Origin of the sequence: Streptomyces radiopugnans, assembly GCF_900110735.1 — a bacterium.
Lineage (GTDB): Bacteria > Actinomycetota > Actinomycetes > Streptomycetales > Streptomycetaceae > Streptomyces > Streptomyces radiopugnans.
On record NZ_FOET01000002.1, the window covers coordinates 537412 to 595082 of the forward strand.

Sequence of the window (57671 nt, forward strand, 5' to 3'; positions counted from 1 at the left end):
ACCGGCGATCACCGTGTTCCTGATGTTCGTGATCTTCCCGGTCGCGCTCGCCGCGTACTACGGCTTCTACCGGTGGCAGGGCTACGGGGCGCCCACCGACTGGGTCGGTCTGAACAACTACAAGCTGATCCTCACCGACCCCGCGTTCCAGGACGTCCTTGGGCACAACGGCCTGATCCTGGTGCTCTCACTGGTCGTCCAGGGCCCGCTGGCGATCGTCCTCGCGCTCCTGCTCAACCAGCGGATCCGCGGCCGCTCGGTCATCCGCGTCCTGGTCTTCGTGCCCTACATCGTCTCCGAGGTCATCGTCGGCACCGGCTGGAGCCTGATGCTCCAGAGCAACGGAGCCGTCAACGACCTGCTGCACCGGATCGGCCTGGGCTCCCTGGCCGCCGACTGGATCGCCGACCCGGACCTGGCCATCTGGACGCTGATGGCCATCATCTCGTGGAAGTACATCGGCTTCGCGGTGATCCTGATGCTCGCCGGCCTGCAGTCGATCCCCGACGAGATCTTCGAGGCCGCGCAGATCGACGGCGCCTCCTACTGGCAGATCCAGCGCCGCATCACACTGCCGCTGCTGGGGCCGACGATCCGCATCTGGGCGTTCCTGTCGATCATCGGCTCGCTGCAGCTGTTCGACCTCGTCTACATCATCTGGGGCCAGTACGTCTCGGGCACCGCGGGCACCTCGACCATGGCGATCTACATGCTCGCCCAGGGCCGCAACGCGGGCAACTACGGCTACGGCAGCGCCGTAGCGGTCGTGATGTTCGTGATCTCGCTCATCGTCGCGCTGGTCTACCAGCGCTTCGTCCTGCGCCGCGACCTCCGGGGCGCCGTCACCGAAGGGACCGTGTGATGGGCGCGACGACCGCCACCACCCGTACGTCCTCCGCGGCGAAGCCGAAGGCGCCCACCGGCCGTCGCGATCGCCGCGACGGGCCGCGGAAGTGGGGGCACCCCTTCACCTACTTCGTCGCGCTGCTCTTCGTCGGCGTCTGCGTCGCGCCGGTGCTCTACATGGTGCTCGGCGGCTTCCGCACCAACTCGCAGATCACCACGGACCCGGCCGCCCTGCCGAACCCCTGGGTGGCCGGCAACTACATCGACGTCCTGAAGTCGACGGTGTTCTGGGGCGAGTTCGCCAACTCCCTCATCGTCGCGATCGCCAGCACCGCCGGCATCGTCGTCCTCGGCCTGATGGTGAGCTTCGTGATCGCACGCTACGACTTCAGGCTCAAGGGCGCGATGTACTCCCTGTTCGCCGCGGGCCTGATGTTCCCGATGGTCGTCGCGATCACTCCGCTGTACCTCGTCATCAAGGACCTCGGCCTCGTCGACAACCTGCTCGGCGTGATCGTCCCGCAGATCGCCTTCGGCCTGCCGGTGACCGTCATCATTCTGGTGCCGTTCCTCAGGGCCATTCCGAACGAGATCGAGGAGGCCGCCGCGATCGACGGCATGAGCCGGCTCGGGTTCTTCTTCCGCATGGTGGTCCCGCTGTCGCTGCCCGGTGTGGTCACCGTCGGCATCCTCGGGTTCGTCGGCAGCTGGAACAACTACATCCTGCCCCTGTACATCCTCAACTCGCAGGCGAACTTCACCCTGCCGCTCGGCGTCCAGGTGTTCTCCTCGCAGTACTCCACGGACACCGCGAAGGTCCTCGCGTTCACCTCGCTCGCCATGCTGCCCGCACTGATCTTCTTCTCGGTCTTCGAGAAGCGGATCGTCGGCGGCCTCACCGGCGCCGTGAAGGGCTGAAAGCGGCACCAAGGACCCGAACCGGACCGGACCGCCCCCACCACGACGCCGGCGGGGGCGGGTGCCATGCCTCCGGCGGGGCCGGGCCTCCGGCCGGCGGCATCGCTCGGCCCGCGGCACGCCCCCTGCCGCCCCCTGGAAAGGACCGCCATGACACTCCCCGGGAACGGCGATCCGGCCCGCGAACCGCCTGCCCCGGTCGCCGAGCGCCGCGAGGTGACCTGCGCGTTGCGCGACGGAACGCGGCTTCGGACCCTCCTGCTGGTTCCGCACGGGACCGGGCCGTGGCCGGCCCTGCTGACGCGCCACCCCTATGACGTGACCCGTGAGGAACACGACGGGATGCTCGACGTCGGGCGCCTCGTCGCCGCCGGCTACCTCGTCGCGCTCCAGGACGTGCGGGGGCGCTTCGGCTCCGAAGGCGTTTTCGACCCCTGCGCACAGGAGGTGGCCGACGGCGCCGACGCCGTGGCCTGGCTCGCGGCACTTCCCGAATGCACCGGCGCCGTCGGAATGTGGGGCGCGTCCTACGCCTCGGAGACCCAGTTCAGCGCTCTTCTGGGAGGCGCTCCCGCTCTGCGGGCGATCGCTCCCGCCATGACGCCGGCGATGTCGGCGCTCGACGGTTTCCGGTTCCGCGGCGGGGTGCCGGAGATCGGGAGCACCCTCGCGTGGACGCACTACGCGATCGCCCCGGACCTGATCGCGCGCATCGGCTCCGCCGGCGAACGGGAGGCCGAGCGGAAGCGGTGGGAGGCGACCGAGCGTGCGATCGCGACCGGGGACGCGTTCCGGGCCGGTGCTCTGCACTCCGGCCCGGACGCCGAGTCGATCGTCGTGTGGGGTCTGGACCGGTTGCGGGAGCCACTCGGGTCGGCGCACCACCGCGCCGGGAAGATCGTCGACCGGATCGACGCGATCGACGTCCCGGTCTTCCTGACCGGCGGGTGGTTCGACGTCTTTCTCGGGTCGACTCTGGAGATATACCGGCGCCTGCTGCACCGCGCGAGGGAAGCCGGCGGGCCGGTGCCCCGTCTTCTCGTCGGCCCCTGGTCGCACGGCGACATGTCGGGCCGGACGGCCGGGGTGGATTTCGGGCCGGGCGCGTCCGCCGACGACCTCGGCGGCGGTGGGGACCTCACCGAGCGGCACGTGCGGTGGTTCGACGCCGCCCTTCGCTCGGGCACGGCGGACACGCCGCCGGTGCGCGTGTTCCTGATGGGCTCGAACCGGTGGGTCGAGCTTGAGGAGTTCCCCCCGCGCGGCACGCGGACGCTCGAGCTGTACCTGGGCTCCGGGGGGTCACTCGCGGCCGAGCCGACCGGGAGCGGTGAACGGCGGCTCACCAGCGATCCGGCGTCCCCGGTGCCGACGCGCGGCGGTGCGGTACTCCTCTTCGCACCGTTCGAGGCGGGGCCCGCCGACCAGGCGGCGATCGAGTCGCGGCAGGACGTGGTCTCGTGGCGCACCGCGCCGCTCGCCGAGGAACTCACCGTGATGGGCGCGGTTCACGCCGTCGTCCACCTCGCGACCACGGGAACGGACGCGGACGTGGTCGTGCGGCTGTGCGACGAACACCCGGACGGCAGCAGCCTCGTCATCGCCGACGGCGTGCAGCGGGGGTCGGCGCGGTTCGTCGACCCGGTCACGGGCCTGGGCGACAGGCGGCCGGTCGAGCCGGGCCGGGACCAGGAGTTCGTCGTGGACCTCTGGTCGACGGCGCACACGTTCCTGCCGGGCCACCGGGTGCGGGTCGACATCGCACCGAGTTCGTCACCCCGCTGGGACGTCGGACGCAATGTCTTCGAGCCCGGGCCGGCCGGGCGGACCGCGGCGCCCACCGCCGCGGAGTACACGATCCGTCACGGCGCCGCCCGTCCGAGCCGCCTCGTCCTGCGGGTTGTGACGGCAGCGCCGCGATGAGACCGGCCGGGACACACGCCTGCCCGCTCATCGGCGCGTCACCGGCGCGTCACCGGCGTGGCGCCGCGGCCGCCGAGGCGGGCCCGGTGGAGGCACGGACGACCAGCTCGGTGGCCAGCTCCATGCGGGCGGGGGACCGGGTGCCGCCGTCCTCGCTCCGGGAGAGCTCGAGCAGGAGCTTGACCGCCGCGGCGCCCAACTCGGTACTGGGCTGTCTGACGGTCGTCAGCCCGGGGGTGATGTACTGCGCCTCGGGCAGGTCGTCGAAGCCGATGACACTGACGTCCCCGGGGATCCGCAGGCCCCGGGCGTCCAGTGCGTCGTAGATGCCGAGTGCCATGGAGTCCGAGCAGGCGAAGATCCCCGTGATCCCCGGGTCGCCGTCGAGCAGGGTGTGGGTGGCGGTCGCCGCCTTGGCGCGGTTCCATCCGCCGTGGACCACGGACACCGTGGCACTGCCGGCGGTCGCCGTGTCGGCTGCCGCACGGAAACCGTCGACGCGCGCCCGGCTGAAGAGATGGCGGGCGTGGCCGGCGACGACCCCCATCCGCACGTGGCCGAGAGACAGCAGGTGCTCGGCGGCCATGCGGCCGCCGTCCCAGTTCGCCACGCCGATGCTCGCCACCCCTGACGGCGGTGTGCTCATCGGGTCGATCAGCACCACGGGGACACCCGCGGCGGAGATCGCGCTGAACTGCCGGGAGTTGGGATCGATCAGCGTCCCGATCGTGCCGACGCTGCGCCTCCTCAGGACCCGCGACACCCAGTCGCTGTGCGGCTCGGCGAGCGTCAGCACGACATCGAGCCCCGCTGCCGCCGCCTCCCGCCCGACCCCGGCTATCAGCAGATTCGCCCACGACCCCTCGAAGTGGGTGACCACGAGGTCGAGCACGCTGGACAGGCCGCTCTCGTCCCGCGCGCCTTCGCCCTTGGACCCGGCCCGGCGGGTGTAGCCGACGGCTTGCACGGCTTCCATGACCCTCGCGCGCGTCTCGGCCGAGACGTCGGTTCCGCCCCGCAGCACCTTGGAGACGGTGGGCACGCTCGTACCGGCGGTCTTGGCCACCAGGGACAGTGTGGGGCGCGTTCCGACGGGTCGAGGGGGCATGGGGGACAGATTAACCGGCGGGGAAGCCCTCCAGGGCTCCGGGGCGGCACCGGCGGTACCGCAGGCTGGCCGGACCGGCGGCGGGCTCGGGGGCCGCACGCGGCCGCGCGCCGAGCGTCACGCGGAGGGCGCCGGGGGCGGGGTCGAGGCCGGGGCCGGGACGTACTCGAACCAGTCGAAGGCGACCGTGCCCTCGGTGGCATACATGCCGATCACACGGCCGGTGAAGCCGCAGGCGACCTCGGTGGACAGGTAGCGCCCGTCCAGTTCGGCCAGCGGCCGGGCGTCCGGGGCGTCGGGGTCGCCGAGCCAGAAGGCGACGGTGTCGGGGCCCGTGGTCCCGCCGTCGGTGAGTTCGGGCGACGCGGGCACGAGGCCGGACGTCCGGATCGTCACGGCGAGGGTCAGCGGCCCGGCCGGGACCGGCCGGGCGGCCACGGTCTGGCGCAGCGGACCGATCCGGGCGACGACGCCGGCCTCCCCGTCCCCGACCTCCACCTCGTAGTGGTGGGCCTCGTCCAGGCGCACACAGAGGCCGCCGCGTCCCGTGCCCGGGTCGATCGCGACGCTGACGCGGCAGTCGTGGTGCTGCTGCCGGCGGCCGACGAAGGTGTAGCCGGGGCGGTCGAGGGTGGGGCCGGTGGCGTGGAGGACCAGCCGGCCGGGGCGCTCGGTGAGCGACCAGGACTCGTCCGGGCGGGCGAACGGCGAGACCCAGTGCGGCGCGAGAGCGGCACTGTCGAAGTCGTCGCGTGCGGGCGGGGCCGGAACGGGATGCCAGGCGCCGCCCGGGGCCGCGTGGCTCTCGGGAACGGGCGCGACGACGGGCCAGCCGTCCTCGTCCCACTCCACGGGGGTCAGGAACGTCTCGCGGCCGAGCACGTGCACGTCGGGTGTGAAGCCGCGGGGGCGGACGCCGAGCAGCACCATCCACCAACTGCCGTCGGGGGCCTGCACAAGGTCGGCGTGGCCGGTGTTCTGGATGGAACGGGCGGTACCGCTGTGGGACAGCAGGGGGTTGGCGGGTGCGCCCTCCCAGGGACCGCGCGGCGAACGGCCGCGGGCGATGGACACGCTGTGGCCGCGTTCCGTGCCGCCTTCCGCGATCAGCAGGTACCACCAGTCACCGATGCGGTAGAGGTGCGGCGCCTCGGGGTACTTGAGGCCGCTGCCCGACCACGTGGCGAAAGGCCCCTCCAGCACCTTCCCCTCGGCCGGGTCGATCCTGGCCATGTTGATGCCGCCTTCGGGCCCGGAGAAGGCGCACCAGCAGGTGCCGTCCTCCTCCCACACCAGGTCGGGGTCGATCCCGGGCAGGTCGATCCACACCGGGTCGCTCCACGGCCCCTCGGGCCGCTCGGCCGAGACGACGAAGTTGCCGCCGCCGTCGACGTTGGTGTTGACGACCCAGTAACGGCCGTCGTGGTGGCGGATCGTGGGGGCGTAGAGGCCGCCGGACGCCTTGGCTCCGGGGATGGGCAGCGGCAGTTGCCCGGGCCGGTCGAGCACGTTGCCGATGTGCTCCCAGTGCACGAGGTCCCTGCTGTGGAAGAGCGGCAGCCCGGGGAAGTACTCGAAGCTGGAGCACACCAGGTAGTAGTCGTCACCGACCCGGCACACGCTCGGATCGGGGTGGAACCCACTGATCACAGGGTTGTCGTACGTATGCACGGAAACCTGCTCCCTCCGAGCCGCCGGGCGCCGTGCGGCGAGTCTAGACGGCGCCGCGCGAATACCCGGGGGCGTGCCCGCCGACCTGCTTGTCCGCTCCCCACCCGGCGAGAGTGAGGTCGTGCGGCCGGGCGCGCAGGGACATACCGGGGTCGAGGACCGGTTGTCCCTGGGCCGCGTCCTCGCCCCATGTGCTCGGCCATGTGCTCGGCCGGAGCCGGGTGCTCTCGGCGTCCTTCGGGGCGCGGCGGCGGCGGAGAGGGTGGCGGGGGCGCGGACCAAGCGACTGCGGAAGGCCAGGGAGGCCGAGCGGGAGGTGCCGCTGCGGAACCTGGAGCTGTCCGAGGAGGTCGGGGAGACCGCCCACGCGGTGGTGGGGACGGCCGGGCAGAACCCGCGCAAGGGCATCCGCACATACCCGCCCGGCTCTCGAAGCGGCTGCCGGTGAGGGGCGTGGTGTCCGTGTGAGGGCCTGTGCCGAAGTAGCTGCGCAGGTCATCGACGGCTCGAGGGTCACCGTCCAAGGCGTGCAGCCGTTCGGCCGGTGTCCCTGGAGTGCCGGCAGGCGGCATCGTGACTCCTGGCGAGGAAGAGGTATCCGGGTGGGTGATTGTCCCAGGCCGCTCAGCGCCTGGCCTCGGTCTTTCGTGGTGGTCTGCCGACTCCGTCGGCAGACCACCACGAAAGACCGAGGCCAAACAGGCGCCTCATGTCTGTTGAACCCCCGTTTATCGCGTATTGACCTCCGCAACCTACGATCTCCCAACCGGCCATGCCGAACGGGAGACGACATGCTCCGCATTCATTTCAGCGATGCAGATCTGGCAAGAGTCAGGATTGCCGCCGCGCCTGATCCGCTCTGGGAAGTCGCCGCGAGTCTGCAACGATTACAGTCGCGCAGGGGACGGTGGGCCTACGCCGGGTGGTACCGCATGGCAAGGCAGCAGACGCGGGAGAGGGGGTTGGGGCGTGTCCTGCGGAACGTCTTCCTGCCCTTGTACCCAAGGGCCGCTTACTTTCCGGATTTTCTAACGCCCTCTGATTCGGTGGGTGATTGGGACGCCGGGCTGGAATCAATTCTGGCCACGCCTCCGCGACGGGTCCTGGAGGAGGTAACCATCCTCGACCGGACCGTCGGAGCTCCCGCGTGGGCCGGGCATCTGGCCCGGCTGGAGGCGCGCAAGGAGTTCGTGGGAATGCTGCGGGCGTACCACGACGCGGTGATCGCCCCGTACGAGGAACAGGCCCAGGCCCGGATCGAGGCGGAGCGAGCGGCGCGTGCCCGTGGACTTCTGGACGGCGGAGTCGAGGGCATGCTCTCGGGACTCGGGCCGATGCTGCGCTGGCGCCCTCCCGTCCTGGAGGCCGTCTATCCCAAGCAGGTCGGGGACCGGGACCTGTATCTGAACGGACGTGGGCTCACCCTCATCCCTTCGTACTTCAACTGGGGTGAGCCGGTCACCTTCGCCGACCCGGAAATGCCGCCCGTGCTCTGGTACTCGCTCCTCCACGAGCCGAGTCCCCCGGACGCCCCGCATGGCGTCGATGCCCCCGAGAAGTCCTTGATCACCCTGCTCGGGCGCGCCCGAGCGGTCGCCTTGCGCACCGCGTCCACTGGTGCCACGACCGGCGAGATCGCCCGTGCCGCCGGAGTCTCGGCATCCTCCGCCAGCAGACATGCCACCGTGCTGCGTGAAGCAGGCCTCATCACCACCATCCGGAACGGCCCGACCGTGCTGCACACCCTCACCCCGGCGGGGGCGTCCTTGCTCCGCGCCGTGAGCCCGATGGAGTGACCAGCACCGGTTCGTCGCCGTCGGCACGAGCATGAAGCGGGCCCGCCGGTTGTCCACCGGCGGGCCCGCCCCTTACGTACCGACAAGTCAGTGCGGTTGTTGCGGTCAGGCGGCGTATGAGCCCGACGCGGAGCCGGTGGTCTGGAAGAAGAACACGAACTCCTGGAAGTCGCGGACGTTGGTGGCGATCACCTTCCAGGAGCCCGAAGGGGCCCACTTGTAGTCGCTCTGGCAGTCGAAGGAGCCACTGCTGAGCTTGAAGCACACCTTCACGTAACGGCCGCTGGAGCCCATCTTGAGGTTGATGTCGTTGCACCTGGTCGACGTCTTGAAGACGCTCGTCGTGTGCCGGCCGGACGCCTTCGAGAAGGACGAGGCCCCGTCGTAGCAGCTGACCTGGGTGCTCACGTCGCCCTGCGGAGCGGCGACAGCCACCGTCGATCCGCCGAGTGCCAGAGCAAGACCGCTGGCGGCCATGGCGAGCGTCTTGAGGTTCTTCCGCATGTTTTCCCCCTAGGACTGTTGTGCATGGCGAGACCCACTCTGCTGAGTGGCGCCGCGTCGGGCCATGCTGTTGCGGCAGGCCGCAAAAGCCGAGTTCATCGGGGAGAACGAGATGTTGGGCGTCCACTTCGCCGGCAGAGGCGTGGCCCTTCTTCACAAAACCGGTCTCGTCCACGATCAGCACTCCGCCGTCGGCGCCAAGGTGATCGGCAACGTAGGAGCGAATGTCGTCGCGGACGGCGTCGGCGTCCCGGCGGGCGTAGCGCAACAGGCGCTGCATCGACCCGGGCCAGGCGTGACCGGCCTGTTCGGCCAGCCGCCAGCAGTTCTTCCGCTCGGCTTTGGACAGCATCCCGAGCAGGTAGGCGCGGGCAGTCACTCGGGGCTCAACTCGGCCGAGTCGTCCCGCAACCCGGGCCATGGCCTGGTCGAACACCTCCCGCCGGCGGGCAGGGTCCACGCTACGGCCTGCGGCCACCGCACGATCTTCAGGAGTCCGCACAACCCCCGTGATCACTCGGTGGCCGTACCCGTTCCCAGCCGGACCCCGATGCAGGATCGCGAAACCAGACTGAAGTACCAGAGGCTGTCCGGAGCGAACGGTTGCCGCCCTCCTCCGGGGGCTGAGGCCGGTTTCCGGCTCCGCCCGGATCCGGCGCTTCCGAGTTCTCCCACGGCCTGCAGCGCGTTCTGGCTCTCGTCGCCCTTCCGGCCCCCAGGTTTCACTGACATCGCCGCCGACCGGCCGTACTACCCGGGCAAGCACCAGCGGCACGGCATGAACGTCCAGGTTCTCGCCGACCCGTCCGGGAAGCTGCTCTGGGCCTCCCGGCCCTGGCCGGGGCCGCAGCGCGGTCTGCTGGGCGGACAAGACGTATCGGGGCGCCGACGGCACCGTCCGGGTGCCCTACTGGGGCCGCTGGGGGAAACTCTCGACCGGACAGCGGGCTCACAACCGCTGGTGTGGTGGACTGGCCGAACCACCTGGACACGCAGACCGGTACCTTCACCTACTACGGCGATAGAGGACTCCGGGCCGGGACCTGCACGGCACTCCCCGCGGAGGCAACATACTGCTGAGGGACGCCTTCGCAGCTTCGCATGGCACCGCCGCCGAACGCGCCGCAGGCGTGCCGCCTTTCCTTCTGTTCGAGAAGGCAGGGTGGTGCTGGCCGCGCTGTGCGCTTCCGCGGCCTTCTGGCCCCCGGCGGGCCCAACATGGCGCCCGACGACGAACTGGTGGCCATCTGGCGGACCACCGGCGGCCGCCGCTTCCAGAACTACCGAGCCCGTTTCACGGTGCTGGATCATGCCAGGGTCTCCCGTACTTGGCTCCAGCACGTCCTGGAGGGAGGGCACCCGCTTGAAGGCGGCTGCCCTCCGGCATGGGGCACCTGGGTCGTGGGTCGCGCCTACAACCCCCTGCTCGCGCCTTCCACCACCGTCATCAGGTCCAAGGCGGACCAACTCCCCGATGGCCCCGAAGGCCAGGCCATCCTAGAGGCGGTCCGAGCTCACTTCCGCGGCAGGGAACATGACTTCGAGGAGTGCGCGATCGCTGTCTGGCGGCTGATGGCGCCCAGGACCGGTGCCTGCGACCTCACCCGTCCCAGCCGCGACGGAGGGCGCGATGCAGTCGGCGAGTACGTCCTCGGCCCGGAGGCGAGCCCTATTTCCATCGACTTCGCGCTGGAAGCAAAGTGCTACGCAACCTCGAACTCCGTCGGGGTCAGGGAAGTCTCACGCCTCATCTCCCGCCTGCGGCATCGCACCTTCGGGGTCCTCATCACGACCTCGTACTTCCACAGGCAAGTACAGGAAGAGGTCCGTGAGGACGGCCACCCCATTGCCCTCGTGTGCGGCCGGGACATCGTCGATGCCCTGTGCCAGCACGGCCACACCACTCCAGTAGCTGTGCAGCAATGGTTGGAGCAGGGTTTTCCCAAGCCGTAGAAGCCGCCTGCCAACTCATGGCCGCAGCCAGTTTCCCCGCCTTTGTGTCGATTTGGCGCGGCCGGGAGGATCCATAGCATCACTCACCACGGCGTACCGCGCCTCCGCAGGATTTCCCTGCGGAAGCAGAACGCCCGGAAGGTGAGGTTTTGGCGCAGATCATCGACAAAGGGCCGGGATACGGCGGCAAACGGTGGCGGGTGCGCTACCGGGAGCCCGGAGGCAGGACGGCGCGGCAGCGCGAGAAGGCCTTCGAGCGGAAGAAGGAGGCCCTCGCCTTCGCCGCGAAGGTGGAGAACGACAAGCGGGAGAACCTCTACATCGACCCGGACGCCGGGAAGGTGTCCCTGCGCCAGCACGCGCAGGAGTGGCTGGAGTCGAAGAGCATGGCTCCGGGCACCGCGGAGGCCTACGAGCGCATCCTGCGGCTCCACATCCTCCCCCACCTGGGCCGCAGGACACTGGCCCAGGTCACCGCGGCGGATGTGGAGGGCCTGTACGCGCGGTGGCGGCAGGCAGGGACGGCGCTCAGCACGATCCAGTCCCGCCGCATCGTCCTGTCCGGGCTGTTCTCGCACGCGGTGCGGCACCGCAGGATCCCTGCCAATCCCGTGAGGGAGGCCGAGAAGCTGGACAGCCCCGTGCTGCGGGTGGACGAGCGCAGCCTTCCCAGCCTTGAGGAGATAGCCGCTCTCGCGGAGGAAATCGGCCCCCGACTGGAGCCCGCTGTCTGGCTCATGGCCTGCTGCGGAGTGCGGATCGGGGAATCCCTCGGGGTGTTTCCCGAGGACATCTCCGGTGGGGTCTTACGGCTGCGTCGGCAGGTGATACGTGCGAAGGGGGCTTCGGGTAAGTACGCAGCCCGTTATGCGCCTCTCAAACACCGGAAGGAGGGCGAGTGGCGCGATATACCGGCTCCCGGGAAACTGAATCCCGTCATCGACCGGCTGCCCGTCCGGAACAACGACGGCGGAATGCCCTATCCGGATCTGTTCCGCAAGTCGTGGGACCGTGCGATCCGGCGGCTGGGAATCCGGGAATACAACCCGCACGACCTGCGGCACAAGTGGGCCACCGTGACCCTGAGTAACGGTGTTCCCCTCCACGAGGTGTCGCGGTGGATGGGGCACGCCTCCATCAGGGTCACGGCGGACCGCTACGGCCCCGAGCACCTGACGGCAGCGAGCGCTGCCGTCAGGTGCTCGGGGCCGTCTTCGACGGTGGCGGGTCAGCGGATGCCGAGCGCGCGTAGCGCGCGGTGCTGACTCGGTGCTGGCTTGGCCGGGAAGAGGATGTAGCAGATGCCTCCCGTACCGCTTCTGACCTGGCCTTTCTCGTTGTAGCGCTTGGTGCGCAGCCAGATGTTCTCGAACTGCCGGCGCTTGTAGACGTGGCGGACGGCCTCGTTGCTGTCGCTGGCCGGGTCGTTGGCGATGACGTCGCCGTCCTTCGTGAAGCCGATGACGGTCATCAGGTGGCCCGCGGTGCCGTAGCCCGCGCCGTCGAGTTCGGACTCCATGAAGGACTGGGAGGTGATCAGGGGGATGCCGGCTCGGATCAGGCTCTCGGCGTCCGCGAGGGAGTCCAGGCGGGTCACGATGCCCTGCATGTCGCGGTAGGTGGCCGCGTAGGCGGTGTTGAACGGCCAGTTGCCGCAGCCGGAGTACTGGTAGTCGTAGGTGAAGCGGGCGGCGTGGCAGACCTGGGGGTCGGCGTACTCGGGGTTGACCCAGGACAGGTCCTCGGCGGTGGGCTTGCGGCCCCAGTACTCGATGATCATCTGCGAGGAGGTGGGGCTGCACCACGCCTCGCCGCCGTTGTCGTACTCCGGGTACTGGCCGATGTGGGTGTTCTGCGAGTAGCGCGGGACGTCCAGTTCGATGCCCGCGGCCACACCCGGCGCGGAGGCCGGGACCTCGAAGCGGTCGGGGACGTCGGAGCCCATGGCGCCCAGGCGCCAGACCACGGGGGTGGCGTCGGTGCCGGGGGCGCGGTGGAGGGTGGCGCGCAGCCGGTAGGAGGCCAGGCGCAGGCCGGTGGAGGTGTCGTCGACGGCGAAGGTGTCGGTCCAGACGCTGGACTTGCCGTCGCCCTGGTCGTCCACGGAGGTGCGGCGGATGTCCTCGTCGCCGGAGGCCCAGACGCCCAGGGTGTACCAGGGGGTGTCGGTGCCGTCGGTGTACGTGCCCCGCATCTCGATCCGGATCCAGGTGCCGGCCGGGGTGTGGGCGTTCCAGGAGGCGACGAGTTCGCTCGCGGGCACCGGCAGGCGGTGGACGGGCGAGGTCCACACGGCGTACTCCCAGGCGGCGGTGCGCCGGGTGTGCGGGTCGGTGTAGTCGGTGGTGCCCGCGGGGGCGGCGATGGCGATGCCGGGGCGGTGGCCGGTCGCCACGCGGGTGCCCTGCCCGGTGCCGGAGCGCCAGTCGGCGGCGGAGGTCCAGGCGCGGTAGTCCACCGTGGAGCCGGTCCGCGCGCCGGTCCGTGCGCCGCCCGGGCCCGTCCCGGGTGCGGACGGGGAGGCCGGGAGCGGCGAGGCGGCGGCCGGGGAGAGCGCGGTCTGGGAGGCGACGGCCGCTGCGGCGGTGGCGACGGCGGCGGCGAGTACGGTGCGGCGGGTGGCCGGTCTGCTGTCGGTCATGGCGGTGGGTACCCCGGTCCTTCCGTGAGTCGGTGCGCGTGCGGTGCCGCGCGTGGGTGCTGCGCCGATACGGCGGCGGTGGTACCGCGGACGCACCGCGGAGTGTCCACATCTTGCCGCCGCCGGATCTTCGGGGCCAGTGCTGCGGTCCCTCGTGCACCCGAAAACATTGGTGTCGACCAGTGGCGTTACCCGGTCGGCCGTACGCTGGAGCGGTGATCTCCCGTGCCCGTTCCGGTCTGGCCGGCCTCGTCCGGCGGCTGCGCGCCCTGCCGCCGTCGTGCGGTCCGGTGCGGCTGGTGGCGGTCGACGGGCACGCCGGGTCCGGCAAGAGCACGCTGGCCGGGCGTCTGGCGGCCCGGCTGGGCGGGGCGCCGGTGCTCCATCTGGACGATCTGGCAAGTCATGACGCCCTGTTCGAGTGGACGGACTGTTTTCTGGAGCAGGTGGCCGCCCCCCTCTCGCGCGGGGAGCCGGCCCGGTACGGGGTGTACGACTGGGAGCACCGGGTGTTCGGCGGGGAGCGTACGCTGCCGCCCGCGCCGGTGGTGCTGGTGGAGGGGGTCGGCGCGGGGCGCCGCGCCCTGCGCCCCCAGCTGGCCTGTGTCGTATGGCTGGAAGTGCCGCGCGAGGAGGCCTGGGCCCGGGGGCGGCACAGGGACGGGCCGGAACTCGCGGGCTTCTGGGACGGCTGGGAGCGCGCGGAGGAGCGGCACTTCGCCGCCGACCCCACCCTCCCCCACGCCGATCTCCTGGTACGGCGGTGCGCGCGGGGGTACCTGGTGTTTCCGGGGCCGCGAGGGGACGGGGGGAAGCCCGTTGCGGATCACGGTGGGTGACGCCGGGTCAGCGGTACGCGTCCTCACCGTACCGGTCCGTATGTTCCGTCCCGCACCGGCTTGACCGGCCCCGGTTCCTGGTTCTACGTTCTCCCTGAACGGCCTGACAGGCCGTTCCCGCACGAAGCCCCCGGTTGTTCCCCCGTGATCGGGGGCTTCGTCCTGTCCGGGTTCCGCCCGGACGGCTCCGGCGCGTTCTCACCGTCCGTCACCGTCCGCCACCGGGCGGGAGCCGTCGGCCCGCCGGGGCCTCCCCCGCGCCCTCCGGCCTGCCCATACGCCGTCTACGACGGGAACCGCGGCGCGGGTACCATGCCAAAGGCCGCGGACGGCCGGGGTCCTGCCCTGCTGCCTGCGGCAACTCCCTTTCGCAGCATGGCCGTTGAGCGACGTTGAGAACCACCGCCGCCGTCGGGTGATCGCCCGGCGCATACCTTCGGGGGACGTTTCGTGGGGGACGTGAGGGACTACGGCACGCAGGACGTCCACGGTCCGCAGGCCCCCGCCGATCTCGCCTGGCTGCGCGGCGTCGACGCGTACACCGTGGGCTCCTACACCCACGCCGAGGAGGAGTTCCGCGCCGCCGTGCGCATCGATCCGGGCATGGCCGACGCCTGGCTGGGGCTGCACGCCCTGCGCGTGGACGCCACCACCGCGCTGCTGCGGATGCACGAGCACCGCCACCGGTTCGGCGAGCAGCGCGCCCGGCACGGCCGCGCCCTCAACTCCTGGTACTGGCTGGGCTGGTGGGTGCAGCCGGTGCTGGAGACCGAGCGCGACCTGCTGCTGGCGCACGCCTCGCACTGGCTGGACGGCCGCCACGTGGCCGACCTGGACCGGGCCCTGGCCGAGTGTCCGCCGGTGGAGACCGATCCTCAGGTGCGGTTCCTGCACGCCTGCCGCGCCTACCTCGCCAAGGACTGGGAGCTGCTGGTCCGGTACACCGAACCGCTGGTGGGCGATCCGCTGCTGGGCGTCGAGGCCGGCCTGTTCGCGGGCATGGCCCGGGTGCGGCTGGAGATGTACGGGCAGGCCGAGCCGCTGCTGGCCGCCGCCCTGATGCGCTGCCGCAGCGAGCAGCCGCAGCGCAAGGAGCTGCGCTACTGGCTGGCCCGGGCCCGGGAGGGCACCGGGCGCAGCGCGGCGGCGCTGCCGCTGTACCGGGCGGTGTACCGGGTGGATCCGGCGTTCATGGACACCGCCGCCCGGCTCACCGCCATCGCCGAGGGCGACGGGCTGGACGACGCTCCGGGGATGGCGGCCACGGCCGTGACGCTCGCGGACGGCGCCGACGGAGCGGGCGACCCGCCGTTCGAGGCTCCGCCGGGTGACCTGCCGGCCGGTGTGGACTGGTCCGCCGACGGCGCGGACCTCGCCGACCCGGCCGCCGGGGACCTGCGCTCCGCCGGCTCGGTCGGTGGCGCGGGCGGCGGTGTGGGCGGCGGTGTGGGCGGGCCCGTGCCGGTGGAGGCCGACGGGGCACGGGAGCGGTCCTCCGGCCGCCGGGGTACGGCCGGGCGCTTCCCGGCGGGACCGGCCGACCCGGTGCTGCTGGCCCGTGCGATGGAGGAGCTGGAGCGCATGGTCGGGCTGGAGCCGGTCAAGCGCCAGGTGCGGGCGCTGTCGGCGCAGCTGCACATGGCACGGCTCCGCGCCGAGCAGGGGCTGCCCGTCCAGCCGCCCAAGCGGCACTTCGTCTTCTCCGGTCCCTCGGGGACGGGGAAGACGACGGTGGCGCGGATCCTGGGGCGGGTGTTCTACGCGCTGGGCCTGCTGGGCGGCGACCACCTGGTGGAGGCGCAGCGCTCCGATCTGGTGGGCGAGTACCTGGGCCAGACGGCGGTCAAGGCGAACGAGCTGATCGACTCGGCGCTGGGCGGGGTGCTCTTCGTGGACGAGGCGTACAGCCTGTCCAACACCGGCTACGGCAAGGGCGACGCGTACGGCGACGAGGCGCTCCAGGTGCTGCTCAAGCGCGCCGAGGACAACCGGGACCGGCTGGTGGTGATCCTGGCGGGCTATCCGGAGGGCATGGACCGGCTGCTGGCCGCCAATCCGGGTCTGGGCTCGCGCTTCACCACCCGGGTGGACTTCCCCAGCTACCGTCCGCCGGAGCTGACGGCCATCGGCGAGGTGCTGGCGGCCGAGAACGGCGACGTGTGGGACGAGGAGGCGCTGGAGGAGCTGCGCAGCATCAGCGGCCATGTGGTGGACCAGGGCTGGATCGACGAGCTGGGCAACGGCCGCTTCCTGCGCACCCTGTACGAGAAGTCCTGCGCCTACCGCGATCTGCGGCTTTCGGACTACCCGGGCACGCCCTCCCGGGAGGAGCTGGCGACGCTGCGGCTGCCGGACCTGATGCAGGCCTACGGCGAGGTGCTGTCCGGCCGCGGCGGCCCCGAGGGGCCGCGGCGCGAGCCTCCCTCGTTCACCTGATCCCCGCCCCGGGACGGGAGTCCGCCCCGGCCGGCGGTGTCCCGGCCCGCGGTCCCCGGCCGGCGCGCCGGGCGCCCCGCGGGCGGGCGGGGTGCGCGGCTCCGGCCGCGCGGGATGCACGGCGGTGCGGTGCCGGACCGGCGTGGAAGGGCCGGGGTCGGCGGGAGGGCCGGGGTCAGCGGGAGGACGGCCCCGTGCCGTAGCGCTCGGCCAGCGTGCGCAGCGCCCTCGCGTCCCGGATGGCCTGCTGTTTCGCGACGCCCGGCTGGATGCCCATGGCCGGCAGGGTGGTCCCGTCGGCGAGGTCGAGGAGCACCCAGGGGTCGCCGGGGCGGAGGTTCACCTTGACGATCTCCGCCCATTCCAGGTGACGGACGGTGGTGAGGTTGACGACCGTGACGCCGCTCTCCTCGGCGACCACCTTCGGACGGCTGAGCAGGACGAGGACGCCGAGGAACAGCAGACCGGTGAGGACGAAGGAGGCCCGCTCCCCCGCGCCGATCCCCTCCAGCATCATCGCGACCGCGGTGAGGGTGGCCAGGATCGCGACGCCGACCGACAGCAGGACGATCCGGGTGCGGGCGGGCCGGAAGGTCACCGGCAGTTCGGGGCCGGGGCCGGGCTCGGGGGCGGGGGCGGGCACGTGCGTCGCTCTCCGGTGGGTCGGTGCTTCGGTGGATGCCTGCGGGCTCAGAGGCGGCAGGCGTGGATGCCGGTGGTGAGGATCGCCCGGGCGCCCAGGTCGTACAGGTCGTCCATGATCCGCTGGGCGTCGCGGGCGGGCACCATGGAGCGCACCGCGACCCAGCCCTCGTGGTGCAGCGGCGAGATGGTGGGCGACTCCAGGCCGGGGGTGAGGGCCACGGCCTGCTCGACCTTCTCGGCGCGGATGTCGTAGTCCATCATCACGTAGCGCCGGGCCACCAGGACGCCCTGCATACGGCGGAGGAACTGCCGCACCTTGGGGTCGTCGGCGGGTGCTCCGGTGCGCCGGATGACGACGGCCTCTGACTCCAGGATGGGCTCGCCGATGATCTCCAGTCCGGCGTTGCGCAGCGTGGTGCCGGTCTCGACGACGTCGGCGATGATCTCGGCGACACCGAGCTGGATGGCCGTCTCCACCGCGCCGTCGAGGCGGACGACGGAGGCGTCCACCCCGTTGTCCGCCAGGTGCTTGGCGACCAGGCCGGGGAAGGAGGTGGCGATGGTCATGCCGCCGAAGTCGCCGACGCCGCCCGCCGTGCCGGGGCGGGTGGCGTACCGGAAGGTGGAGGCGGCGAAGCCGAGCTGGAGGATCTCCTCGGCGGCGGCCCCGGAGTCCAGCAGCAGGTCGCGGCCGGTGATGCCGATGTCGAGCTTGCCGGAGCCCACGTAGACGGCGATGTCGCGGGGGCGGAGGAAGAAGAACTCGACCTCGTTGTCGCTGTCCACCAGGACCAGCTCGCGGCGGTCCTTGCGCTGCTTGTAGCCGGCCTCATGGAGCATCGCCGACGCAGGCTCGGACAGTGAACCCTTGTTGGGGACGGCGATGCGCAGCATGGGGCGGTCTTCCTTCGCTTCTTCGGGCCGGTGCGGGCGGCACGGAGTGGGTGGTGCGGGGTGGGATGTGCGGGCGGGGCGGTGCGGTCGGCGGTGGCCTCGGCGGGACGCGTCCGCGAGGTCCGGGACGGCGCTTCCTACAGGTGAGCGTATACGTCGTCGAGGCCGATGCCCCGGGCGACCATCATCACCTGAAGGTGGTAGAGCAGTTGGGAGATCTCCTCGGCGGTGCGTTCCGCTCCCTCGTGCTCCGCGGCCATCCACACCTCGGCGGCCTCCTCGACGACCTTCTTGCCGATGGTGTGGACGCCCGCGGCCACCAGCTCGGCGGTGCGGGAGGTGGCGGGGTCGCCGGTGGCGGCCTTCTGCTGGAGCTCGCCGAAGAGCTCCTCGAATGTCTTGTTCGCCATGGTGCCCCCTACCCTACGCCGGTCGCGGGCCCGCTCGTCCCCGGGGCTCACCGCCGGGATCGACCGGGGATCGGTCGGGAACCGGTCGGGGATCACCGCCAGGGTTCGGCGACGGTGCGCAGGACGGCGGCCGTGGCGACGGCGGCGGTGACCGCCTCGTGTCCCTTGTCCTCGCTGGAGCCCTCCAGTCCGGCGCGGTCCAGGGCCTGCTCCTCGGTGTCGCAGGTCAGCACGCCGAAGCCGACGGGCACGCCGGTTTCCACGGAGACCTGGGTGAGACCGGCGGTGACGCCCTGGCAGACGTAGTCGAAGTGCGGGGTGCCGCCGCGGATGACGACACCGAGCGCGACGACCGCGTCGTAGCCGCGGGCGGCCAGCACCTTGGCGGCGACCGGCAGTTCGAAGCTGCCGGGGACGCGCAGCACGGTGGGTTCGTGGATGCCCAGCTCGCCCAGGGCGCGCAGCGCGCCGTCGAGCAGGCCGCCCATCACCTTCTCGTGCCACTGCGCGGCGATCACGGCCACGCGCAGGTCGCCGCAGTTCTTGACGGTCAGTTCGGGGGCGCCCTTGCCGCTCACGTTGCTCCTCGTCGGTGGGTCGTTCGGTGGGTCGTTCGGTGGATGGGTGCTGAGACGGGGACGTCCGGCGGGGCCGGTGTCACTGGCCGCTGCAGACGGGGACCGGTTCCCCGTCCAGCCAGGGCAGGTCGTGCCCCATGCGGTCCCGCTTGGTGCGCAGGTAGCGCAGGTTGTGCTCGCCCGCCTGGACGGGCATCGGCTCGCGGCCGGTGACGCGCAGACCGTACCGGGCGAGGGCGCCGGTCTTGTCGGGGTTGTTGGTCATCAGCCGCAGGGAACGCACACCGAGGTCGGTGAGCATCTGCGCGGCGGCGGCGTAGTCGCGGGCGTCGGCGGGCAGGCCGAGCTCCAGATTGGCGTCGAGGGTGTCGCGGCCCGCCTCCTGGAGCTGGTAGGCGCGCAGCTTGGACAGCAGGCCGATGCCCCGGCCCTCGTGTCCGCGCAGGTAGACCACCACGCCGCGGCCCTCGGCGGCCACGCGGCGCAGGGAGTCCTCCAGTTGGGGACCGCAGTCGCAGCGCAGCGAGCCGAACACGTCGCCGGTCAGGCACTCGGAGTGCACCCGCACCAGGACGTCCTCGGCGCCCTCGACGTCCCCGGCGACCAGGGCGATGTGCTCCACGCCGTCGGCGGTGGAACGGTAGCCGTGGGCGCGGAAGTCACCGTGGGCGGTGGGCAGGGAGGTGACGGCCTCGCGTCGGACGGTGGGCAGGGCGGAGGCGGCGGGGACGGCCTGCTCACGGGAGCGGCGGTAGGCGATCAGCGCCTCGATGGAGACGATCGCCAGGCCGTGCTTGCGGGCGAAGGGCACCAGCTCGGGCAGGCGCAGCATGGTGCCGTCCTCGCCCGCGATCTCCACGATGGCGGCGGCGGGACGCAGTCCGGCCAGCCGGGCGAGGTCGACCCCCGCCTCGGTGTGGCCGGGGCGCTCCAGCACGCCGCCGGGGCGGGCGCGCAGCGGGAAGACATGGCCGGGGCGCACGAGGTCGCCGGCCTCGCAGGCCGGGTCGGCCAGCAGCCGGATGGTGGTGGCGCGGTCGGCGGCGGAGATGCCGGTGGTCACGCCGTGGGCGGCGGAGGCGTCCACGGAGACGGTGAAGGCGGTGCCCATCGACTCGGTGTTGTCGCCGACCATCTGCGGCAGTTCCAGCCGCTCCAGCTCGCCGGCCTCCATCGGTGTGCAGACCAGACCGCGGCACTCGCTCATCATGAAGGCGACGATCTCGGGCGTGATCGATTCGGCCGCGACGACGAGGTCGCCCTCGTTCTCGCGGTCCTCGTCGTCGACGACCACCACCGGGCGTCCGGCGGCGATGTCGGCGATCGCGCGCTCGACCGGGTCCAGCGCCAGGACGTCGCCGACCGCACCGCCGAACGCGTCGGCCGCCACGGGGTCGGCGGAGGCCGCGGGGTCCACGGGACGCGGGTTCCAGGTGTGCAGCACGGTCATGCCGGAGCTCCTTCCAGAGCGGGGTCGTTCGCCGCCTTCGCACGGGAGCGCAGCCACCAGTCGCGCAGGCCCCACAGGACGAGGACGAAGTAGATGACGTAGACCAGGCCGGAGAAGGCGAGGCCGCTGCCGAAGGCGAGCGGGACGCCGACCAGGTCCACCAGCAGCCAGGCGAACCAGAACTCCACCCATCCGCGGGCCTGGGCGACCATCGCCGCCAGGGTGCCGACGAAGATGTAGGCGTCGGCCCACGGGCTCCAGGACAGCTGCGGGTAGAGCGTGAACAGTCCGCCGACCGCGAGGGTGCCGGCGGCCGTTCCGGCCAGCAGCAGGCCGCGTTCGCGCCAGGTGGCGAACCGTACGGTGATCCTGCCGTCGGCACTGTTGCCCGCACCGTCGCCCGCACCGTCACCGGAGGGCCGCCCGGCCGCCGCGCTCCCGTCGTCCGCCGCCGTCGCGGAGGCGCCGCGCTGCCACTGGCGCCAGCCCCACACGGCGACGCCGATGACCAGCAGCTGCTTGCCGACGCCGCCCGAGAGCTGGGCGGAGGCGTAGGCGGCGACCAGGATGAGTCCGGCCAGGAACTGCGCGGGCCAGGTCCAGATGGAGCGGCGCCAGCCGAGGGCGAGGGCGGTCAGGCCCATGACGTTGCCGACCATGTCGGACCACTTCACGCCCTGGCCGAACGCCTCGAAGGCGGTGCCGTTGAGGGTTCCGTCGAGCCATTCCAGCGCGCTCATCGGACGACCCCGGCGGTCCCGGCGATCTCGACGGTCTCGGCGGCCGCGGCCGGCCCGGCCGCGGCTCGGTGGCCGAGCAGCCGCTCGACGTACTTGGCCAGGACGTCGACCTCCAGGTTGACCGGGTCTCCGACGCCCTTCACGCCCAGTGTGGTCAGGGCGAGGGTGGTGGGGATGAGGCTGACGGTGAAGTCCGTCTCGCCCGCCTCGACGACGGTGAGGCTGACGCCGTCCACGGTGATCGAGCCCTTCTCCACGATGTAGCGGGTGAGCCCGCCCGGGGCGGCGATCCTGACGATCTCCCAGTTCTCGCCGGGGACGCGCTCGGTGATGGTGCCGGTGCCGTCCACGTGGCCCTGGACGATGTGGCCGCCGAGCCGTCCGCCCAGCGCCATGGGGCGCTCCAGGTTGACGCGGTCGCCGGCGGTCAGGGCGCCGAGGCCGGAGCGCTTGAGCGTCTCGGCCATGACGTCGGCGGTGAACTCGCCGTCCGCGGTGTCCACGACGGTCAGGCAGACACCGTTGACCGCGATCGAGTCGCCGTGCTTCGCCCCCTCGGTGACCAGCGGGCCGCGCAGCCTGAAGCGGGAGCTCTCCTCCAGCTTCTCGACGGCGACGACCTCGCCCAGCTCTTCGACGATTCCGGTGAACACTCAGGACTCCTTGGGCTCGTGGACGGCGGGGGCGGGAGCGGACGCGGCGGACGCGGCGGATGCGGAAGCGGCGGGTACGGCGTCGATGCGCAGATCGGGCCCGGTCCTCTCGATCGCGGTCACCGTCAGTCGCAACGCATCGGCGATGGTGGCGATTCCGGCGTCGGCGAGGGCGGCGGGCCCGGCGCCCAGGAGGGCAGGGGCGAGGTAGGCGGTGACCCGGTCCACCGCGCGGGCGGCGACGAAGGCCCCGGCCAGGGTGGCGCCGCCCTCCAGCAGCACGGACCGCACGCCGCGGCCGTGGAGGGCGGTGAGCAGCGCGGTCACGTCCAGGCCCCGGCCGTGCCCGCCGCCGTGCCCGCCGGCACGCGGCAGCCGCAGCACCTCGGCGTGCCCGTCGAGGTGGGCGGTGGCGGCGTCCGGCAGGTCGTCGGCGACGGCGACCAGGGTGGGGGCGGCGCCGTCCAGGACACGGGCGCCGGGGTGGACGGCGCGGGCCTCGGTGTCGGCGACGACGCGCAGCGGCTGGACGGCGCCGGGGACGCCGCGCACCGCGAGGTGGGGGTCATCGGCGCGGGCGGTGCCGGAGCCGACGAGCACGGCGTCGGCCTCGGCGCGCAGCCGGTGGACGTCCGCGCGGGCCTCGCCGGAGGTGATCCAGCGGCTGGTGCCGTCGGCGGCGGCGGTACGGCCGTCGAGGGTGGCGGCGTACTTCCAGCGCACGTACGGGCGGCCCAGGCGCACCGAGGTCAGCCAGGGGGCGTTGACCTCGGCGGCCTCCTCGGCCAGGAGGCCGCCCTCGACGTCGATCCCGGCCGCGGCCAGGGTGTCCGCGCCGCCGCGGGCGGCGGGGGTGGGGTCGGCGACGGCGTAGACCACCCGGGTGACACCGGCGTCGATCAGGGCCCGGCTGCACGGGCCGGTGCGGCCGGTGTGATCGCAGGGTTCCAGGGTGACGACGGCGGTGCCGCCGCGGGCCGCCTCGCCGGCCTCGGCGAGGGCGTGGACCTCCGCGTGGGGGCCGCCGGCGCGCCGGTGCCAGCCCTCGCCGACGATCCGCCCGGCGGCGTCGAGGACGACGCAGCCGACGACGGGGTTGGGGCTGGTGGAGCCGAGGCCGCGGGCGGAGAGGGCGACGGCGCGGCGCATGGCGCCGCGTTCGCGCTCCCGCGCGGTGGGCGCTGCGGCTTCGGTGGCCACCGGGTCCTCCTGCCTCTTCGGGCACGGACTCCGGGGCGGTACGGGAAAACGAGCGGTCTCGCGGGGTGGGCGGTACGCCGGGCGGCGGGCCGGATTTCGGGGCCCGGTGGGCGCCCGAGGATCCGCCTGCGGCGGCGTACCGGCCGTCTCGCGGCCCGCCGCGCACTGCCTCCCATCCGGACTTTAACCGTCGGTCCAGGAATTTCACCTGGTCAACCGGCCGCTGGCAGCGGTCGGGTCGCGGACTGTAACCGCCGGTTCGGACTTTCACCGACCCCGGAGTGCGCTTGACGTTGGTACGCGACCAGTGTGCCACGTCCGGATCGGGCGGCGCTGGGGAAGGGTTGTGGACTGACTCACAGAGACCGTCTCCCGGAAGGCCGCGGGCGGAGCGCCGGGCGGGGGCCGGGCGGAGGCCGTGCGGTGGACGCGGAGACGAGCCGGGACGAGGGGTGCCGGCGCCACCGGCGAACGGGGCGGGCGCCGGCGGGGCCTGGACGCCCGCCGGGCCCCGCACCGGCGAACCGCCCCCGCGGCGGGAGCCGTCCGCCTCGCGTCACCGCGTCACCGCGGGGTGAACAGCTCCCGCCGTGCCGCGTCCAGGGCCGTCACCAGGCCGCCGCCGAGCACCGGGCTTCCCTCGACCGTGCCGCACAGCACCTCGGTGGCCAGCGGCGACATCCCGGCCAGACGGCCGGCCACCCGTTCCGCCAGCGGCTGCCCCCCGGCCCGTCCCACCTCGCCGCCGAGCACCACGCAGCCGGGGTCGAGCACCGAGGCGACGGCCGCGGCGCCCACGGCGACCCGTTCGGCCAGCGCCTCCAGGAACGCCTCGGCACCGGCTCCCGCCTCGCCCGCCACCGCCGCGCGCACCACCGCCTCCGCCGCGTGGACACCGTGCGCGGAGGCGTGCCGCGGCGGTCGCAGGCCGTGTCCGCGCGCCAGCGCGCACACCGCCTCGGCGCCGGCCAGGGAGTGGAAACCGCCGTCGCAGACCGTCGCCGACGGCAGCCCTGCGGTACCGGGCACCGGCAGGAAACCGACCTCGCCGGTGCCGCCGGAGGCGCCGCGGCGCAGTGCGCCGTCCAGGACCACGGCGGCCCCCACGCCGTGCCCCAGCCAGAGCAGGACGAAGGTGTCGCGGCCGCGTGCCGCGCCGAGGCGGTGCTCGGCGATGCCCGCGAGGTTCACCTCGTTCTCCAGGACCACCGGGGCGCCCAGCCGTTCGCGGATCGCGGCCGGGACGCGGGCGTGCCAGGCCGGCAGCGTGCTGCCGCGGCCGAGGGCTCCGGTGGCCGGGTCGATCATGCCGGGGGCGCCGACGGCGACGGTGTGCAGCGTGGTGACGCCGCTCTCGCGCAACGCGTCCCGCAGGGCCGTCACCGTCCGCTCCACGGGGTCGCCCCCGCCGCCTCCGGCGTCCGCGCCGTCTCCGACGGGGAGTTCAGCTCCGCCGGCCGCACCGCCAGCGAGGTCCGCCAGGGCGAAGGAGACGCCGTCGGCACGGAGGTCGACGGCCGCGACGTGGGCACGGTCGGCGACCAGGCCGTACAGCCGGGCGTTGGGCCCGCGGCGGGCCTCCCCCGCCTGGCCGACGATCCGGACCAGCCCGTCGTCGGCCAGGCGCCGCAGCAGGTCGGCGACGCTGGGACGGGAGAGCCCGGTCAGCTCCTTGAGCCGGCCGGCCGTCAGGGGGCCGTGCTCCACCAGCAGTTCCAGCGCGATCCGGTCGTTGATGGCGCGGGCGGTGCGGGGCGACGCGGTACGCGCCGGGCGGGCCGCGGGGTGGGGCGGAGGTGCGGGGGCGGCGGGAGGCGCGGGCCGCGGGGGCGTGGTCATGCGGGAATCCTCGCAGATTTCCTTTTTCATTCAGGAAGCCTTCCTGATAGTTTACGCGCATGCCCTCCTCCCCCATCCGCCGGGCCCGGCGCTCGGTCGCCCTGGTCTTCGCCCTGCACGGTGCGGTCTCCGGCGGCTTCACCACCCGCATCCCCTGGATCCGGGACCAACTCGACCTGAGCAACGGCCAGTTGGGGCTCGCCCTGGCCTTCCCCGCGATCGGCGCCTCGCTCGCCATGCCGTTGGCCGGACGCCTGGTGCACCGCTACGGCGGGCGGGCCGCCGTACGCGCCCTGCTCGCCCTGTGGTGCGCCTCCCTCGCCCTGCCCGCCCTCTCCCCCCACCTGGCGCCGCTGTGCGCCGCGCTCCTCGTCCTGGGCGCCGCCGCCGGGATGGCGGACGTGGCCATGAACGCGCAGGGCGTGGAGGTGGAGCGGCGCTACGGGCGTTCGATCATGTCCGGGCTGCACGGCATGTGGAGCGTGGGCGCGCTGCTGGGCTCGGCGGCCGGCGTGGGGGCCGTCCACCTCGGCCTGGACGCCCGGATCCACCTGGCGCTGGCCGCCGCCGTCCTGGCCGCGGCCGTTCCGGCGGCCTGCCGCGGACTGCTGGACGTACGGCCCGCGCCGGGGCAGGAGGCGCCGCCGCGCTTCGCGCTGCCGCCGCGCTCGGCCCTGCTGATCGGCGCGGTGGGGATGTGCGCGGTGCTCGCCGAGGGCGCGTCGATGGACTGGTCCGGTGTCTACCTCAGGGACGTCACCGGGGCGTCGGCGACGGTCGCGGCCGCGAGCTACACCGCGTTCGCCTGCACCATGGCCGCCGCCCGCCTGGCCGGTGACGCCGCCGTACGCCGTCTCGGCCCGGTGCGCACGGTGCGGATCAGCGGCGTTCTGGCCACCGCGGGCGGCGCGCTGGTGGTGGTCGCCCCCGGTCCGGTGGCGGGCGTCGCCGGGTTCGCGCTGCTGGGCGTCGGGATCGCCGTGGTGGTGCCGCTGGCCTTCGCCGCGGCCGGGCACAGCGGTCCGGCCCCCGGGCAGGCCATCGCCGGCGTCGCCACCATCACCTACACCACCGGACTGGCCGCGCCGACCGTCATCGGCCTCCTCGCCGAACTGGTCTCGCTGCGGGCCTCGTTCGCCCTGGTCACCGCTGCCACCGCCGTCCTCGTCCTGGCCGCCGGGGTGCTGGGCGCCCCCGGCCGGAGCGGCGTCGTCGCCCGCGGCGCCGGGGACACCCGGGCGGAGCTGCAGGGGAACTGACCCGAGCGGCACGGGCGGACGCGGGCGGGTGGCGAACCGCGGACGGGCGGCGGGCAGGCGGGCAGGCGGCCCGGCACCGCCGGCCGGTGATCGTCCGCGTCCGCCCGGGCTCCTGACCAGCGGGTGTGACCTGCCTTTCCCTCCTGCTCCGCCGACTGACATCCCCGCAGGCGCCCCGTAGCATGTGGGCCGACCGATTCCGGTCACACACCCGATCGCATCCCGGCGCGCGTCGAAGCGCGCCGCAGAGCACCACCGCGCGAGCACGAAACGGAGCACCCATGGGCCTCGGTCTGCGCTGGACCCTGCACGGCGACGGCCGCACGCCGGCGCCCGGAGCCGTCGTACGGCCCGACGAGCGGCTGTCGTGGCCGCGGACGGCCGGACTGGGGGCCCAGCACGTGGTGGCGATGTTCGGCGCCACCTTCGTGGCGCCCGTCCTCATGGGTCTGGACCCCAACCTGGCCATCATGATGTCGGGTGTCGCCACCATGGTGTTCCTGCTCATGACGCGCGGCCGGGTGCCGAGTTACCTGGGTTCCAGCCTCTCCTTCGTCGGCGTCGCCGCGGCGATCCGGGCGTCGGGCGGCGACAGCGGGACGATCACCGGGGCGCTGCTGGTGGTCGGCGTGGTGCTGCTGCTGGCCGGCCTGGTGGTGCAGAGGTTCGGCGCGCGGGTCATCCACGCCGTGATGCCGCCCGTGGTCACCGGCGCGGTCGTGATGCTGATCGGCTTCAACCTGGCGCCGGTGACGGCCTCGACGTACTGGCCTCAGGACCAGTGGACGGCGCTGCTGACCATGCTCTTCACCGGGCTCGCGGTGGTGGCGCTGCGCGGTTTCTGGTCCCGTGTGGCGATCTTCCTCGGACTGGTCTTCGGCTACGCCGTCTCCTGGGCCCTGGACCGCGTCTTCGGGAAGATCCACTCCCCGGCGGGCGGCGGGGAGGCCGTCGACCGCTGGCGGCTGGACCTCTCGGCCGTCTCCGAGGCCGACTGGATCGGGCTGCCCTCCCTGCACGCCCCCGAGTTCCAGTGGTCGGCGATCCTGGTGGCGCTGCCCGTGGTGATCGCGCTGATCGCGGAGAACGCGGGCCATGTGAAGGCCGTGGGCGAGATGACCGGCGATCCGCTCGACGACAAGCTGGGCACCGCGATCGGCGCCGACGGCGTGGCCACGGTGCTGTCCACGGCGGTCGGCGGCCCGGCCACCACCACGTACTCCGAGAACATCGGCGTGATGGCCGCGACCCGCGTCTACTCCACCGCCGCCTACTGGGCCGCCGCCTGCTTCGCCGTGCTGTTCGGGCTGTGCCCGAAGTTCGGCGCGGTGATCGCCGCGATCCCCGGCGGCGTGCTCGGCGGGATCACCGTGATCCTCTACGGCATGATCGGCCTGCTCGGGGCGCAGATCTGGCTCGCGGGCCGGGTGGACCTGCGCAACCCGCTGAACCTGGTGCCGGTGTCGGCGGGCGTCATCATCGGCGTCGGCGGCGTCAGCCTGCGGATCACCGACGGCTTCGAGCTGAACGGCATCGCGCTGGGCACCATCGTCGTCCTCACCGGCTACCACGTGCTGCGGGCGCTGGCCCCGGCGCACATGCGAGAGCAGGAACCGCTGCTGGACGAGGGCACCTCCTCCTACGACGCCGCGGCCGCGGACGGCGCCACGGACGGCGCCGGCGGTGCGGAGGACGCGGGCGGCACCGGGCCCGGCAAGCGGTAGGCGGCGGGGCGGCCGCCCGGCCGCCCGGCCGCCCGCCGCGCCCGCGCCCGCGGCGCCCCGCGGACAGGGGTTCGCCCCTCGTTCGGAGGTCGCCCGATCCGGGCGGACTTCCCGCGGACCCTCCTGCGCCCCGCCCCCGTCTGTCACGCTGAGCGCATGACGATGACGCAGTCCGGGCCCGTCACCGGGCCCGCCGCGGACGGGACGGACGAGGCGGGCGGGGTGGACGGGGTGATCGCGCGGATGCGCGCGCTCCAGGAGGAACTGCCGCCGCACGACGGGGTGGCGGCCTTCAACCGGGTCTATCTGGCCGTGATGCTGTCGGTGCGCCGGAGCCTCCTCGACGGCCTCCTGCCCCGCCCCCGCTCCGCGGCGGCCCTGGCGGCGGTCTTCGCCGGCCGCTATCCGGCCGCCGTCGACCTGGCCGCCGCCGGGGAGCCCGTTCCCGCCTGCTGGCGCCCGCTGTTCCGGGCGCGCCACCACACGGGCGTGCACCCCGTGCAGTTCGCGCTGGCGGGGGTCAACGCGCACATCGGGTACGACCTGGCACTGGCCGTGGTGGACACCGCCCGGACGCACGGGTGCGAACCCTCCGCGCTCCAGGGCGCGTTCGACCGGATCGGAGACGTCCTGGTGGAGCTGGAGGAGCGGATCCGCGAGGACCTGGTGCCCGGCCCCGATCCGCTGGACGTCGCCGACCCGCTCACCCACCTGATCGCCGGCTGGAACATGGAGCGGGCCCGGGACGCGGCCTGGTCGGCGGCGCGGCTGCTGTGGAGCATGCGGCGACTGCCGGAGCTGGCCGAGGAGTTCACCCACCGGCTGGACACCGGGGTGGGCCTGGTGGGCCGCTTCCTGCTCACCCCGCTGGAGCACCGCCCGGTCGCACGGACGCTGTGAGCGTCCCGGGCCCGAACCCGCCCGGTCCCTCTCATCCCTTCAGCCCCGAGCGGGACACCCCCTCGATCACCCAGCGCTGCGCCACCACGTACAGCAGCAGCACGGGGACGCTGGCGATGACGGCCCCGGCCATCAGCAGGTCGTAGCGGATGTTGTTGGCGCCCTGGAAGTTGGCCAGCCCGGCGGGCAGGGTCAGCGACTCGGGGCTGAGCAGCACGTACAGCGGCCACAGGAAGTCGTTCCAGTTGGTCAGGAACGACAGCAGGGCGAGTGTGACCAGGGCCGGACGGGCGAGCGGGAGCACCACCCGGACGAAGATCTGCCACCGGTTGCAGCCGTCGATCTCCGCCGCCTCCTCCAGTTCCCCGGGAAGGGTGAGGAAGAACTGCCGCAGGAAGAAGACGCCGAACGCGCCGGCCGCCGCCGGGACGACGATCGCGGGGAGGGTGTCCACCCAGGCCAGCTCGTTGACGATCAGGAAGTTGGGGACCAGCAGGATCACCGGGGGCACGAAGAGGGTGGCCACGACCCCCGCGAAGATCACGCCCCGGCCGCGGAAGTCCATGCGGGCCAGCGCGTACGCGGCCGGGGTGGCGGTGGCCAGCACCAGCGCGGCGTGGGCGGTCGCGGCCAGCAGGCTGTTGAGGAACCACTGCATGACCGGGCTGTCGGTGGAGCCCAGTACGTGGCGGTACGCGTCGAGGGTGAACGGATCGGGTGTCCAGCGCGGTTCGGTGGCCCCGGCCTCGCCGCGGGTCTTGAGCGAGGTGGTCAGCATGTACAGCAGCGGGCTGAGGTACAGCGCGGCGACGACGCCCAGGACCAGGTGGAGCAGGGAGCGGCGCAGCCGCCGGGCGGCCGGCCCGCCGGCCGCGCCCGGCCGGCGGGCTCCGGTCCGTTCCCCCGCCCTCCGGGGCGGCTGCGGCGCCCGGGGAGCGGTTCGGTCCTCGTGCGTTCGGGGCCCGGACGCCGGGGTGGAGCCGGAGCGGACGGCGGTCATCGGTCCTCCTGGCGTTCGCGGAAGATGCGGAAGAGCACCGCGCTGGCGGCCATCAGCGCCAGGGCGAGCACGAAGCTCATCGCCGAGGCGGTGCCCATCTCGAACCGGCGCAGACCGGTCTCGGCGATCAGGAAGATCGCCGTCTTGGTCTCGTCCGCCGGGGCGCCGGTGGTGATCAGGTAGGACTGGCCGAACATGTTGGCCGAGGCCAGAAGCGTGGCGTTGACCACGAACAGCAGCACCGGGCGCAGTCCGGGCAGGGTGACGTGGAGGAACCGGTGCCAGGCGCCGGCGCCGTCGACGCGGGCCGCCTCGTACAGCTCGGCGGGGATGTCCTGGAGTCCGGCCAGGTAGATGACGGCGTTGAAGCCGAGCGTCCACCAGACCGTGACGCCCACCAGGCCCCACCAGGCGGCGGGGGTGTCGGTCGTCCACTGGATGTCGTCGGGCAGTCCGAGCACGCCCAGGTAGTGGTTGACCATGCCGATGTTGCCGTCGAGCAGGAAGCGCCACAGCAGGCCGACCACGGCGACGCCGAGCACGTACGGGGCGAAGTAGACCGCGCGGTACAGGTTGCGGCCGCGGAACCTGCCGTTCATCAGCATCGCCACGAACAGCGGCACGACCAGCAGGAACGGCAGGGACAGGGCGGTGAAGATCCCCGTCGCGCGCATCGCGGTCCAGAAGCGGGGCCCCTCCACGCTCCCGGAGTCGAACAGTTCGCGGTAGTTGCCCAGGCCGACGAAGGGCTTGGCCGGGACGTTGATGTCCCACGCGTGGAGGCTGATCCACAGGCCGTAGCCGATCGGGGCGAGGACGAAGACGGCGAACAGGGCCAGATAGGGGCCCATGAAGACGTACGGCGTCCACCAGCGGTAGGGGCGGGTGGCGACCCGGGCGGGGGCCGCGCCCCGCCCGGGCCGCGCTCCCGCGGTGGTCGGCCGTGCGGTCAGCCGCAGTGCCACGTCGGATGCCTCACTTCGCGTACTTCTGCTTGTTCTCCGCAAGGAGCTTGTCGGCCGTCCGCACGCCCTCGGCCAGGGCCTTGGCGGGCGGGAGCTGGCCCAGGACGGCCTTCTGCACGGCCAGTTCGAGTGCCTTGGACTGGACGTCGCCGATGCCGGGGAGGGCGGGCAGGAAGTGGAAGACCTCCACGTCCTTCGCCAGCGCGATCTGCGGCAGCCCGGCGACCTCGGGGTCCTTGCGGGCGGAGTTGCGGGCGGGGATCATCCCGGCCTTGGCCCACTCGGTGGAGCGCTTGCTCATGTGGTCGATGAAGAACTTGGCGGCCCTGACCTTGTTCCCGTCCTTCGCGGCCTGCGAGGTGAGCACGAAGTTGTGGGAGGCGCTCCAGGCGGCGGGGGTGTCGCCGATGGTGGGGATCTGGGCCATCTCCCAGCGCAGGTCCCTGGCGTTGGCCTTGAGGTCGTTGATCTGCCAGATGCCGTCCCAGGTGAAGCTGACCTTGTTGTTCTTGAAGGCGTTGTACTGGGCGTCCTGGGCGACCTGGGCGGGGCTGTGGCCCTTGGTGATCTGCTCGCGCATCCACGACAGGGCCTCGACCCCGGCGTCCGAGCCCCACAGGGCGGCGGTGCCCTCGGCGTCGTACAGTTCGCCGCCGAACTGCCACAGCAGGGACATGAACATCAGGTGGGCGGGCCACTTGTTGGGCATCCAGAAGGGGTTCTTGATCCCGGCGTCGCGCAGTTCGGCGAGCGCGTCCTCGTAGCCGGAGCGGTCGGTGGGCGGCGCGTCCAGCCCGGCGCGGGACAGGTGCCTGGCGTTGGCGTAGTCGGCCAGGCAGTGCACGTCCAGGGGGATGCTGTAGCGCTTGCCCCCGTAGATCCCGGCCTGCCAGACCGCCGGGATGAAGTCGGACTCGGTCAGTTCCAGCGCGGAGACCACGTCGTCCAGCGGGACGAGGGTGCGGCGCGCGGCGAAGGTGGCGACCCAGTCGTTGTGGATGACGGCCACGTCGGGGCCCTTGCCCGCGGTGATGGCGGTGGGCATCGCCGGATAGAGGTCCTGCCACTGCCTGGTGGTGTTGCGCACCTCGATCCTCCCGGCGTACTCCTTGTTGAACGCCTTGAGCATGGCGCGCATGTGGGGGCCGTCGCCGCCGGTGAAGCCGTTCCAGTACTGGAGGGTGACCTTGGGACCGTCGTACTCGCCGCCGTCGAACTCGGGCGCTTCGTCGGGGCCGCTGTCGTCGGCGCCCAGCTTGGTGCCCCCGCCGCAGGCGGTGAGCAGGCCGGTGCCGGCCAGGGCGCCCGCGGCACCGAGGAAGGACCTGCGCCGCATGTTCGTACCGTACGGGGATGCACTGCTCATTGTCTGCTCCTGGGAGGCGGTCGACCGTTACCGGAGGGGGCGGGGGGTGGAGAGGCGGGAGGGTCAGCGGGTGGCGAGGCGCATCATGCTCCAGGAGACCGGCGGCAGTTGCGCGGTGAGGGCGCCGTCGCAGGCCTCGGTGCCGTCCACCGGGCGGGGCCGGACGCGGTCGGGGCGCTCGGCGGTGTTGACCGCGCCCGGGTCGTCGTCGGCGAGCACGAGGTGTTCGACGACCCGGGCGCGGGGGAAGGGCCTCAGGTCGGCGGTGAGGGCGAGGGGGGAGGTGCGGTCGCGGTTGACCGCGAACAGGACGATCTCGCCGCTCTCCTCGTCATGGGTGGCCGTGGCCCACAGGGCCGGGACCTCGCCGTAGCGCTCGGTCTCGATCACCGGGGAGTCCGGCTCCACGCGCAGCACGGTGCCCCGCGCGTGGCGCGCCGTCTGCGCGAAGGGGTGGAAGATGGTCTGCCGCCAGGCGGGCCCGCCGGGCTCGGTCATGATCGGGGCGATGACGTTGGCGAGCTGGGCCTGGCAGGCGGCGCCGACCCGGTCGGCGTGGCGCAGCAGGGTGATCAGCAGGCTGCCGACGACGACCGCGTCGGTGACGTCGTAGACGTCCTCGATGAGGCGGGGCGCGGGCTGCCAGTCCAGGGAGTCCTCGCCGCCGAAGCGGCTCTGGTACCACACGTTCCACTCGTCGAAGGAGAGCTTGATCTTCTTGCGGTCGCGCAGCTTGGCGCCGACGTGGTCGGCGGTGGACACTATGGCGTCGATCATCCGGTCCATCTCGGCGGCGCTGGCCAGGAAGGAGTCGGTGTCGCGGTCGGTGGGGTCGTAGTACGCGTGCAGGGAGACGTAGTCGACGAACGGATAGGTGTGTTCCAGGACGGTCGCCTCCCAGGAGGCGAAGGTGTCGATGTAGGCGTTGGAGCTGCCGCAGGCGACCAGTTCGAGGCCGGGGTCGAAGCGCTTCATGGCGCGGGCGGTCTCGGCGGCGAGCCGGCCGTACTCGGCGGCGGTCTTGTGGCCCATCTGCCAGGGGCCGTCCAGTTCGTTGCCCAGGCACCACAGGCGCACGCCGTGCGGGTCGGCCACGCCGTGGGAGCGGCGCAGGTCCGAAAGGGCGGTGCCGCCGGGGTGGTTGGTGTACTCCAGCAGGTCCAGGGCCTCGGAGGTGCCGCGGGTGCCGAGGTTGAGGGCCATCATCGGCTCGATGCCGGCCTTGGCGGCCCAGGCCATGAACTCGTTGAGGCCGAAGGCGTTGCTCTCCACGCTGCGCCAGGCCAGGTCCAGGCGGGTGGGGCGCCGGTCGGCCGGGCCGACCCCGTCCTCCCAGCGGTAGTTGGAGACGAAGTTGCCGCCGGGGTAGCGCACGAGCGTGACGCCCAGTTCGCGGACGAGGTCCAGGACGTCCGTGCGGAAGCCGTCCTCGTCGGCCGCCGGGTGGTCCGGCTCGAAGACCCCGGTGTAGACCGACCGGCCCATGTGCTCGACGAAGGAGCCGAACAGGCGCCGGTCCACGGCCCCGATGCGGAAGCCTGGGTCGACGGTGAGACGGGCGGTGGGCATGGGCGCTCCATGGGGCTCAGGGGGCTGGGCGTGCCGCGGACGGGACGAGGGGGAGGCCGGTCCCGTCCGCGGGGCACGCTCACCGCGTGCGGGACCGCCGCGGCGGGCCGCCGGCAGCGGTTCCCGCCCGGCCGTTGGGAGGGGCGAACCGGGCGGGTGGCGTGCGCTGATACGATTACATCGTTGAAACAGCGTTGTAAATAGCCCCGGCACCGGTTCTTCCGAACCGAACGGGAACCCGGCCGCGGAGCCGCGAGGGCACCGCGCGTGGCAGGTGGTGCCGGGCCGGTCCGCGCCGCGCGCCGGTGATGTGCCAGGGTGGCCCGTACCGCTTCGTGAGCGGCACCGTCGGGTGCCGGGTGGAGGTGAGCAGAGGTGGGCGCCAGCCTCAAGGACGTGGCCGCACTGGCCGGGGTGTCGGTCAAGACCGTCTCCAACGTGGTCAACGGCTACACCTACGTGGCTCCGCACACGCGGGAGAAGGTCGAGCAGGCACTGGCGGAGCTGGAGTACCGCCCGAACCTCTCGGCCCGCAACCTGCGCCGCGGCCGCACCGGCGTGATCGCCCTGGCCCTGCCCGAACTGGACGCCCCGTACTTCGCCGAGCTGTCCCGGTTCGTCATCGACGCCGCCGTCGAGCGCGGCTGGACGGTGCTGATCGACCAGACCGACGGCCTGGCCGACCGCGAGCGCGAGGTGCTCCAGGGCATCCGGGAGCAGCTCATCGACGGGCTCATCTTCAGCCCCATCACCGTCGGCCGCGAGGAGTTGGCGGCCCGCACCGACAGCACCCCGATGGTGCTGCTCGGCGAGCGCATCATGGACGGCCCCACGCACCACGTGGCCATCGACAACCAGCGTGCCGCCCGCGAGATGACCGAGCACCTGATCTCGCTGGGCCACACCCGCATCGGCGCCATCGGCGCCCAGGAGAACCCCAGCGCCAACACCGCCCACCTGCGGCTGGCCGGGTACCGGCAGGCGCTGGAGGCCGCCGGACTCCCCTACGACGAGCGGCTGGCCCCGCCGACGGCGTCGTACCACCGCGCCGACGGCGCCGCGGTGATGCGCCGGCTGCTGGAGCTGGACGAACCCCCGCAGGCGGTCTTCTGCTTCAACGACCTCCTGGCGCTCGGCGCCCTGCGCACCGCGCTGACCTCCGGTCTGCGGGTCCCCGACGACCTGGCGCTGGCGGGCTTCGACGACATCGAGGACGGCCGCTACAGCACCCCGACCCTGACGACGATCTCCCCCGACAAGGCCCACATAGCGCGGACGGCCGTGGAACTGCTGGACGCCCGCATCAGCGGGAGCGGACGCGGCGGCCGGCCGGCCGAGGACGACGGGCAGCGCGAGGTGGAGGCGGACTACCGGCTGATCGTCCGGGAGAGCACCGTCAGACCCTGACACCGCGGGGTTTCCGGGACGGAGGGCGAGGGCGGGAACAGGGCGGGGCGGGCTGTGGCCCCACGCCCCGCCCTGTTCCCGCCCTCGCCCCCGTCCCGTTCCCGCGGGGCGGCCGGTCCGTCAGCCGCGGTGGACGCGGAAGTGGTGGAACTCCGCCGTCGCCCCCGAACCGCCGTGCGAGACCAGCCCGATGCGCACCTTCGCGTCCGCGGGCATCGTCCAGGTGCCGCCCGCGATCCACCGCGCGCCGTCCCGGCTGGTGTACGCGCGGAAGCGGTGCTCGCCGGTGCGCGGATCGGTGGTGTGCCGCAGCCGCAGCCAGGTGGTCCGCGCGGGCGGCCCGACGGTCATCGAGCCGTAGGCGACGCGGCCTGCGTACGGCCGCTCCTTGCCGAACTCGGTCTGGCGGGTGTTCCAGATCGCCACGTGCGACAGCCGCAGGTAGCGGTCGTCGTCGGTGTAGGCCACCAGCCCGGCCTGCTGGTAGTTGCGGACGGTGTCCTCGCCGAGGTCGATGGTCAGCCTGGTCTCGACCGTGTAGTCCCCGCGCGGCGCCTCGCGCAGCAGCACCGAGGCGGTGTTGCTCCCCTTGTGCAGGTCGGCGTCCTGCGTCGGCCACACCAGGCGGCCCCCGTCCAGCCGTACGTCCGCCGGGCGCACCCAGCTCCAGCCGGGCCCGAGCCGGTCGCCCTCGAACTCGTCGCCGCGCGCCGGGTCGAGCCGTCCGGGACGGTGGCCCTGGCGGTCCCGGTGGCCCCCGTCCCGCTCGCGGTCCGCCGCGCGGGCGTGCCGGGGATCGGTGACCGGTGCCTTCTGCCGCCGCTCGGAGGCGCCCAGTCCGCCGCGCACCACGGGCCAGCCGTCCTCCCAGTCCAGCCGGTCGATGAGCATCGGGCGGCGGTTGACGCCGTACGGCTCGTCCAGGTACGGCCGTTCGCGGTCGATGGCGTGGTAGACCATCCAGTCCTGCCCCGCCAGGTCGGTGACCACGGAGTTGTGGCCGGTGCCCACCCAGCGGTTTCCGTTGGGGGTCAGCACGACGGTGCCGCCGGTGCGGGAGGCGGTCAGGGGCACTCCCTCGCGGTCGGTGAACGGACCGCGTACCGAGCGGGAGCGCCCGGCGAAGGCCGAGTAGCCGGTGGTCGGTCCGGCGCAGCAGTCGCCGGAGGAGGCGAACAGGTACCACCAGCCGCCGCGCCGGACGGCGTACGCGCCCTCGAAGCGGTTGTCGGTCGCCACCATGGCCGGCTCCCCCACCGCCCGGGTGCCGTCGGCCGACAGCTCGGTGACCCAGATCCCGCCGTGGTAGGAGCCGTAGTAGAGGTGGCGGCGGCCGTCGGTGTCCACCACGTGCGCCGGGTCGAAGGTCCACTTGAAGCCGCTGCCGCCGTCGGCGGGGCGGGGGGCGACGACCGGCTCGTCGTGGACGGTCCACGGCCCGGCCGGGGTCGGCGCGGTGGCGACCCCGATGGCGCTGTCGCCGCGCTCGCCGGTCACGGTGGTCTCGGTGACGGTGAAGTAGAGCCAGTAACGGCCGTCGTGGCGGGTGATGTCGGGGGCCCAGTAGGCGGCGCCGGTGTCCGCGAAGGCCGGGGCGTCACCGCCGAGCGCGTCGCCGACGTAGGTCCAGTCGACCAGGTCGGCGGAGCGGGCGATGGGGATCGAGTGCATCCTGCCCTCGCCGGAGCGCAGGGGGTCGGTGGTGCCGAAGGCGTACCAGTGGCCGTCCTCGCCCCTGACGACGGCGGGGTCGGCGAAGGTGTCGGCGAAGCCCCTGGAGACGGGGTTGACGTACGTCCCGGCCCCCTGCCGCCCGTCGCGGTCGGCGCCCTGCCCGGGCTCGGCGGCCGCGCCCGGCGCCTGTGCGCCGCCCGCCGTCAGGGCGGCGATCGCCAGGGCGGCCAGCGTCCGGCGGGCTCTCGGGCCCGGTCTGCGTACGGTCCCCATGTGGTCCTCCTCGGTGCGGATGACGGTGAACCAGGTTTTTACAACGATGTACCAACGTTGTAAACACACTGAGCACACCGGGACGGGACCTTGGAGGCACGGCCCGCGCGGCCGTACGGGCCGCGGGCACCGGTGGGCCCCGGCGGCACGGGGCCGCCGGGACCGGGGCACCACCCCTGGCGGCCGGGGACCGGAGACCGGAGGGGGCCGGACGACGTGCCCCCGTCAGCCGGTCCGGCCCTCCGGCCCGGCTCAGTCCTCGGGGAGCTCGACCGGGGCGATCTCGTCGTAGACGTCGCCCGGCCCGGGGTTGGCCGGGTCGGTGGAGCCGCCGAGGTGGCGCATCACGCCCCACACCGCGTTGAGGGCGGTCTGCACCGCGCCCTCGGCCCAGCCGGCCGTCCAGGAGATGTCGTCGCCGGCGAGGAAGATGCCGCGCTTGTCCTCGGGCAGCCGGTCCTGCACGAAGTGGGTGAACAGCCTGCGCTGGTAGCGGTAGTGGCCCGGCAGGTTGGCCTTGAAGGCCCCCATGAAGTACGGCTCGTTCTCCCAGGAGACGGTGACCGGGTTGCCGATGATGTGCTTGCGGACGTCGACGTCCGGATAGATCTCGCGCAGGGACTTGAGCATGACCTCCAGCCGCTCCCGGGGGCTGAGCGGCAGCCACTTCAGGGAGTCGTCGCACCAGGTGTACGACAGGCACATCACGGCCGGCCGGTCCGGGCCGTCGTCCAGCAGGTAGGTGCCCCGCGTCATGCGGTCGGTGAGCGTCATGCTCATCACGTCCCGGCCGGTGCGCTCGTCCTTGTCCAGCCAGAACGGCCGGTCCACCGGCACGAACAGCTTGGAGGACTCCATGTAGTGGGTCCGCTCGATCGCCGTCCAGTGGTCGATGGGGAACAGGTCGTCGTCGCAGTCGATCTTCGACAGCAGCATCCACGACTGGGCGGTGAAGACCGCCGCCCGGTAGGTGCGCACGTCGCCGGTGGCGTCGGTGACGGTGATGCGGTTGCCCGCGGTGCGGTGCAACCGGGTCACGGCCGGGCGCGGGTCGCCGCCGTGCAGGGACTTCAGCGAGGTGCCCAGCGGCCAGTGCACCAGCTTCTCCGGCTCGCGCTCCCACAGCCGCAGCGGAAGCTGCTGGCTGCCGCCGACGATGCCGCGGTGGTCGTCGTCGGCGCCGGTGTAGACGACCCGCAGGATCTCCAGGATGGAGTTGGGGAAGTCGGTGTCCCAGCCGCCGGTGCCGAAGCCGACCTGGCCGAAGATCTCCCGGTGGCGGAAGGAGGAGAACGCCGGGGAGTCGCACAGGAAGCCGTAGAAGGTCTGGTTGTCGAGCTTCTCCACCAGGCGCGACCAGATCTCGCGGATGCGCGGCACGTCGCGCGTCCGTATGGCCTGCTGCATGTCGGAGAAGTCGGCGCCCTCCTCCAGGCAGGCGTTCCAGGCGTCCATCACCTGGTGGTAGACCTCCGGCAGGTCGTCCAGGGTGCGGGCGTAGTGGGACTCGCCCTTGAGGTCGACGACGGTGGAGGGGGTGTCGGGCGCCAGCGGGTTGGGGAACGGCTTGGTCTCCAGGCCCACCAGGTCCGCGTAGTGCCAGAAGGCGGTGGACGACGGCGGGAAGCGCATCGCGCCCATCTCGGCGGTCAGTTCGGGGTCGCAGCCGTCGAAGCGGGCCGTGCGCAGCCGTCCGCCGATCCGGTCGGCCTCGTAGACCACCGGCTTCAGGCCCATCTTCATCAGCTCGTACGCGGTGACGATCCCAGACAGCCCGCCGCCGATGACCGCGACCTCGGTGCCGTGCGCGGTCGCGGGCACCTGGCCGAGACCGGCCGGGTGGGCGAGGTAGTCGTCGTAGGCGAAGGGGAAGTCCGGGCCGAACATGGTGACGGGCGGCTCGTTCTGCGCCTGTGCGTGCTGCTCGTCGTGGACGGCGGCGGGCACCGTGGAGGTCATGGGCGGTTCTCCTGGTGGTACGTGGCGGGCTGTGCCCGGGCGGTCGGCCCGGACGGCGGCAGGCCGCGGTGTCAGGTGGTACGGGACCGGGTGGAGCGGTACGGGACGGGGCGGGGGCCGTGCCTCAGACGAGGGAGCCGTACAGCTCGGGGCGGCGGTCGCGCAGATACGGGTTGTCCGCGCGCGACGCCCTCAGCCGCCCGGGGTCGACGTCGGCGGTGATCAGGTCCTCCCCCGCGCCCGCGCGGGCGCGGACCGTGCCGTCGGGGGCGGCCAGGCAGCTCAGTCCGGTGAAGGTGATCGCGCCCTCGCCCTCGCCCTCGGTGCCGCAGCGGTTGGCGTAGGCGATGTAGAGCTGGTTCTCGAAGGCGCGGGCCGGCAGCAGGGTCCGGGCGACGATCTCGTACGGCCGCATCAGCGCGGTCGGCACCAGCAGCAGCTCGGTGCCGGCCAGCGCGTGGGCGCGGACGTTCTCGGGGAACTCCACGTCGTAGCAGACCAGCATCCCGACGCGGACGCCGTCGATGCCGGCCTGGACGACGGGGGTGTCGCCCGGGCGGAAGGCGGAGGCCTCGAAGCCGCCGTACAGATGGGTCTTGCGGTAGTCGGCGAGCCGGGCGCCGTCGGGACCGACGAGCCCGGCGGAGTTGTACACCGCGTCGCCGTCGCGCTCGGGGTAGCCGTAGGCGACGGCGATCCCGTGCTCGGCGGCGATGCGGGACACCGCCCGGGCTCCGGGGCCGTCGGCGGGCTCGGCCAGCTCCGCGATCCGCTCCCCGATCGCGTACCCGGTCAGGTACATCTCGGAGGCGACCAGCAGCCGGGCCCCCTGCGCGGCGGCCCGGCGGGCGGCACGGTCGAGGGCTGCCAGGCTGTCCGCGGTGGAGCCGGGGACACCGCCTGGGCCCTGGAGCAGCGCGGTGCGCAGCGGCGTCATGGGACCTCTTCGCGTTCACGTCGGACGGCCGTACCGGGCGTGCCGGGGTACGGCTGCGGGATCTGGGGACGCTTCGACGGTACGGTCCGCCCTCCGTGCCCCACAAGCCGCACCCGTTGCGCACCGGGCATCGATCCGTTGCGTCTTGGGGCCCTCGTCCGTCGATTCGTTGCGCAGCAGGCTGTGCGTCCGCGGGAGGCCCGGGAGAGTGCCCGGGGCGCCTCCGGAAGGGCGTCCGGAGACGCCTCAGGCCGGCGACCCCGAACCGTAGCGGCGCAGCAGCGGGGAGAGGACGAGCACCGACCGGGTGCGCTCCACGAACGGCTCCCCCGCGATCCGCTCCAGCACCCGCTCGAAGTGCCGCATGTCGGAGGCGAAGACCTGGACGATCGCGTCCGCGTCGCCGGTCACGGTGGAGGCGGACGCCACCTCCGGGTAGCGCGCCAGCCCCCGGCGGATGTCCTCGGGGGAGGTCTTGTGGCGGCAGTACATCTCGACGAAGCCCTCGGTCTCCCAGCCGAGCACCGCCGGGTCCACCCGTACGGTGAAGCCGGTGATGGCGCCCTGTTCGCGCAGCCGGTCCACCCGGCGTTTGACGGCGGGGGCCGACAGGCCCACCTCGGCGCCGATGTCGGCGTAGGAGCGCCGGGCGTCCTCGGCGAGGGCGCGGACGATGCGTTCGTCGAGCTCGTTCAGTCGCACTGCGGGTGGACCACTTCTGTCGTGCGGGCGGTACGCGGGACGCCGCGGTGATCGCGTCGCCCCGGCAGCGAAGTACAGCACACCGGGCCCGCGGGACGGTCCTCCGGCGGGGCCGGGCCGCGGCGCGGACGGCCGGGGAATCTTCACCGAAGCATCACACGGCCCGGCGCCGCCGCCCGGTGGGGAGCATGTCCGAACTTCCGGGCGCCCCTTTCCGGCCGCACCCCCGCGAACCGGGCGTACCGGCGTCCGCCGGCGGCGGCGCGGCGGTCTCCTCCCGGATCCCTTCCGCACGGCCCTCGCTGGCGACCGGGAGCCGCGCTTCTATACCGTGTGGCCCGACAAGCGGAGCCGGACGCGGGGGAGAGAACGTGTCGTTCGACGAGGAGTGGAACCGGCTGGTGCAGGCCGCCGCCGAGCGGAAGGCCGCGCAGACGCGCCTGAACCAGCTCGACGGCGGCGGAGGAGGCGGGGTCGCGACATCCTCCGGCGAACTCGAGGTGTCGCAGAAGGACCTGGCCGCCGTCGGGGACGCGGCGTTCGACCTCTACGAGCGGCTGCGCAAGGACGGCGACCACGCCCGGGAGAGCAGCACCGGCGCGGCCGCGGGACTGAAGGGCGACTTCGAGATCGGCGGCGCCCTGGACCACGTCGCGACCCGGTGGCAGGAGCAGCTGCGCACCCTCACCGACGCCTGCGCCCACATCTCCAACCACATGGAGTACAGCAACAAGGCGCACGCCGACGACGAGCAGCACATCAGCTCGCTGTTCAACAGCGTCTCCGCGCTCGACGAGGGCTTCGACGAGAGGACCCGGCTCCAGTGAAGCTCGACGCCCTCCGCCACGCCGACTTCTCCAAGCTGAGCGCGGCCGTCACCGACTGGTCGGAGATGGTCGAGAAGCTGAGCGTCCTGAAGGAGGACGCCCGCTCGCAGCTCAAGGGCAAGGCCGACAAGGCCGACTGGACCGGTCTCAACGCCGCCGTCACCCGGGAGTTCGTCGCCAAGACCGCCGGCGAGTTCGCCGACGCCCACACCCAGGCCTCCTCGATCCACAACATCCTCAAGGACACCCGTGACGAGCTGGTCGAGTACCGCAGGCAGCTCAACGACGCCATCGAACGCGGTCTGAAGAAGAACCTGACCGTCATCGCCAACTCCGACGGCAGCTTCACCGTCACCATGAACATCCACCCCGACCGCGCCGCCCGGGGCACCGACGTCCCCGACCACACCCCCGAGGACGTCACCGCCCTGCGCGACGAGGTCCAGGGCATCCTCACCAAGGCCACCGAGAGCGACTCCAGCGCCGCCAGGGCGCTCAGGGCCCTGGCCGACCAGACCCCCCACGGCTTCTCCGACGCCTCCTACTCCGACCGCGACTCCGCCGCCGAGGCGATGGAGGCCGCCGACCGGGCCGTCGAACTCGCCAAGGACCCCGCGGACATGTCCCCGCAGGAGTTCGACGACTTCAACTCCACCATGGCGCGGTACAAGGACGACCCCCTCTTCGCCGAGCGGTTCGCGACCGGGCTGGGCCCCCAGGGCGTGCTGGACTTCTGGACGGGCATCAACGACCCGCACACCAACATGCAGCTCGGCCAGGCCCGGGTGGACAAGTACGGCGCCCTGCAGGAGAACCTCGGCCTGACCCTGGCCACCGCCACCCAGTCCGACAGCGCCGCCATGCAGCGCTGGGAGCGGGACATGGTCGGGCTGACCGGCGAGTTCGTCCCGAGCAGGGACAACCCCCGGGCCGTGGGCGCCCAGGTGATGAGCAACCTGATGCGCTGGGGCGACTTCGACGACAAGTTCCTGAAGAACTACGGCGACGAGCTCATCCGGGTCGAGAAGGAACGCAGCGGCAACGGCCGCAGCGCGGACCTGGCCTGGCACTTCCCCATGGGGCCGATGCTCAACCGGACGGGCACCGACGAGGGTTCGGACCCGATGACGGGCTTCATGATGGCCCTCGGCAAGAGCCCCGACGCCGCCACCGACTTCTTCAACGGCACCTTCGTCACCAAGGACGAGGACCACGACTTCACCCGGGACACCGACGGCAACGGCAAGGAGGGCAAGGTCGGTCTGACCAACTTCCAGTACCTCTTCGAGGAGCGGGACTGGCCCAAGCAGTACGACTCCGACTTCAAGGAGAGCATCGCCGGGCAGAACGCCATGGGCTGGGCCCTGGAGGCCGCGGCGACCGGCCACCCGGCCGGTGAGCAGCCCGGCCCGGACACCCCTCCGCACAGCCCGGAGCAGGCCCGGCTGGTGGAGCAGATCTTCGAATCCGTCTCGGCGGACACCGAGCGCCTCACCGAGCGCGGCTACCTGTCGGACAGCATGGGCCAGATCGCGGCGGAGTACCTGCCCGATATCAACCGGGCCACCGCCGACGACGTGCACGGAAACACCAACAAGCTCTTCCCCGTCGCCGGCACCGCCGCTGAGCTGGACCACAACGACGTCACACGCTTCCTCGTCAGCGTGGGCCAGAACCCGGAGGGGTTCGCCAGGGTGGAGATGGGCCAGAAGGCCTACATGACCAACCTGATGGACTACCACCTGAATCCCGATCTCCCGGAGGACAGGCGGTATCCGCAGGACCCCCAGACCACGATCGAGGAGATCGCACGGCGATCCGGCGAGGTCAGCGGAACCCTGGCCATCGGCCGCCAGGAGGCGGTCCTGGAGGATGCCCACCAGAAGGACGAGGATTACAAGAAGTCGATGGGCCAGGTGAAGAACATCGTCTCCGGCACCATCGGCACCGGCATCGGCGTGGGGACGAGTTTCGTCGCGACGCCCGTCGCAGGGGCCGTCGCGGGCGGAACCGCGAACACCGTCAGCAGCGTCGTCCTGGAGCAGATCTTCGGCAATGTCGAGCCGAACAATCTCAAGGAAGCAGGAAAGAACGAGGGCGTGAGATGGGAGATGGCCAGGCAGAACAGCACGGAGCACGGCCAGATCGCCGCAATCGAAGCCGCCAAGGCCCATGACCTGCCGTACAGCAATAAGGTGGCGGACTGGGTGCTGTACGGAAACGAGGACGGTTTCGCCAACGCCTCCGTCAACGTTTCCCGGATGGCCGACGACCTGGACACCAACATCCCCAGCTGACGGCACGCCACGGCCGCACCCTCAACCTTCCCATGACACCGAGGTCGAATTGAGAAGTTCAGGAGAACTCGCACGACAGCGGACCCGGCTCTTGGCCTCGGCCGCCGGAGCACTGCTCCTCTGCCTCGGGACGACCGCCTGCTCCTCTCAGGAGAGGAACTACGAGATCCCCTCCGCCCTGTGCGGCACGGCCGTCTCCCCCGATCTCACAACGCCCCTCCTGCCCCCGGGAGACAGGATCTCCTCCACCCTTTCCGACAGGGTGGAGGGGGTGAAGCGCTGTCTCGTCGACGTCGACGGCCAACAGGTACTCGCGCTCAGTACCGAGTGGTGGAAGAAAGGGACCTCCCTGGGCAAGGCCGCTCTCGTTATCCCCAACGTCGATCCGGACGACAAGGAGACGGAGGACGGGCGGTATCTCTACTCGGACACCGGGGCGATCGGGAAGGTCACTTGCCCGAACCCCCGCAAGGACGATGGCGATCTCTTCGTGGCGGCACGGGTCAATGAGCCCGGCAGGCCGGACGAGGCGGCGATGAAGAAGTTGATCGCCGCCTACGCCGAAGCCGTCGGGAAGTCCGGCGAGTGCACCTGAGGCCCGCCGGGCCGGCCGGCGCGCCGCCGCTGCCCGCGCGTCATCCCGTGGGCAGGGCCCTCACCCAGGTCCGGTCCTCGGTGAGGTAGGAGTCGACGGCCAGGCCCGCGCCGGCCAGCGCCTCCTCGAACTCCTCCCGGTCCAGCCGCCGGGAGAGGAACGTCTGGGTCCACGTCCCGTCCGGGAAGACGTACTCGCAGCGGATGGAGGACACCCGCGGGTCGTCGGTGGGGTCGGCCGCGGCGATCCTGACCAGTCCGCCGCCGGCCCTCCGCTCCCGGGGCACCCTGTCGTGCCAGTCCTCACCCTCGCGCTGGATCAGCACGCACCCGTCGTCCGCGACGTGCCGGCGGCAGGCGCGCAGCAGCGCGTCGCGCACCCGGACGTCGCCCGCGTGGACCAGGAAGGAGGACAGCAGGACGGCGTCGAAGCGTTCGCCCAGTTCCAGTGTCTCGATGGGCGAGCACACGGTGCGGGCGCCGCGCACGTGCTCCAGCATCCCCGGCGACTCGTCGACGGCCGTCACCGTGAAGCCGCGTTCCAGCAGGGGGTGGGTCACCCGGCCCGTGCCACAGCCCAGTTCCAGCAGGCTCGCCCCGGCGGGGACGGCCGAGGCGATGACGTCGGGCTCGTCGCCGACGGACAGGCGGGTGTAGACCTCCACCGCGCAGCCGTCGGGGGTGATCGCTCCGGGGCCCGTGCCGCTGTGGCCCCGACGGGTCTCCTCGTGCGCCGGTCCGCTCATGGGCCCATCGAAGCAGCCGCGGCCCGTCCCGGAAAGGGGACGGGCCGCGGGTCCGGGCGGATCCCGCTCGGGGCGGAGGCGGGAGCGGCGGGCTACCAGCTGGCGTGCAGCGGCTTGCCCTCGGCGTAGCCGGCGGCGCTCTGGACGCCGACGACGGCCTTCTGCGTGAACTCCTCCAGGGTGGCGGCTCCGGCGTAGGTGCACGAGGAGCGCACTCCGGCGATGATCGAGTCGATCAGGTCCTCCACCCCCGGCCGGGCCGGGTCGAGGAACATCCGGGAAGTGGAGATGCCCTCCTCGAACAGGGCCTTGCGGGCCCTGTCGTAGGCGGACTCCTCGGCGGTGCGGTTGCGCACCGCGCGCGCGGAGGCCATGCCGAAGCTCTCCTTGTACAGGCGCCCGTCGGCGCTCTGCTGGAGGTCGCCGGGGGACTCGTGGGTGCCGGCGAACCAGGAGCCGATCATGACGTTGGAGGCTCCGGCGGCCAGCGCCATGGCCACGTCGCGCGGGTGCCGCACGCCGCCGTCGGCCCAGACGTGCCTGCCGTGCCTGCGCGCCTCGTCGGCGCACTCCAGTACGGCGGAGAACTGCGGGCGGCCCACACCGGTCATCATGCGCGTGGTGCACATGGCGCCCGGCCCGACGCCGACCTTGACGATGTCGGCACCGGCCTCGATCAGGTCGCGGGTGCCCTCGGCGGAGACGACGTTGCCCGCGACGACGGGGACCTGCGGGTCCAGTGCGCGGATCGTCCTCAGGATGGAGAGCACGGACTCCTGGTGGCCGTGGGCGGTGTCCACGACGAGGGTGTCCACCCCGGCGTCGAGCAGCCCCTTGGCCCGCCCCTCGACGTCGCCGTTGATACCGACGGCGGCGGCCACCCGCAGCCGTCCGGCGGCGTCGGTCGCGGGGGTGTAGAGGGTGGCGCGCAGGGCGCCCTTGCGAGTGAGGATGCCGGCCAGGCGGCCCTCGGCGTCGACGGCGGGGGCGAGCTTGCGGTGGGCGCCGTCCAGGCGGGTGAACGCCTCGCGCGGGTCGATGTCGGCGTCCAGGAGCAGCAGGTCGCGGGACATGACCTGGGAGAGCTGGGTGAAGCGGTCCACGCCGGTCAGGTCGGAGTCGGTGACGACGCCGACCGGCCGCCGCTCCCCGTCGACGACGACGCCCGCGCCGTGCGCCCGCTTGGGCAGCAGGGACAGCGCGTCGGCGACGGTCGCGGACGGCTCAAGGACGATGGGGGTGTCCAGGACCAGGTGGCGCTGCTTGACCCAGGAGATGACGTCGGTGACCACGTCCAGGGGGATGTCCTGGGGGATGACGGTGAGGCCGCCGCGGCGGGCGACCGTCTCGGCCATCCGGCGTCCGGCGATCGCGGTCATGTTGGCCACGACGATCGGGATGGTGGTGCCCGTCCCGTCGGGTGCGGAGAGGTCCACGCCCTGCCGGGAGCCGACCGCGGAGCGGTTGGGCACCATGAAGACGTCGTCGTACGTCAGGTCGTACGCGGGCCGCTGGTCGTTGAGAAATCGCACGTACTTCATTGTTGCATGTCCGCCCCCGCCTCCGGCCATGGAGAAAAGCCCAGGTGGGCGGGGACGCCGTCGTACGTTCCCACCACAGTGCCGGGTCCGGGCCGGATCCCTCCGGCCCGGACCTCCGGTCAGCGCGCGCTCTCGTCCGGGTCGGCGCGGTCCAGCGCGGGCCGGGGGCCGGGACCGGTCTCGTGCAGCAGGTAGTCGGCGGCGGCGGTGTCGGTGACCAGACTGGTCACCAGCCCGGAGCGGAGCACCGCGCCGATCGCCGCGGCCTTGCGGCGGCCGCCCGCGATCGCGATGACCTCGGGGATGCGGCGCAGCCGGTCGGCCTCGACGGTGATGCAGCGCTCCCCCAGGTCGCGGCCGATGCGGCGGCCCTCGGCGTCGAAGAGGTGCGCGGACATCTCGGCGGCGACCCCGAGGGAGGCGTAGTGGGCGCGCTCCTCCTCGCCGAGCATGTCGTGGACGGTGGAGACGCCCGGCTCCCAGGAGCCGATGGAGACCGCGGCCACGGTCACCTTGTCGAAGTACTCGAACGCCGCGGCGATGCTCGTCTGGCCGCGCAGCGCGGCGGCGGTGGCCGCGTCCGGCAGCAGCATCGGCGCGTAGATCGGGTGTGCCTCGCCGCCGGAGACGGTGGCGGCGCGGCGCACGGCCTCCACCGAGCCGCGCTCGGCGGTGCCCGCGTCGTAGACGCCGGTGAGCTGGACGACGGTGCACGGCGGGAGCCGGTGCAGCGCGGTGGCCATGTGGATGGTGGAGCGGCCCCAGGCCAGGCCCAGGACGTCCCCCTCGGTGACCAGCTCGCCCAGCAGGTCGGCGGCGACCTCGCCCAGGTTCTCCGGGTCGGCGGCGTCCTCGGCGGCGTCCGAGGGCGACTCGACGACGACGGCGTGGCGCAGCCCGTAGCGGGCGCGCAGCGCGTCGGACCGCTCGGCGTCCAGTTCGGCCGGGACGCGGATCTCGATGCGCACCAGATCCCGTTCCAGCGCGGTCTCCAGCACCCGGGCCACCTTGAAGCGGCTCACCCCGAACTCGTCCGCGATCTGGATCTTGGACTTGCCCTCCAGATAGAAGCGGCGCGCCATGGCCGCCGCCTGCATCAGCTCGGCGGGACCCATTCTCGTGGCTGACCGCCCGGTCGACACCGCACTCACCTCGCTACCGTTCCGCCGTACTCGTGTACGCGCCCGTCCCTCACTCTGCGCGTTCATCCTCGCAGATCCACGGCGGTCCTGATCCACTCCGTGCACGGTGCACCCATGCCCGTTCCCACCGGCCGCCCCTCAGGCGCCCCGGGCCGTCCTTTGGTGGGCGCACGTGCCGGCGGCTCCGTCGGCGGCCTCCCGTGCCTGGGCGCGCAGGGCCCGCACCGCCGCGGCCGGGTCGTCCGCGCCGTAGACGGCCGAGCCGGCCACGAAGACGTCCGCGCCGGCCTCGGCGCACCGCTCGATGGTGGAGGCCGACACCCCGCCGTCCACCTGGAGCCACAGCTGCAGGCCGTGCTTGTCGATGAGCTGCCGGGTGCGGCGGATCTTGGGCAGCATGACGTCGAGGAACGCCTGGCCGCCGAAGCCGGGTTCGACGGTCATCACCAGCAGCATGTCCAGCTCGGGCAGCAGGTCCTCGTACGGCTCGATCGGCGTGGCGGGCTTGAGCGCCATGGAGGCGCGGGCGCCCTTGGCACGGATCTCGCGGGCCAGCCGCACCGGTGCGGCGGCGGCCTCGGCGTGGAAGGTGACCGAACCGGCCCCCGCCTCGACGTACTGCGGCGCCCAGCGGTCGGGGTCCTCGATCATCAGATGGCAGTCCAGCGGGGTGTCGGTCGCCTTGCGCAGCGACTCGACGACCGGGACACCGAGCGTGAGGTTGGGGACGAAGTGGTTGTCCATCACGTCCACATGGAGCCAGTCGGCGCCCTCGGGTCCTCCGACGCGCCGCGCCTCCTCGGCCAGGCGCGCGAAGTCGGCGGACAGGATGCTGGGGTTGATCTGAACCATGGCCCCAGTATGTCGTGTCACCCGTCCGGCCCTACCGTCAGGTGCGCCCCCGCGCGCCGGCGCCGGCCCGCGGCTCAGGTGCGGCGCAGCAGGGCGAGGTACATCGCGTCGGTGCCGTGCAGGTGCGGCCAGAGCTGGATGTCGGGGCCGTCGCCGAGGGCGGGCACACCGGGCAGCATCGGCCGGGCGTCGATCATCTCGGCGCTCTCGTGCTTCAGCACGTCGTCGACGACCGCGCGGGTCTCGGCCGGGTGGGGCGAGCAGGTGGCGTAGCCGACGACGCCGCCGGGCCGGGCCGCCCGCAGCGCCTCGGTCAGCAGTCCGCGCTGGAGCGGGGCGAAGCCGGCCAGGTCCTCGGGGCGGCGGCGCCAGCGTGCCTCGGGGCGGCGGCGCAGCGCGCCCAGCCCGGTGCAGGGCACGTCGACCAGGACGCGGTCGAAGGAGCCGGGCCGCCAGGCGGGGCGGGTGCCGTCGGCGGTGACCACCTGGTACGGGCCGGGGTTGCCGCGCAGGGCGCGGGCCACCAGGCGGGCGCGGTGCGGCTGCTTCTCGGCGGCGAGCAGGGCCGCGCCGCGTCCGGCGGCCAGCGCGCCCAGCAGGGCGGCCTTGCCGCCCGGCCCGGCGCAGCCGTCCAGCCAGCGGCGGTCGGGGCCGTCCAGCGGCGCGTTCGCCAGCGCGAGGGCGACGAGCTGGCTGCCCTCGTCCTGCACCCCGGCGCGCCCCTCGCGCACGGCGCCGATCGCGCCGGGCTCGCCGCCCTCGGTGAGCCGTACGGCGTACGGCGACCAGCGGCCGGGGACGGCGTCGCCGGTCAGCAGTTCCTCGGCGGTGGCGCGGCCGGGGCGGGCGACCAGGGTGACCTCGGGCCGGGCGTTGTCGGCCTCCAGCAGCGCCTCGACGTCCCCGCGCCCGCCGCCGAGCGCGTCCCACAGGGCGGAGACGATCCAGCGGGGGTGGGCGTGGACGATCCCCAGGTGCTCCTCGGGGTCGTCCTCGTAGGGCGGGGCGACCTTCTCCAGCCAGCCCTCCAGGTCGTCGGCGGCGATCCTGCGCAGCACGGCGTTGACGAACCTCGCCCGCCCGTCGCCGAGCACCACCCGGGCCAGCTCCACGGTGGCGCTCACCGCGGCGTGGGCGGGGATGCGGGTGCCCAGCAACTGGTGGGCGCCGAGCGAGAGGACGTCCAGCACCGGCGGGTCCACCTCGCGCAGCGGGCGGTCCACGCAGGCGGCGACGATCTCGTCGTAGGTGCCCTGCCGGCGCAGTGTGCCGTAGACCAGCTCGGTGGCCAGGGCCGCGTCCCGCCCGTCGATGTCGCCGCGCTCGCGGGCCTCGCGCAGCAGCGGGGGCAGGACGAGGTTGGCGTACGCGTCGCGCTCGTCCACGGCCCGCAGCGCCTCGTAGGCGATCAGGCGGACGGGGTCCTTCTTGGGACGGCGGTAGGGCCTGGCGGGACGGCGTGGCCGGCTGCTCACGGAAAAGGTGCTCCGGGTGGTGTCGGGGGGCGGCGCGCGGTGGGCGCCGGGTGGGTGCGGCATTCCAGCCTAATCGCACCCGTCCGGGCGTCCCGCCCGGGTGGCGCCGGCTCCCCGCCGGGGCGGGGTGGGGCGGTCCGGAGCCGGCCGCCTCACTCCCCCAGCCGCTCCCCCTGGGCGATGCGCACGCCGCGCGCCCAGTCGGCTGCGGCCATCGGCTTCCTGCCCTGCGGCTGGACCCACAGCAGTTCGACGGCGTGCGAGCCGGTGCCGGCGTGCACGGTGTTCTTGCCGACGGCCAGTTCGCCGGGGGCCAGGCCGGTGCGGTCGGGGGCGAGGGCGGTCTGCCGCAGCTTGAGCCGCTCGCCGCGGAAGAGCGTCCAGGCGCCGGGAGCGGGTGAGCAGCCGCGCACCACGCGGTCCACCCGCAGGGCGGGGGCGGCCCAGTCCACACGGGCGTCCTCGACCGTGATCTTGGGGGCGAGGCTGACGCCCTCGGCGGGCTGGGGTACGGCCCGCAGCGTGCCGTCCTCGATGCCGTCCATGGTGGCGGCCAGCAGTCCGGCGCCCGCGAAGGCGAGCCGGGTCAGCAGGTCGCCGCTGGTGTCGGTGGGCCGGATCTCCTCGGTGATCACTCCGTAGACCGGCCCGGAGTCCAGCCCCTCCTCGATGAGGAAGGTGGAGGCCCCGGTGACCTCGTCCCCGGCCATGATCGCGTGCTGGACGGGCGCGGCGCCGCGCCAGGCGGGCAGCAGCGAGAAGTGCAGGTTGACCCAGCCCCTGGCCGGGACGTCGAGCGCGACCTTGGGCAGCAGCGCGCCGTAGGCGACGACGGGGCAGCAGTCCGGGGCGATCTCGCGCAGCCGGGCGAGGAAGTCCTCGTCGCGCGGCCGGGCGGGCTTGAGGACCTCGATGCCGGCCTCCTCGGCCCGCTGGGCGACCGGGCTCGCCACCAGGCGGCGCCCGCGCCCGGCCGGCGCGTCGGGGCGGGTGACGACGGCCGCGACCTCGTGGCGCTCCGATGCGATCAGTGCGTCGAGGGCGGGTACGGCGACCTCGGGGGTACCGGCGAAGACGAGCCTCATCGGTGCGGGACCACCTCTCGGAGACGGGTGTGTCGGGGACGGGCGGGGGGGAACGGGCGGGTGTGTCGGAGACCGGCACCGGGCCGCGCCGGACGCGGGGAGGCTCCGGGCGCGGAACGGCGCACCAGTCTACGGTCCGCGGCGGCCGGCCCCGCGCGCGCTCCGGGCGCCGACCGGGGCGTACGGCCCCGGACACGCCGCTCCCGCGGGCTTCTTCACGCCCCCTCAGCGTGACCCCGGCGCCCGGTGCGGCGTTGGTCAATGCAGCTTGACCGAAACGGCCGCAGACGCGGCCGGCCGATCCCACGCCGGTTCGAGAGGCTTGACCATGGCCGACCACGCCACCCCCGACGCCCAGGCACGGGCCAGCCTGCACCTGCTGGTGCGGGACATCGAGCGGGTCCGCCGGCAGGTGGACGCACTGCGCACGCTCACCGCGCAGCTCGGCAACGTCTACCGGCCGCGGCGCACGGGTCCGTCGACGGGCTTCGTCGTCTACGGCAGGGCGCCCGCGCCGACCGTACGGCTCGCACAGGAGCTGCGCGACAGCGTGGAGACGCTGGTGACGGCGGCCGTGGAGTTCGACCGCTCGCTGGGTTTCTCCTGGGACGCGGTGGGCTCGGCCCTCGGCGTGACCAAGCAGGCCGTCCACCGCCGCTACGGCTCACGCCGGCCGGCGGCGCAGGCGGGAGGCGCCGCGACGGCGACGGTGGCGGTGCCGGCGGCCACCGCACGGGCCGCCACGGCCGTCACCGCCACCGCACCGGCCACGGTCACGACTACGGCCACGACTACGGCGCCGGCCTCCGACGGGGCGGAGGCGGCGCGGTCGGCCGACCGGGACGAGGAGGGCGGCCGGGACGCCGGAGCCGCCGCACACGCCGTGACCGCGGGATCGGGCGCCGCCCCGGCGTCCGCCCCCCATCCGCCGCCCGGGCGGCCGGTGCAGCCGCCGCCGGACTCCCGCCCGGGCACCCTCCCCTCCCCCCGCAACGGCTGATCCCCAGCCGTCTCCCCCGCCGCCCGGCGCCCGGCCCCTCCCCCTCGGCCCGGCGCCGGGCGGTTCCGCGTCCAAAGGCGCCGCAGGGCTGTTCCAGGGCTGCTCCGGAGCCGTCCCGGAGCGGCCCTGGAGCGGCCCTGCGGGCGGTCAGCCGATGTCCTCCGGATCGACGCGGACGCGTACGGGCTCGCTCCCCCGGCGTGCGAGGCGGGCCGCACGGGCGGTCCTGAGCGCGGCGGCGAGCGCCGCGCCGCTGCCCGGCGGCACCCTCACCAGGGCCCTGTCCCACCGCTCGCCCGGCGGAGGGCCGCCCGGGCGCCGGGGCCGCCCCGCATCGGGCACCGGCAGCGGCACCGGCCCCAGGACCTCCGCGTCGGGCGGCAGTTCGGCCGCGGCCAGCAGTTCGGCGACGGCTTCGGGCGGGCCCGTCACGGCGGCCATCCGGGACACCGGCGGGAAGCCCAGCTCGGCCCGCTCGGCCAGCTCGCGCCGCGCGTACCCGGCCGGGTCCCAGCGCACCAGTGCCTGGACGGGGCGCAGCGTCGGCTCGGCCATCACCACCACCGTGCCGCCCTCGGTGTGGGGGCGCACCAGTGCGGCGGCGTCCAGCCAGCGGCGCAGGGCCTCCTCCCCCGCGCGCAGGTCGGGGCGGGAGAGCAGCGCCCAGCCGTCCAGCAGCAGGGCCGCCGCGTAGCCGGGGCCCTCGGCGACCGGCTCCGCGCCGGGGGTGCTGACCACCAGGGCGGGCCGGTCGGGCACCGCGTCCAGGACGTGGTCGCGGCCGGAGGTGCGGACGGGCACGGACGGGAAGGCCCGGCCCAGCTCCTCGGCGGTGCGCCGGGCTCCGAAGACCCGCCCCCGCAGGCGGGTCCCGCCGCACTCGGCACACGCCCAGCCGGGCGTGTCGCGTCCGCACCAGCCGCAGCGGGGCGGGGCGTCACCGCCGGTGGCCTCGAGGGGGCCGGAGCAGTGGGCGCAGCGGGCGGGCTCGCGGCAGCGGTCGCAGGCCAGCCGGGGCACATAGCCGCGCCGCGGCACCTGCACCAGCACCGGGCCGCGCCGCAGCGCCTCGCGCACGGTGCTCCAGGCGAGGGTGGGCAGCCGGGCGGCGCGCGCGGCCGGGTCGCGGGCCTCGTCGCCGTCGCCGACGGTGCGGACGAGGGGGGCACTCGCCCGTACCGCGTCGCGGTCGGCGGCCAGCGGGCGGGCCCAGCCGGTCTCGAGGAGCTGCGCGGCCTCCACGGTGCCGCTGTGCGCGCCCAGCAGGAAGCCGCATCTGTCACGGGCGGCGCGCAGCAGCAGCACCTCGCGGGCGTGCGGCATCGGTTCGCGGGGGTCGCGGTGGCTGGGGTCCCCGTCGTCCCAGATCGCGACCAGCCCCAGGTCGTGCACGGGCGCGAACATCGCGGCGCGGGTGCCCACGACGCAGCGGACCAGCCCGCGGTTGACGGCGAGCCAGCGGCGGTAGCGGGCCTCGGCCCCGGCGTCGGCGGTCAGCAGCACGTGCCGGCCGCCGCCGACCAGGGCGGTGAGGGCGGCGTCCACCCGGGCCGCGGCCCGTCCGTCGGGCAGTACGGCGAGCGCGCCGCGGCCGGAGGCCAGGGCGGCGGCCAGGGCGCGGGCCAGCTCGTCGGGCCAGTGCGGGCCGGGCAGCGCCGTCCACACCGCGCGCGGGGACTCCCCCTCGGCCAGCGCCCGCAGGTAGCCGGGCCCGGCCGGGTAGCGCGCCCAGGAGGACGCCTCGGGCGGCCGGGGTGGTGGCGGGGGCGCGGCGGGGGCCCCCGCGGCGGGCGTCTTCTCCGCGCGGGCCATGCGCGGGGGCACGGCGAGCTGGACGACATCGGCCAGCGCCCCGGCGTAGCGGTCGGCGACGGCCTGGCACAGCCGCAGCAGGCCGGGGCCGAGGACGGGCTCCGGGGAGAGGACCTGGGCGATGGGAGCGAGGACGCCGGGGAAGTCGGAGTCCGCGCGGCGCTCGACGATGAAGCCGTTGACCAGCCCGCCGCCCTCGCGGCGTCCGCCCCGCTCCCCCGCCCCGAAGCGCACCCGCACCCGCGCCCCGGGCCGGGCCTCGGCGTCCATGGCGGCGGGAACGGCGTAGTCGAAGAGACGGTCGAGGTGGAGCAGCCCCTTGTCGACCAGGACGCGGGCGACGGGATCGCGCTCGGCGAGCTCGGCGCCGCGCCAGGTGCGCGGCCGGGCACGGGGCGGCTTGGCCCGGCGGACGGTCTCGCGGATCAGCGCGAGCTGTTCGCCCCCCGGCGGGTCCTGCGCCGGGGGCCTGTCCGATCGCCCGTTCTCGCTGCTCACAGCCCCCAGTCCTACCAGAACCCTCTGACACGGCCCGGCCCCGCGGCTCCCGGCGGGGAGTCGCGGGGCCGGACCCGCGCCGGCGGGCGCGGGCTGGCTGCCGCGGCGCGCGGTGCTACAGCCCGGCGGCCTTGCGCAGGGCGTCGGTGCGGTCGGTGCGCTCCCAGGTGAAGTCGTCCAGCTCGCGGCCGAAGTGGCCGTAGGCGGCCGTCCGGGCGTAGATCGGGCGCAGCAGGTCCAGGTCGCGGATGATCGCGGCCGGGCGCAGGTCGAAGACCTCGGAGATGGCCTGCTCGATCCGCTCGGGCTCCACCGTGTGGGTGCCGAAGGTCTCCACGAACAGGCCCACCGGCTCGGCCTTGCCGATGGCGTAGGCCACCTGCACCTCGCAGCGGGCGGCCAGCCCGGCGGCCACCACGTTCTTGGCCACCCAGCGCATCGCGTAGGCGGCCGAGCGGTCCACCTTGGAGGGGTCCTTGCCGGAGAACGCGCCGCCGCCGTGGCGGGCCATGCCGCCGTAGGTGTCGATGATGATCTTGCGTCCGGTCAGGCCCGCGTCGCCCATCGGGCCGCCGATCTCGAACCGGCCGGTGGGGTTGACCAGCAGCCGGTACCCGTCGGTGTCCAGCTTGACGCCGTCCCCCACCAGGGAGGCCAGCACCGGCTCCACGACGAACTCGCGGATGTCCGGGGCCAGCAGCGAGTCCAGGTCGATGTCGGAGGCGTGCTGGGAGGAGACCACCACGGTGTCCAGGCGCACGGCCTTGTCGCCGTCGTACTCGATGGTGACCTGCGTCTTGCCGTCCGGGCGCAGGTAGGGGATGGTGCCGTTCTTGCGGACCTCGCTCAGCCGCCGCGACAGGCGGTGGGCCAGGTGGATGGGCAGCGGCATCAGCTCGGGCGTCTCGTCGCAGGCGTAGCCGAACATCAGGCCCTGGTCGCCGGCGCCCTGCCGGTCCAGCTCGTCCTCATCGCCCTCCACGCGCTGCTCGTAGGCGGTGTCCACGCCCTGGGCGATGTCGGGGGACTGCGCCCCGATGGACACCGACACCCCGCACGAGGCGCCGTCGAAGCCCTTCTTGGAGGAGTCGTAGCCGATGGCCAGGATCTTGTTGCGCACCAGGGTGGGGATGTCGGCGTAGGCGGCGGTGGTGACCTCGCCGGCCACATGCACCAGACCGGTGGTGATCAGCGTCTCCACCGCCACCCGGGAGGCCGGGTCCTGCTCCAGCAGGGCGTCGAGGATGGTGTCGCTGATCTGGTCGGCGATCTTGTCGGGGTGGCCCTCGGTCACGGACTCCGAGGTGAACAGGCGGCGGGACACATCGCTCCCTGGGTTTGCAGCGGCTGCTGGCTGACTTGGTGTGCGGATCCGGTCGTCGGGCCGGCCCGAGTGCGGTCCGCCGTCAGTTTATCCGCAGCTCATCGCGGATCCGCCAGGACGTCTCGCACTCCGACACACGTCCAACGTGCCACACGGCCCCCGCCGAGGGGAGGGGCCGCGCCCGGAAGGGGCCCGCCGCCCTGGTGGCGCGGCGGTGCGGCCCTCCCGCCGCGGAGGTCATCCGGCGTTCAGCATGTGGACGACCGCGTCCCACACCGTGTCGGCGAGTGCCTCCTTGGGGCCGTGCGGCACGGGTGTCTCGCTGCCGTCCGCGCCCAGGACGACGGCCTCGTTCTCCTCCGCACCGAAGGTCTTGTCCTCCCCCACCTCGTTGACGACCAGCAGATCGCACCCCTTGCGGGCCAGCTTGGCCCGGCCGTTGGCCAGGACGTCGTCGGTCTCGGCCGCGAAGCCGACGACCACCTGTCCGGGGCGGGGGCGGGCGGCTGAAAGCTCGGCGAGGACGTCGGGGTTGCGGACCAGGACGACCGGCTCCGGCTCCTGCCCCTCCCGCTTCTTGATCTTCCCCTGGGCGTAGCGGGCGGGCCGGAAGTCGGCCACGGCCGCGGCCATGACCACCGCGTCCGCGTCCTCGGCGGCCTTCAGCACCGCCTCCCGCAGCTGTACGGCGGTGCCCACCGGCACCACGTCCGCGCCCGCGGGGTCGGGCAGGGCGGTGTTGGCGGCCACCAGGGTCACCCGCGCGCCACGTGCCACCGCGGTGCGGGCCAGGGCGTACCCCTGCCGGCCCGAGGAGCGGTTGCCCAGGAAGCGGACCGGGTCCAGCGGCTCGCGGGTGCCGCCCGCGCTGATCACGACGTGCCGTCCGGCCAGGTCGCGCCCGGGCGCGGCGCCGCGGGCCAGGACCCGGCGGCAGACCTCGAAGATCTCGCCGGGGTCGGGCAGGCGTCCCTTGCCGGTGTCCTTTCCGGTCAGCCGTCCGACGGCGGGCTCGATGACGACCGCGCCGCGGCGGCGCAGGGTGGCCACGTTCTCGGCGGTGGCGGGGTGCTCCCACATCTCGGTGTGCATGGCGGGTGCGAAGATCACCGGGCAGCGGGCGGTGAGCAGGGTGTTGGTCAGCAGGTCGTCGGCGAGGCCGTGGGCGGCCCGGGCGAGGGTGTCGGCGGTGGCGGGCGCGACGACGACCAGGTCGGCCTCCTGCCCGATGCGCACGTGGGGGACCTCGTGGACGTCCTCCCACACCCCCGTGGTCACGGGGTTGCCCGACAGCGCCGCCCAGGTGGGCTCGCCGACGAACCTCAGCGCCGACCCGGTCGGCACCACCCGCACGTCGTGACCGGACTCCGTCAGCCTCCGCAGCAGTTCGCACGCCTTGTAGGCGGCGATGCCGCCGCTGACCCCCAGGACCACCCTGGGCTTGTCGGACCTGTCCATCCCTCGCCTCTCCCCGGCTCGGCGGCCCGTCGGCCGCTCGGCTCACTCTCGGCTCGCTGTCGCGCGTCGGCGGCGGGCGCGTCGGGGGCGCTTCCGCCGGTACTCATGACACACCACGGGCCCGGCAGTCGCGCTGCCGGGCCCGTGGCGGTGGTGATGGTGCCGTCGTGCGGCCGGCCGGCCGCCGTGGGCGGCCGGGGCCTCACTGCGCCGGGTTGTCGACGGCCTCGGAGGTCAGCAG

At 73.4% G+C, this 57671-nt stretch carries 48 protein-coding genes, 2 pseudogenes and 1 riboswitch (2 of these 51 only partly in view); of the genes and pseudogenes, 18 read left to right on the forward strand and 32 right to left on the reverse strand.

Annotated elements, in window-relative coordinates:
* From BMY40_RS07200 to BMY40_RS07210, 3 genes are all read left to right on the forward strand, one after another.
* Positions 1-862, forward strand: the 3' portion of a protein-coding gene (locus BMY40_RS07200) for a carbohydrate ABC transporter permease (protein WP_093656594.1). Its footprint begins 161 nt before the window's first position; 862 of the gene's 1023 nt are visible here — the last part of the coding sequence; the start codon falls outside the window, past its left edge; it ends in the stop codon at positions 860-862.
* Complete coding sequence (locus tag BMY40_RS07205; RefSeq protein WP_093656596.1) at positions 862-1764, forward strand: carbohydrate ABC transporter permease; 903 nt, start codon at positions 862-864, stop codon at positions 1762-1764. Before BMY40_RS07200 ends, BMY40_RS07205 begins: the two co-directional genes overlap by 1 nt.
* 150 nt (positions 1765-1914) lie before the next feature.
* The gene (locus BMY40_RS07210) at positions 1915-3687 is read left to right on the forward strand and encodes a CocE/NonD family hydrolase (protein ID WP_093656598.1); all 1773 of its coding nucleotides are present in this window, start codon (positions 1915-1917) and stop codon (positions 3685-3687) included.
* Between the two features lie 49 nt (positions 3688-3736).
* On the opposite strand, the gene BMY40_RS07215 is transcribed toward BMY40_RS07210, so the two are convergent.
* Both BMY40_RS07215 and BMY40_RS07220 read right to left on the reverse strand, forming a co-directional pair.
* On the reverse strand, positions 3737-4795 hold the full coding sequence (locus BMY40_RS07215) for a LacI family DNA-binding transcriptional regulator (RefSeq protein WP_093656599.1): 1059 nt from the start codon (positions 4793-4795) through the stop codon (positions 3737-3739).
* Between the two features lie 117 nt (positions 4796-4912).
* Positions 4913-6466: a glycoside hydrolase family 43 protein gene (locus BMY40_RS07220; protein WP_093656601.1), complete on the reverse strand. Its 1554-nt coding sequence runs from the start codon at positions 6464-6466 to the stop codon at positions 4913-4915.
* 262 nt (positions 6467-6728) lie between these two features.
* On the opposite strand from BMY40_RS07220, the gene BMY40_RS27460 reads away from it, so the two are divergent.
* Both BMY40_RS27460 and BMY40_RS07230 read left to right on the forward strand, forming a co-directional pair.
* Positions 6729-6914 (forward strand): nucleoside triphosphate pyrophosphohydrolase family protein, encoded by a 186-nt coding sequence (locus BMY40_RS27460; protein WP_107436745.1) that lies wholly within the window; start codon positions 6729-6731, stop codon positions 6912-6914.
* 343 nt (positions 6915-7257) lie between these two features.
* The gene (locus BMY40_RS07230) at positions 7258-8262 is read left to right on the forward strand and encodes a helix-turn-helix domain-containing protein (RefSeq protein ID WP_093656603.1); all 1005 of its coding nucleotides are present in this window, start codon (positions 7258-7260) and stop codon (positions 8260-8262) included.
* Positions 8263-8367: 105 nt separating this feature from the next.
* Here the strand turns inward: BMY40_RS07230 and BMY40_RS27970 are convergent, their stop codons facing one another.
* Positions 8368-8766, reverse strand: coding sequence for a hypothetical protein (locus BMY40_RS27970; RefSeq protein WP_177213878.1), 399 nt, complete (start codon positions 8764-8766; stop codon positions 8368-8370).
* Between the two features lie 130 nt (positions 8767-8896).
* Positions 8897-9187: pseudogene (locus BMY40_RS07235) on the reverse strand (transposase); the annotation flags it as partial.
* 309 nt (positions 9188-9496) lie between these two features.
* Here BMY40_RS07235 and BMY40_RS27975 point away from each other — a divergent pair.
* From BMY40_RS27975 to BMY40_RS07245, 3 genes and pseudogenes are all read left to right on the forward strand, one after another.
* A pseudogene (locus BMY40_RS27975) lies at positions 9497-9725 on the forward strand (transposase family protein); the annotation flags it as partial.
* Between the two features lie 142 nt (positions 9726-9867).
* Positions 9868-10719, forward strand: coding sequence for a restriction endonuclease (locus BMY40_RS07240; RefSeq protein WP_281250746.1), 852 nt, complete (start codon positions 9868-9870; stop codon positions 10717-10719).
* A gap of 149 nt (positions 10720-10868) precedes the next feature.
* On the forward strand, positions 10869-11984 hold the full coding sequence (locus tag BMY40_RS07245) for a tyrosine-type recombinase/integrase (RefSeq protein ID WP_093656604.1): 1116 nt from the start codon (positions 10869-10871) through the stop codon (positions 11982-11984).
* Here the strand turns inward: BMY40_RS07245 and BMY40_RS07250 are convergent.
* Entirely contained in the window at positions 11948-13360 is a 1413-nt protein-coding gene (locus BMY40_RS07250) for a peptidase C39 family protein (RefSeq protein WP_093656606.1), read from the reverse strand. The genes BMY40_RS07245 and BMY40_RS07250 overlap by 37 nt on opposite strands.
* 215 nt (positions 13361-13575) lie before the next feature.
* Between BMY40_RS07250 and BMY40_RS07255 the strand changes: the two genes are divergently transcribed.
* Both BMY40_RS07255 and BMY40_RS07260 read left to right on the forward strand, forming a co-directional pair.
* Positions 13576-14199 (forward strand): uridine kinase family protein, encoded by a 624-nt coding sequence (locus BMY40_RS07255; RefSeq protein WP_245769911.1) that lies wholly within the window; start codon positions 13576-13578, stop codon positions 14197-14199.
* Positions 14200-14649: 450 nt separating this feature from the next.
* Positions 14650-16635, forward strand: a complete 1986-nt coding sequence (locus tag BMY40_RS07260; RefSeq protein WP_093656608.1) for an AAA family ATPase — start codon at positions 14650-14652, stop codon at positions 16633-16635.
* Positions 16636-16810: 175 nt separating this feature from the next.
* Here BMY40_RS07260 and BMY40_RS07265 read toward each other — a convergent pair whose 3' ends face one another.
* The 9 genes from BMY40_RS07265 to BMY40_RS07305 form a co-directional block, all read right to left on the reverse strand.
* Complete coding sequence (locus BMY40_RS07265) at positions 16811-17278, reverse strand: PH domain-containing protein (protein ID WP_093656610.1); 468 nt, start codon at positions 17276-17278, stop codon at positions 16811-16813.
* 47 nt (positions 17279-17325) lie between these two features.
* The gene (gene hisG / locus BMY40_RS07270; protein ID WP_093656612.1) at positions 17326-18174 is read right to left on the reverse strand and encodes an ATP phosphoribosyltransferase; all 849 of its coding nucleotides are present in this window, start codon (positions 18172-18174) and stop codon (positions 17326-17328) included.
* Between the two features lie 137 nt (positions 18175-18311).
* Positions 18312-18584: a phosphoribosyl-ATP diphosphatase gene (locus tag BMY40_RS07275; RefSeq protein ID WP_093656614.1), complete on the reverse strand. Its 273-nt coding sequence runs from the start codon at positions 18582-18584 to the stop codon at positions 18312-18314.
* Between the two features lie 92 nt (positions 18585-18676).
* Positions 18677-19162: a 6,7-dimethyl-8-ribityllumazine synthase gene (ribH, locus tag BMY40_RS07280; RefSeq protein WP_093656616.1), complete on the reverse strand. Its 486-nt coding sequence runs from the start codon at positions 19160-19162 to the stop codon at positions 18677-18679.
* Positions 19163-19241: 79 nt separating this feature from the next.
* A complete protein-coding gene (locus BMY40_RS07285) occupies positions 19242-20612 on the reverse strand; it encodes a bifunctional 3,4-dihydroxy-2-butanone-4-phosphate synthase/GTP cyclohydrolase II (RefSeq protein WP_093656618.1) in 1371 nt (456 codons plus the stop codon).
* Positions 20609-21352: a nicotinamide mononucleotide transporter family protein gene (locus BMY40_RS07290; RefSeq protein WP_093656620.1), complete on the reverse strand. Its 744-nt coding sequence runs from the start codon at positions 21350-21352 to the stop codon at positions 20609-20611. Before BMY40_RS07290 ends, BMY40_RS07285 begins: the two co-directional genes overlap by 4 nt.
* A complete protein-coding gene (locus BMY40_RS07295) occupies positions 21349-22005 on the reverse strand; it encodes a riboflavin synthase (RefSeq protein ID WP_093656622.1) in 657 nt (218 codons plus the stop codon). Before BMY40_RS07295 ends, BMY40_RS07290 begins: the two co-directional genes overlap by 4 nt.
* Entirely contained in the window at positions 22006-23154 is a 1149-nt protein-coding gene (gene ribD / locus BMY40_RS07300) for a bifunctional diaminohydroxyphosphoribosylaminopyrimidine deaminase/5-amino-6-(5-phosphoribosylamino)uracil reductase RibD (RefSeq protein WP_093656850.1), read from the reverse strand. It lies immediately after the preceding gene.
* A gap of 209 nt (positions 23155-23363) precedes the next feature.
* Positions 23364-23494: riboswitch (FMN riboswitch) on the reverse strand.
* A gap of 275 nt (positions 23495-23769) precedes the next feature.
* On the reverse strand, positions 23770-25044 hold the full coding sequence (locus BMY40_RS07305; protein WP_093656624.1) for an ROK family transcriptional regulator: 1275 nt from the start codon (positions 25042-25044) through the stop codon (positions 23770-23772).
* A gap of 59 nt (positions 25045-25103) precedes the next feature.
* Between BMY40_RS07305 and BMY40_RS07310 the strand changes: the two genes are divergently transcribed.
* From BMY40_RS07310 to BMY40_RS07320, 3 genes are all read left to right on the forward strand, one after another.
* Complete coding sequence (locus BMY40_RS07310; RefSeq protein ID WP_093656626.1) at positions 25104-26303, forward strand: MFS transporter; 1200 nt, start codon at positions 25104-25106, stop codon at positions 26301-26303.
* Between the two features lie 281 nt (positions 26304-26584).
* On the forward strand, positions 26585-28027 hold the full coding sequence (locus BMY40_RS07315; RefSeq protein ID WP_093656628.1) for a uracil-xanthine permease family protein: 1443 nt from the start codon (positions 26585-26587) through the stop codon (positions 28025-28027).
* Between the two features lie 162 nt (positions 28028-28189).
* Positions 28190-28927, forward strand: coding sequence for a DUF5995 family protein (locus BMY40_RS07320; RefSeq protein ID WP_093656852.1), 738 nt, complete (start codon positions 28190-28192; stop codon positions 28925-28927).
* A gap of 31 nt (positions 28928-28958) precedes the next feature.
* On the opposite strand, the gene BMY40_RS07325 is transcribed toward BMY40_RS07320, so the two are convergent.
* From BMY40_RS07325 to arfA, 4 genes are all read right to left on the reverse strand, one after another.
* Positions 28959-29927, reverse strand: a complete 969-nt coding sequence (locus BMY40_RS07325) for a carbohydrate ABC transporter permease (protein ID WP_093656630.1) — start codon at positions 29925-29927, stop codon at positions 28959-28961.
* Positions 29924-30892, reverse strand: a complete 969-nt coding sequence (locus BMY40_RS07330; RefSeq protein ID WP_245769912.1) for a carbohydrate ABC transporter permease — start codon at positions 30890-30892, stop codon at positions 29924-29926. The genes BMY40_RS07325 and BMY40_RS07330 overlap by 4 nt, the downstream gene beginning before the upstream one ends.
* A 10-nt stretch (positions 30893-30902) precedes the next feature.
* The gene (locus tag BMY40_RS07335) at positions 30903-32258 is read right to left on the reverse strand and encodes an ABC transporter substrate-binding protein (protein ID WP_093656632.1); all 1356 of its coding nucleotides are present in this window, start codon (positions 32256-32258) and stop codon (positions 30903-30905) included.
* Positions 32259-32321: 63 nt separating this feature from the next.
* A complete protein-coding gene (arfA, locus tag BMY40_RS07340) occupies positions 32322-33827 on the reverse strand; it encodes an arabinosylfuranosidase ArfA (RefSeq protein ID WP_093656634.1) in 1506 nt (501 codons plus the stop codon).
* A 375-nt stretch (positions 33828-34202) separates the two neighbouring features.
* Between arfA and BMY40_RS07345 the strand changes: the two genes are divergently transcribed.
* A complete protein-coding gene (locus BMY40_RS07345; protein WP_093656636.1) occupies positions 34203-35234 on the forward strand; it encodes a LacI family DNA-binding transcriptional regulator in 1032 nt (343 codons plus the stop codon).
* A gap of 120 nt (positions 35235-35354) precedes the next feature.
* On the opposite strand, the gene BMY40_RS07350 is transcribed toward BMY40_RS07345, so the two are convergent.
* The 4 genes from BMY40_RS07350 to BMY40_RS07365 form a co-directional block, all read right to left on the reverse strand.
* Positions 35355-37181 (reverse strand): glycoside hydrolase family 43 protein, encoded by a 1827-nt coding sequence (locus BMY40_RS07350; protein ID WP_093656638.1) that lies wholly within the window; start codon positions 37179-37181, stop codon positions 35355-35357.
* A 252-nt stretch (positions 37182-37433) separates the two neighbouring features.
* Positions 37434-39140: a flavin monoamine oxidase family protein gene (locus BMY40_RS07355; protein WP_093656640.1), complete on the reverse strand. Its 1707-nt coding sequence runs from the start codon at positions 39138-39140 to the stop codon at positions 37434-37436.
* A 124-nt stretch (positions 39141-39264) separates the two neighbouring features.
* The gene (locus tag BMY40_RS07360) at positions 39265-40077 is read right to left on the reverse strand and encodes a carbon-nitrogen hydrolase family protein (RefSeq protein ID WP_093656642.1); all 813 of its coding nucleotides are present in this window, start codon (positions 40075-40077) and stop codon (positions 39265-39267) included.
* 246 nt (positions 40078-40323) lie between these two features.
* Positions 40324-40779: an Lrp/AsnC family transcriptional regulator gene (locus BMY40_RS07365; RefSeq protein WP_093656644.1), complete on the reverse strand. Its 456-nt coding sequence runs from the start codon at positions 40777-40779 to the stop codon at positions 40324-40326.
* 371 nt (positions 40780-41150) lie between these two features.
* Between BMY40_RS07365 and BMY40_RS07370 the strand changes: the two genes are divergently transcribed.
* The 3 genes from BMY40_RS07370 (at position 41151) to BMY40_RS07380 (ending at position 44498) form a co-directional block, all read left to right on the forward strand.
* Positions 41151-41606 (forward strand): hypothetical protein, encoded by a 456-nt coding sequence (locus BMY40_RS07370; RefSeq protein WP_093656646.1) that lies wholly within the window; start codon positions 41151-41153, stop codon positions 41604-41606.
* Positions 41603-43903, forward strand: coding sequence for a DUF6571 family protein (locus BMY40_RS07375; protein ID WP_093656648.1), 2301 nt, complete (start codon positions 41603-41605; stop codon positions 43901-43903). Before BMY40_RS07370 ends, BMY40_RS07375 begins: the two co-directional genes overlap by 4 nt.
* A 91-nt stretch (positions 43904-43994) precedes the next feature.
* Positions 43995-44498, forward strand: a complete 504-nt coding sequence (locus tag BMY40_RS07380; protein ID WP_093656650.1) for a hypothetical protein — start codon at positions 43995-43997, stop codon at positions 44496-44498.
* A 40-nt stretch (positions 44499-44538) separates the two neighbouring features.
* On the opposite strand, the gene BMY40_RS07385 is transcribed toward BMY40_RS07380, so the two are convergent.
* The 6 genes from BMY40_RS07385 to fmt form a co-directional block, all read right to left on the reverse strand.
* Positions 44539-45243 carry a class I SAM-dependent methyltransferase gene (locus BMY40_RS07385; RefSeq protein WP_093656652.1) on the reverse strand — a complete coding sequence of 235 codons (705 nt, stop codon included), beginning with the start codon at positions 45241-45243 and terminating at the stop codon, positions 44539-44541.
* A gap of 92 nt (positions 45244-45335) precedes the next feature.
* Positions 45336-46784 (reverse strand): GuaB1 family IMP dehydrogenase-related protein, encoded by a 1449-nt coding sequence (locus BMY40_RS07390; protein ID WP_093656653.1) that lies wholly within the window; start codon positions 46782-46784, stop codon positions 45336-45338.
* A 119-nt stretch (positions 46785-46903) separates the two neighbouring features.
* Positions 46904-47899, reverse strand: a complete 996-nt coding sequence (locus BMY40_RS07395; protein WP_177213908.1) for a sugar-binding transcriptional regulator — start codon at positions 47897-47899, stop codon at positions 46904-46906.
* Between the two features lie 165 nt (positions 47900-48064).
* Positions 48065-48778, reverse strand: a complete 714-nt coding sequence (gene rpe / locus BMY40_RS07400) for a ribulose-phosphate 3-epimerase (protein ID WP_093656657.1) — start codon at positions 48776-48778, stop codon at positions 48065-48067.
* 74 nt (positions 48779-48852) lie between these two features.
* On the reverse strand, positions 48853-50253 hold the full coding sequence (locus BMY40_RS07405; RefSeq protein WP_245769913.1) for an RsmB/NOP family class I SAM-dependent RNA methyltransferase: 1401 nt from the start codon (positions 50251-50253) through the stop codon (positions 48853-48855).
* 152 nt (positions 50254-50405) lie between these two features.
* On the reverse strand, positions 50406-51338 hold the full coding sequence (gene fmt, locus BMY40_RS07410; protein ID WP_093656661.1) for a methionyl-tRNA formyltransferase: 933 nt from the start codon (positions 51336-51338) through the stop codon (positions 50406-50408).
* Positions 51339-51666: 328 nt separating this feature from the next.
* Between fmt and BMY40_RS28480 the strand changes: the two genes are divergently transcribed.
* Complete coding sequence (locus BMY40_RS28480) at positions 51667-52338, forward strand: hypothetical protein (protein WP_245769914.1); 672 nt, start codon at positions 51667-51669, stop codon at positions 52336-52338.
* A gap of 147 nt (positions 52339-52485) precedes the next feature.
* On the opposite strand, the gene BMY40_RS07420 is transcribed toward BMY40_RS28480, so the two are convergent.
* The 4 genes from BMY40_RS07420 to rpoZ form a co-directional block, all read right to left on the reverse strand.
* Positions 52486-54648, reverse strand: a complete 2163-nt coding sequence (locus tag BMY40_RS07420; protein WP_093656663.1) for a primosomal protein N' — start codon at positions 54646-54648, stop codon at positions 52486-52488.
* 115 nt (positions 54649-54763) lie between these two features.
* Complete coding sequence (gene metK / locus BMY40_RS07425; RefSeq protein ID WP_093656665.1) at positions 54764-55972, reverse strand: methionine adenosyltransferase; 1209 nt, start codon at positions 55970-55972, stop codon at positions 54764-54766.
* Between the two features lie 237 nt (positions 55973-56209).
* Entirely contained in the window at positions 56210-57430 is a 1221-nt protein-coding gene (gene coaBC / locus BMY40_RS07430) for a bifunctional phosphopantothenoylcysteine decarboxylase/phosphopantothenate--cysteine ligase CoaBC (RefSeq protein ID WP_093656667.1), read from the reverse strand.
* Between the two features lie 202 nt (positions 57431-57632).
* Positions 57633-57671, reverse strand: partial view of a DNA-directed RNA polymerase subunit omega gene (rpoZ, locus tag BMY40_RS07435; protein WP_093656669.1) — the end only. It continues 234 nt past the right edge of the window; 39 of the gene's 273 nt are visible here — the last part of the coding sequence; its start codon lies beyond the right edge, outside the window — the gene reads right to left on this strand; it ends in the stop codon at positions 57633-57635.

Coding starts and splice junctions, on each gene's coding strand:
- BMY40_RS07205 (WP_093656596.1), top strand. CDS start 862: ATGGGCGCGACGACCGCCACCACCCGTACGTCCTCCGCGGCGAAGCCG.
- BMY40_RS07210 (WP_093656598.1), top strand. CDS start 1,915: ATGACACTCCCCGGGAACGGCGATCCGGCCCGCGAACCGCCTGCCCCG.
- BMY40_RS07215 (WP_093656599.1), bottom strand. CDS start 4,795: ATGCCCCCTCGACCCGTCGGAACGCGCCCCACACTGTCCCTGGTGGCC.
- BMY40_RS07230 (WP_093656603.1), top strand. CDS start 7,258: ATGCTCCGCATTCATTTCAGCGATGCAGATCTGGCAAGAGTCAGGATT.
- BMY40_RS27970 (WP_177213878.1), bottom strand. CDS start 8,766: ATGCGGAAGAACCTCAAGACGCTCGCCATGGCCGCCAGCGGTCTTGCT.
- BMY40_RS07240 (WP_281250746.1), top strand. CDS start 9,868: ATGGCACCGCCGCCGAACGCGCCGCAGGCGTGCCGCCTTTCCTTCTGT.
- BMY40_RS07250 (WP_093656606.1), bottom strand. CDS start 13,360: ATGACCGACAGCAGACCGGCCACCCGCCGCACCGTACTCGCCGCCGCC.
- hisG (WP_093656612.1), bottom strand. CDS start 18,174: ATGCTGCGCATCGCCGTCCCCAACAAGGGTTCACTGTCCGAGCCTGCG.
- BMY40_RS07275 (WP_093656614.1), bottom strand. CDS start 18,584: ATGGCGAACAAGACATTCGAGGAGCTCTTCGGCGAGCTCCAGCAGAAG.
- BMY40_RS07285 (WP_093656618.1), bottom strand. CDS start 20,612: ATGACCGTGCTGCACACCTGGAACCCGCGTCCCGTGGACCCCGCGGCC.
- BMY40_RS07290 (WP_093656620.1), bottom strand. CDS start 21,352: ATGAGCGCGCTGGAATGGCTCGACGGAACCCTCAACGGCACCGCCTTC.
- ribD (WP_093656850.1), bottom strand. CDS start 23,154: ATGCGCCGCGCCGTCGCCCTCTCCGCCCGCGGCCTCGGCTCCACCAGC.
- BMY40_RS07305 (WP_093656624.1), bottom strand. CDS start 25,044: ATGACCACGCCCCCGCGGCCCGCGCCTCCCGCCGCCCCCGCACCTCCG.
- BMY40_RS07310 (WP_093656626.1), top strand. CDS start 25,104: ATGCCCTCCTCCCCCATCCGCCGGGCCCGGCGCTCGGTCGCCCTGGTC.
- BMY40_RS07315 (WP_093656628.1), top strand. CDS start 26,585: ATGGGCCTCGGTCTGCGCTGGACCCTGCACGGCGACGGCCGCACGCCG.
- BMY40_RS07320 (WP_093656852.1), top strand. CDS start 28,190: ATGACGCAGTCCGGGCCCGTCACCGGGCCCGCCGCGGACGGGACGGAC.
- BMY40_RS07325 (WP_093656630.1), bottom strand. CDS start 29,927: ATGACCGCCGTCCGCTCCGGCTCCACCCCGGCGTCCGGGCCCCGAACG.
- BMY40_RS07335 (WP_093656632.1), bottom strand. CDS start 32,258: ATGAGCAGTGCATCCCCGTACGGTACGAACATGCGGCGCAGGTCCTTC.
- arfA (WP_093656634.1), bottom strand. CDS start 33,827: ATGCCCACCGCCCGTCTCACCGTCGACCCAGGCTTCCGCATCGGGGCC.
- BMY40_RS07350 (WP_093656638.1), bottom strand. CDS start 37,181: ATGGGGACCGTACGCAGACCGGGCCCGAGAGCCCGCCGGACGCTGGCC.
- BMY40_RS07355 (WP_093656640.1), bottom strand. CDS start 39,140: ATGACCTCCACGGTGCCCGCCGCCGTCCACGACGAGCAGCACGCACAG.
- BMY40_RS07360 (WP_093656642.1), bottom strand. CDS start 40,077: ATGACGCCGCTGCGCACCGCGCTGCTCCAGGGCCCAGGCGGTGTCCCC.
- BMY40_RS07385 (WP_093656652.1), bottom strand. CDS start 45,243: ATGAGCGGACCGGCGCACGAGGAGACCCGTCGGGGCCACAGCGGCACG.
- BMY40_RS07390 (WP_093656653.1), bottom strand. CDS start 46,784: ATGAAGTACGTGCGATTTCTCAACGACCAGCGGCCCGCGTACGACCTG.
- BMY40_RS07395 (WP_177213908.1), bottom strand. CDS start 47,899: ATGGGTCCCGCCGAGCTGATGCAGGCGGCGGCCATGGCGCGCCGCTTC.
- rpe (WP_093656657.1), bottom strand. CDS start 48,778: ATGGTTCAGATCAACCCCAGCATCCTGTCCGCCGACTTCGCGCGCCTG.
- fmt (WP_093656661.1), bottom strand. CDS start 51,338: ATGAGGCTCGTCTTCGCCGGTACCCCCGAGGTCGCCGTACCCGCCCTC.
- BMY40_RS28480 (WP_245769914.1), top strand. CDS start 51,667: ATGGCCGACCACGCCACCCCCGACGCCCAGGCACGGGCCAGCCTGCAC.
- coaBC (WP_093656667.1), bottom strand. CDS start 57,430: ATGGACAGGTCCGACAAGCCCAGGGTGGTCCTGGGGGTCAGCGGCGGC.